Origin of the sequence: Anaerosporobacter faecicola, from assembly GCF_012070565.1 — a bacterium.
Classification (GTDB): Bacteria; Bacillota; Clostridia; order Lachnospirales; family Lachnospiraceae; genus Anaerosporobacter; species Anaerosporobacter faecicola.
The window spans coordinates 115,343-173,013 of the sequence record NZ_JAAQRO010000002.1; the positions used below are offsets into that span (position 1 = coordinate 115,343).

Below are 57,671 nucleotides of genomic sequence, written 5' to 3' on the forward strand. Positions count from 1 at the left end.
AGAAGTGAAGGCGGAGATCGTTATGATAATGCAAAAATCCGGATATGGAGGGAGGAAAGACATGGCTAGTAAGGGATTAAGAATTATGAGTAAGAAACCAGGAAAATCGGTGAATAACTTCGGTGTGTTTAAAAAATCTTTTTCCTTATATTATAATGGTGGAGAGATATGGGCAGAGCACCTTGATGGAATTGCAGAGAGAAATACGGTAATGAGGAAATACTATATGGACTTAGAACAGATTCGAAAACCCTCCAGCAGCTCATTTATTGCCATTAATTTAGATGAGACAAAGGTAGATCCAAATTTACTTGAGCAGATTCTAACTCCATTGTGTCAGCTCAATAGACCAATTAAAAAAGTAGTTTTAGTTGGTTTGGATTGGAAGTGGAAACGGTATATACGTAAAAGAAAAGAAGAATTACCTTTTCAAGTTGGCTTAATTGATGATTTCGAAAAAGCAAAACAATGGCTGTTGGGAAACAATCGGTATAACAAATAGTGAAACAATGGAATGTGATAAGATCTAACAATTCTAATATATTTATTAAATATGAAAAAATAAGTTGAAAAAAGGTTATAATCTAGTTATACTTTTAATATTGACTGTAGCAGAATATGTTAAAGTGAGTTACAAAGATTACCATGTGAAAATGTCAGATGTATGCATAGGTGAAGTTAAGCACGAGCAAACAGATTTGACTGGGAGGTTAGATGTACAAGTTATTAAAACAGGATGGCATGGCAAAACGTGGAGAATTCCATACGGTTCATGGTGTAATCCAAACACCAGTGTTTATGAATGTTGGAACATGTGCCGCAATTAAAGGTGCAGTTTCTACAGAAGATTTGGAAGGTCTGAAAACACAAGTGGAATTATCCAATACGTATCATCTCCATGTACGTCCAGGAGATAAAGTGGTCAAACAACTTGGTGGATTGCATAAGTTTATGGTTTGGGATAAGCCAATCCTTACTGATTCAGGCGGTTTCCAAGTATTTTCCTTAGCAGGACTACGTAAGATCAAAGAAGAAGGCGTTTATTTTAATTCTCATATTGATGGTCGTAAGATTTTCATGGGTCCAGAAGAAAGTATGCAGATTCAATCCAATCTTGCGTCAACCATTGCGATGGCATTTGATGAATGCCCTCCCCATCCAGCAACAAGAGAATATATGCAAAACTCTGTGGATCGGACTACAAGATGGTTAGAGCGTTGTAAGAAAGAAATGGCACGTTTGAATTCGTTAGAAGATACAATTAATAAAAATCAGATGTTATTTGGTATTAACCAAGGTGGAACATTTGAAGATATCCGAATTGAACATGCCAAACGAATCTCTGAGATGGATCTTGATGGGTATGCATTAGGTGGTTTGGCAGTTGGAGAATCTCACGAAGAGATGTATCGAATCATTGAAGAAACGGTTCCATACCTTCCGCTTGAGAAACCAACTTATCTTATGGGAGTTGGAACACCAGCCAATATATTAGAAGCAGTAGACCGTGGGGTTGATTTCTTTGATTGTGTTTATCCAACAAGAAATGGTCGACATGGACATGCATATACCAACAAAGGAAAGATTAATCTACTAAATGCAAGGTTTGAACTGGATTCACGTCCAATCGAAGAAGGATGCCAATGTCCCGCTTGTCGTAGATATAGCCGAGCGTATATCCGTCATTTGCTAAAAGCAAAAGAGATGTTAGGTCTTCGATTAATTGTTATACACAATCTGTATTTCTATAATACGATGATGGAAGAAATCCGTGATGCTATAGACCAAGGTGCTTATAAAGCATACAAGAAAGCGAAACTAGATGGTTTTGCTGCCAATGGTGAAGACTAAAATTTAGTGACAAAGATCATTAATTTTTTAGATGTATAGGAGGAATAGAAATGAATGGAGTTATTTTAAACACAGCATCAAATACAGCAGGAGGTGGAATGAGTATTGTATTTACCCTTGGTTATTTATTAATCATTGGTGTAGCTTTTTACTTTATCGCAATCCGTCCACAGAAGAAACAACAAAAATCCCATGCTGCAATGTTAACAACGGTTGCCAATGGAGATAGTGTTCTTACTTCAAGCGGCTTTTATGGTGTTGTAATTGATGTTATGGAAGATGTTGTTATTCTTGAATTTGGTAACAATAAGAATTGTAGAATTCCAATGCAAAAATCTGCAATCATAGAAATTGAAAAACCAGAAGAAACAAAATAGTAATAACGAAAATGTTGCACGTATCGTTTTTTGTATGCAAAGTTTAATTACTGGAAATAAATACGATTGAAACAGCAAACAACCAAGATTCATACGAATTTTGGTTGTTTTTTTGTTCTGTTCCAAAAAGCAAAAAGCTAGACAAAAGATGGAATTAAGGGTAGTATTATAGAGTAAATAAGTAAGAGGAGGTATTGGGATGACAAAACCAGTATTAGTGATTATGGCTGCAGGAATGGGCAGTAGATATGGCGGATTAAAGCAAATGGATCCCATTGATCCACAAGGACATAAAATAATTGATTTTTCTATATATGATGCAAAAAGAGCAGGTTTTGAAAAGGTCATCTTTGTTATAAAGAAAGAATTAGAAAAGGATTTTCGTGAACTAGTGGGAAATCCCATTGCAAAACATATGGAAGTAGAGTATGTATTTCAAAATCTGGCTGCAATTCCAGAAGGATTTCAAATTCCGGAGGGACGTGTAAAGCCTTGGGGAACAGGTCATGCCGTTCTTAGTTGCTTACAAGCAATCAAAGGGCCTTTTGCTGTTATTAATGCCGATGATTATTACGGTGTAAGTGCCTTTAAGATGATTTACCAGTATCTTTGTGAGGCAAAGGATGACACGAAATATCGGTATACCATGGTAGGATATCGTCTGAAGAATACCGTAACGGAGAATGGTTATGTATCAAGAGGAATCTGTGTACTTAATACTGAACAGATGTTACAAGGAATTGTTGAACGGACACGTATTGAGACGATGGTACAGGGCATTGCTTACACAGAAGATGAAGGAAAGACGTATCATTCCCTTGCAGAAGATACTATTGTTTCTATGAATATGTGGGGATTTACGCAAGGTATGTTAGAAGAGTTAAGAAAACGTTTTGCTTTCTTCTTAAAGGAAGAAGTACCAAACAACCCATTAAAAGCCGAATATTTTCTACCAAGTGTTGTGGATCAACTGTTGAAAGAAGAACGTGCAACGGTTAAGGTATTGAATTCAGAAGATAAATGGTATGGTGTAACATACAAAGAAGATAAGGAAAGTGTTGTGCAAGCAGTGGCACAGATGAAAGCAAATGGTATGTACCCAGATGAACTTTGGAGGTAGACATACATGTTTAAAATTTTAATTGTAGAAGATGACCAGACGATAGCAAAGATTCTATCGGAAAATCTGAACAAATGGGGATATGAATCTACATATGTGGAAGAATTCGATCTGGTTATTCAAAAATTTCGTTCATATTCACCTCACCTTGTTCTAATGGATATAACATTACCATATTTTAATGGTTTTTATTGGTGTTCGGAGATACGTAAAGAATCCAACGTACCAATCGTATTCATTTCCTCTAATACCGATAATATGAATATCGTAATGGCAATGAATATGGGGGGAGATGATTTTATTACAAAACCGTTTGACCTTTCTGTTGTCGTAGCAAAGATTCAAGCTTTGCTACGAAGAAGTTATTCTTATATGACCCAGGTTACAACCATTGAACACCGTGGGGCAATTTTGAATATAGGAGAAGCAACCTTAACGTATCAGGAGACGAAACTTGATCTTACAAAAAATGAGTTTCGAATCCTGCAGTTATTAATGGAAAAAAAGAATACGGTTGTATCCAGAGAAGAAATCATGAAAAAGCTATGGGATAGTGATTGTTTTATTGACGATAATACGTTAACGGTGAATATGACAAGAATTCGAAAGAAGTTAGAGGATATTGGATTGGAACAATTTATTACAACAAAAAAAGGAATCGGCTACTTAATCAGTGATTGATCCTGTAAGTAGAGAAGAAGGTGTTGTTATGAAATCATTTCGTTTTATTGATTATATGAAGCTTAGAGTTACATTTTTCTTACTTCTATTTCTTAGTGGCTTTCTATTTCCTTTTCTACAATATCTGTATGGATATCGGGTAGAAGCAGCATGGTATTGTGTTGAAATTGAGCTATTTCTTTCAATTGTTATCGTTGTGATCGATTTTCGTTTGCAAAAGAATAAATACATAAAACTGCAACAACGTTTGGAAAATGTATCCGTCTATGAGACGGAGACGTATGTGCCTAGCACGTGTCTTGAGCAGGAATACGAGCAGATCATATCTGCTTTGTATGAAAAGGCGAAGGAATGTTCCGACCAAATGGAGATGCGCTACAAAGGGCAGATTGAGTACTTTACAATGTGGGTACACCAGATTAAAACCCCAATCGCAGCGCTTTCCTTACTACTTGATAATTCGGATCTTGAATATAGTTTGAAGAGTGCAATGAAACAAGAAGTGTTTAAGATAGAGCAGTATGCTTCTATTGTTTTAGAATATCTTCGTATTGATAATATGAGCAATGATTTTATCTTAAGCCCTTATGATTTAGAGAAGATCGTGAAGAAAGTTGTGAAGAAATATGCGACGATCTTCATCCATGAAAAGAATACCCTTGTTATGGATAATCTGGAAGTAAGTGTACAGACGGACGAAAGGTGGCTTGCATTTCTAATTGAACAGATCTTGTCCAATGCTTTGAAATATACCAAAGAGGGAACCATTCACATCTATAGTGAGAAAGATTATATCAATCGGACAGTTTTGGTTATCGAGGATACAGGAATAGGAATTAAAGAAGAAGATATTCCAAGAATCTTTGAAAAGGGATATACCGGATTGAATGGACGAATGAATCAAAAAGCAACAGGAATTGGGTTGTATCTGTGCAAAAAGGTAGCAGATCGTTTATCCTGTAGTATATCGGTGGAGTCAAAAGTAAGGGAAGGAACCAAAGTGAGTATTTTCTTTCCAAAAGAAAACCTGGAAATATTTTAGCTTGTCTCCATTTTATATAAATCATACGATATCGGTTTATCATTCAATGAAATGATCTTTTGATTATCATGAAATTAGTCGATAATATATTGATTGGAGAGAAACATTAATAACGCAAACTTCGCACATGGCAATCGCATACACGTTCAAAACTGCAAGTGCGAAGTTTGCGTAAAATTATAGTATGCTGGATGAGATGGTAGGATTACTGAATTTTATCCAGCATTTTCATTTGAATATATATGAATAGGTGAGAATATGGAATTTTATAAGATGAATGCGGAAGTATTGCCAAGAATACACTTCTTAGATGAAGCCACGATTAGCCCTCCCTATGTACATAGAAAAAGAAGAGCAGGAGAACAAATCTTGTACTATATAAAATCTGGTGAGATGCATCTTAAGGAAGATGGTAAAGAATTGATTCTTCTGCCAGGAGATGTGTGCATTTTGGATGGAAATCGTACGCATGAAGGTGTCGATGCTACAAAATGTAATTATTATTATGTTCACTTTCAATGTAAGGATATGAAGTTGGTGGAGTTGGATGAAACGGATCTTGAGTTAACAAAACAATTTCAGCGAAGATGCAGAAATCAAGAGTTATACGAGGTTTCCTATGGTGGATATGATGAACAGATCTTGTTCCTACCAAAACATTGGCATATTCAAAATATAGCCGATCAGGTTTATCTAACAGAACTTATTCAAAAGGCTATTCGGGAAGATTTCAGTGTAATGGAGAATCATAAAACAATGGTTTCTATGGACATTCTAAAAGTATTTATCGTAATTTCCAGATGGTATATTACGAATCATAATAAGAGCCAGGGTGGGAGTATCCCAAAAAGCTATTTGAAGATTCAACAAATTCAAGATTATTTGAATCAATATTATTATGAGGATATTGCAAGCACAACGATTGAAGATTTATTTGCTTGTAATTTTGATTATATGAATAGAGAATTCAAACAAATGATTGGACAAACAATATTCTCCTATCTTACCACAGTAAGAATCGAGCACGCGAAAAGACTGATGGAGCAGACCAATATGCATAGTCGTGTGATTGGTCAGAGAGTGGGCTATCCAGATGAGTATTATTTTAGTAAGGTATTTAAACGCCATGTTGGAATGTCACCAAGTATGTATATGAAGATGTCAGGGGCAAAAGGTCGTACAATGCATGCTTGCGTGCAATTATCTGACCTTGGGACCCACAAAAACATGAGAAATTAGCCTGAAAGCGAAGTTCTCATGTTTTTAGTAGAATGGGAACACGAAGTGCAAAATTCTGCGTAACATCAAGGGAATAAAAGTTAAGGTTTTTTTATGTGAAGTTAAGTGAAAAAGTCGTTATAAGACAAGACGAGATGCTTATATACATTGTTTTATGAAATCCTTTTGTAGTATACTCAGGTAAACTACAAAAGGAGGTTTTCTATGGATAAAACAATTATTTCGCTAAATCAGGGCTGGAGATTTGTCTTAGTCCGTAACAATTATTCATCTATGGTAATGAATCCTTATGAAGATGAAACGGAAGATGCTTGGTATAAGGGCTGGGATGATGCTTCTTATACTAGTGTAAACTTGCCTCATGATTGGTCCGTTACAGGTCCATTTGATAAAAGAAATTCCAGTGGAACAGGGTATTTACAAGGTGGAATTGCTTGGTATCGTCTGCATTTTAACATACCGGAGAACTACAAGGGAAAGAGAATTCGCATTCATTTTGATGGCGTATACAAGAATAGTCACGTATGGATTAATAGTTATGATCTCGGGAAACATCCCAATGGATATACACCATTTTCATATGATATAACACCATTTGCCTGCTTTGGAGAGACAGAGAATGTACTCTGTGTGAAGGTCTCACATCTGGATGTGGCAGATTCAAGATGGTTTACTGGTAGCGGAATGACAAGAGGTGTTTCACTAATTGTGGAAGAAGCAGTGCATGCTGCAGAAGATGGAATATATAGTACAACAATAGATGCCAGTGAAGCATATGCACATCTTGTAATTCACCATGAGATTGTGAATGAGAAGGATATTGATGAGAAAATAACGGTTGAAACAAGAATACGGGATCAGGAAGGCAAAATCGTCCTTGACCAGAAGAATGATGCAATGATAATAGGTGGAACGACTAAAACATTTCAGTGGAATGTTACAATGCCAAAACCAAATTTATGGAACTGTGAAAATCCATATCTCTATACAATGGAAAGCATGTATCATACGAATAGAGAGTCCTATGTTGCAGATGTGCAAAAGATTGGTATTCGAACAATACAGTTCGATGCGGAAAAAGGATTTTTTCTAAATGGTGTAGAAACAAAGCTAAAAGGTGTTTGTGTTCATCATGATGCAGGTGTGTTAGGCGCTGCGGTGACAAAAGAGGTGTGGAAAAGACGTCTTCTCACACTCAAAGAATGTGGATGCAATGCAATTCGATGCAGTCATAATCCTCATATGCCACAACTGTATGAACTATGCGATGAATTAGGCTTTCTCATGATGGATGAAGCCTTTGATGAGTGGGAAACTCCGAAAAACAAATGGTCAGTAGGACATAATGTTTACCCACCGAAACATCAGGGATATGCAGAAGATTTTGCGCAATGGCATGAAAAAGATTTAAGAGATATGGTACGGCGTGACCGAAAGCATCCAGCTGTTATTATGTGGAGCATTGGAAATGAGATTGATTATCCCAATGATCCATACTGCCACAGTAGTTTTCAGAGTATGACAGGAAATAACGATGCAAACAAGCCTGCAGAAGAACGTATCTATGACCCGAATAAGCCAGATGCAACACGAATGGTTGCAATAGCAAGAGAACTTTCTAACATCGTGAAAGAAGAAGATGAAAGCAGACCCGTAACCATGGCATTGGCATTCCCGGAACTCTCGGCAACGCTTGGAATCTTTGATTCACTCGATGTTGTTGGATATAATTACAAAGAGCACCTATACGAACAGGATCATAAAACCTTTCAGGCAAAACCATTTATAGGAAGTGAGAATAACCATACTTACGCAGCTTGGAAAACTGTGAAGGATAATTCCTATATAAGTGGACAGTTTCTTTGGACAGGAATTGATTATCTGGGAGAGGCAAGTGGATGGCCAATTCATGGATCGAGTGCTGGACTTATGGATCTTGCAGGATTCCCAAAGCATAGATTCCTTGCAAGAAAATCGTATTGGCAGACAGCTCCGTTTATTGGAATTGCAACAAGAGAAGCAATCGATGTGGATGAGGAATGGATTCCTTGTCAAACATCGTGGAATTATGAATTAGGACAGAAAGTAATCATTCGTTGTTATTCCAATCAACCAAGGGTATGCCTGTATCTGAATGATAAAAGGATTGGTGAACAGGCTGGCTATAACAAGGAAGGGTGGTATCAGTTTGAAATTGATTATGAACCCGGAGTAATTCTTGCAGAAGGAAAAAATGAAGAAGGAGAAGTTGTATGTGTGACGAATCTTTCCACCACTGGAAAAGCAGCAGTATTAGCGGCAAAATTATGGAAAGATGACAGTGCAGACTATAACATTCCAGATACAATAGGATACATCTATCAAGTAGAGGTATCTCTTCTTGATCAGGAAGGAAAGGTCGTTCAAAATGATGAGCATGTTATTACCGCAGAAGTACAAGGAGTAGGTGAGCTCTTAGGCCTGGAAAATGGAAATCTCTCAGATAATACAAGTTATACGGAAGATGCACGCATGACCTTGAATGGACATTTGCTTGTATATATTAGAAGAAATGGTCTAGGAAATATTCGTTTACTTGTGAAAGCAGAGGGAATGAGAGATGAAAAAGTGGAGCTTATGTTTGCTTAATTTTAAGAATATGAGCATTGACACAGCCGAAGGTAAGATGACACTTATGGGCCTCTTTATTCCATTGTTTGTAGAGCAGTTACTAATGAATATGATGGGTACGGTAAACACATTGATGCTTGGTAATTATGCAGATGATGCGGTTGCTGCGGTAGGTGCTGCAAACCAATTAATCGGATTCATATATACAACGTTTGCCGTAATAAGTGGTGGTACATCAGTCGTAATCAGTCATAGGCTAGGTGCAGGTTCGAAGGAGGAAGCATCGGATGCAGCAGTTACTTCTATTGTTTTCTGTGGTGGATTAAGTCTGGTAGTGGGCATTATTCTCGCTAACTTTGCAGGTCCCCTGATGAAACTTATGCAGCTTGAAGGAAACGTGTTATCCATGGCTGTGGTGTATTTCAGGATTGTTATCTCCTTTGCATTCCTTCAGGGAATCATGTCGGTTATTTCAGCAATTTTAAGAAGTTATGGACGACCAAAGAGAGCGGTGGTCGTGTCCTTATTGATGAATGTATTGAATGTAATACTTAACGCAATTGTTCTATATGGGAATATTAATGAAAAATATGTTGGAACAAGAGGAATTGCTATTGCAAATGTTACTTCTAGATCGATGGCATTGGTACTTGGTGTGGTATTTCTTGCCACTGCAGGACTGAAACTTAATATTAGAAAGAAAAAACTTAGAAGTTTTCGATGTATAAGAAGAATACTACATATCGGAATTCCAGGGGGAGTAAGTAGCCTGTCTTACTCCTTATCACAGGTGGTATCAACTTCCATACTGGCAGTGCTTGGAACAATGGCGCTTACGGCTAAGATTTATGTGTCTTCCATCGTTTTTTATGTGTATGTTCTGGGATATTCCATCGGACTGGCAACAGCTATTATGATTGGCTGGATGAAAGGTGCAGGAGAATATGAGAAAGCATATGTGCTAAATCAGCAAATACTTAGATTTGCCGTTACTGTAAATGTGATTCTCTCAAGTGTTATCTATGTTTTTCACAGGCAGATTATGAGTGTGTTTACAAGTAATCAGCAAATAATCCATATGACTGGAATCATATTTCTGATCGATATTTTTGTTGAATTTGGCCGTGCATTTAATCATATTGAAAATAATTCATTGAGTGGAGCGGGAGATGTTTTGTTTCCGATGATGATCGCTGTCGTTTCAGCGTGGGGAATTAGTATCTTATTCTCGTATATCCTTGGTATACAAATGGGACTCGGACTTACTGGTTGTTGGATCGCATTTGCAATGGATGAAATGTTTCGTGGAATTATGTACTTTTTCAGATTTCGATCCAAAAAGTGGATATCCAAGAGAGTTTAATTGACATAACTGTTCATTCACAATAAAATGGTCGTTTTCAAACCAAAGTTCTAGAATAGCACTTCAATCTTACAAAACTGTAATCATAAGTTTTATTAACGTTGATTTTACTGGAGATGTGGAAACTATAAAATTTTACTTACGCCATTTTAAGCAAAAATTGATTAAGTTGTGATAGGCTTTATATTGCAAGACACCTGAATACAATATAATTTTGTGTATAGGGTGTCTATTGTTATGCCTTTTAATCACAGCTGATGGTTTCGTATATACATTTGAGAAGTTTGGTGAGAAAAATTCAATGGCTAATAATGAATAGAAATGTTACAATAAGAATAGAAGAATAAAATTTAATATGTAAAGTTATAGAATTAATATTAAAATAAAAACAAACAAAACTACAAATTCCGTTTTGCTAAGGAGTAATGTATAGAAAAAATATATTTATACAAAATGTAAAAGTATAAAAATGTATAGGGGAGAATATCACATGATTTTTGAGGGGATGACTGGAGCAGATATAGTAGGATTCATTTCATCGATTATTACAGCAGAAGAAGCTGGTCGGTCGTGGCTAAATGTAATTAGGGAAAGAAGAGCAAAAGAAAAGGATAAGTTTGATTTTTTTATGTATTCATCTGACAATCAAATGGTGGAAAGAGCATTAGATAGATTAAAACAGACTATTGCAAATAGTGAAAAGATAGAAGTATTAGATGAAACTGATAGAGAGTATATTAAGAGATGTGTATATGATAAGATACATCTGTGTTACTATGAGCATAATGAAGTAGATGAAATGATAGACATACTTCTATCTGCAATAAATGAATATATTGAAAAACATGCCTCTGTGGTAGATAAAGTATTAATCAATCAGAATAAAACAATAATAAATCAAAATAAAACCATGATAACTTCACTAGATCGCATAGAAGAAAATATGGAAAATAAAGAGAATCGTATAATTGAAAGTAATAATAGGTTTTTAACGGATACTGCGCCATATCCAACAGGTAAATTTAAATACAGAGATGATGAAATTAAAGATATTATAACGTTAACTGAACATCATAATAATATTGCAATATATGGTGTTGGAGGTATTGGAAAAACATCTATCTTACGTTCTTTGTATCATTATTACAAAGATGAAACATCATTTTCTTTGTTATGGGTTCCGTATAAAGGCAATATTTTAAATGATATACTAGAGTATTGTAACCTTGTTCAATTAGATAAAGAAAAAAGTGAAAATGAAGACTTTATTAGAAAATATTTTATGAGAAAAAGCGAACAAATTATTATATTTATTGATAATGCAACAGAAGAACTAATAAAATCTCCGTTTTTTCAATTCCTTAATGGAACTGTTCGTATTTTTTTATCAACTAGATATTGGAATGAAGATGATATATTTACGAAGTATCAAATTGATCCGGTGAAACCTAAAGAGGCTTTAAAATTATTTTGGGATTATTATGAACATGCTCCAATACCAAATTGCCAAAATAAAATAGAGTCATTACTTGAGAAAATTAACTATCATACATTAATAATTGAGATGGTTGCTAAAGCAGCAAAATGGGCAGAAACATCGTTGAATGAATTTATTGATTCAGTTATAGAGATTGGATATATCTATTCTGAGGATGAAATACAAATAGGATACAATAAGATTGAAGATACGATTGCTGGTCATTTGGCAAGGTTATATAAATTGTCAGCAGATAATTTAGAACGAAATGAAATCTTGTATAATTTTGCAATAATGAGAGATTACATATTACCATTTGATTTTTGGAAATGGATTTCAACAAAAGAAAATATAAAGGTTACAAAAAACAATCTAAAATGGTTAATTAAGCGAGGATGGATAAAAAAAGAGGATACAGGATATAGTATGCACCCAGTAATAAAACAATCAATTTTATTACAGAACCATATTAATATTAAAAGCTTATACTCGTTGCTTGATACAATTCTTTCAAAAGAAAAAGAATTTTTTGATTTAATGTTAAATTCAGCAGACTTGAATAAAAGAATAAATATTGCTGAGAGTATTTTATCATATTATGAACCTTTCGAAGGTGAGAATGAAGAAGTACTTTGCATAATGGAAGGATTATTATTAGCATGTGGTCACCAAAGTAGGTTTGACGAAGGAATTGATTGGGCAACAAAAGTAGTTAAAAGAAAACTTCAAATGTATCCATCACAATTTAATGATGATGTGGCTAGTTCAATTTATGATTTGACAAGAATTTTAACTATGGCTAAAAGGTATGATGAAGCTCGTTCTAATGCTGATAATTTATATACTATTCTTAATAAAATATGTGATAAAAATGATATAAGATTATTTTATTTTAGAGAAGTATATATTGAAATTTGTGTTGAACAAAAGGATTATGACCTTGCTACTGCAGAGTATCTTTATGCAGACAGTATGAGTAATTCTCAAATTACTCCTGAGAAAAAACTAAATATTGATATGGCATACTGTAGTTTACTTATAAATAAATATGCTGATGCTAAAAGTAGTAGTATAAGCTATATCCCATCAGAAACATATTTGGACGATGCAGAAAAGGTGCTAGAAAGAATTTATCCAACGTTATTAAACAAATATGGTGAAAATCACTTAGAAACAATGATATGGTATCAAAATATGGCAAACATTTGCCTGTATCGTAATAATGTTTATAAAGCGTTTGAATATGATAAGAAAATTGTAGATGTGCGAGAGAAATATTTGGATCAGATGAATGGGAAATTAGCTGAGGCATATTATAATCTAGCAATTGATTTATTTTATATTGCAAAAAGTGAGAATAAGAAAGCAACTGAAGCATTGGACTATAGTGAAAGAGTAATAAAAATAGTCAATAAGCTATATTCAGAAGGCGATTTTAAGAATCAGGCTGAGGAATTATTGACTACAATACAAAAGTACCAAGATAGTTTTTTATTCAATCAAGGTAAAGTCAAGTGAATAAGGGGCTAAGAAAACCACTTCAATCTTACACGAATGTAAGATAAAAAAAAGAAATGTAAGCCAAATCTAAGGCATTACATTTCTTTTTTTAGTATAATGATACCAGATTCGAAAGTGATGTATCGTAATTGACGAATAACATGTTTTTGAATTCACTTTGTGTGAGCTAGGTGTGAAATAACCTTTTGACCCTTGCATCATGAAATGGGACGAATAGGATACAAGGACTCAAGGTAATCAAAATGATCAGTTTTTGATTCAAGATTAAAAAAAGAAAAGGAGAAAAAAGATGGCATTATTAGAGGTAAATAATCTAAAAAAAATATATACGACACGATTTGGTGGGCAGCAATGCCAGGCACTGAGTCAGGTGAATTTTTCAGTAGAAGAAGGGGAATACGTAGCGATAATGGGTGCTTCTGGTTCCGGTAAAACGACATTATTGAACATTTTGGCATCGCTTGATAAGCCCACAGCAGGTGAAGTGAGATTAGATGGTACGGTATTATCAAAAATCAGTGATAGTAAGATTTCTGCCTTTCGTAGAGAAAACTTGGGATTTGTATTCCAGGATTTTAACTTGCTGGATACGTTCTCTATTAAAGACAATATCTTATTACCATTGGTCTTATCAAGAAAACAGTATAAGGAAATGGAAGCGAAATTAATGCCACTGGCAAAACGATTAGATATTGATTCTTTGTTAGAGAAATATCCATATGAAGTTTCCGGCGGTCAAAAACAAAGAACAGCAGTAGCACGTGCCTTAATTACGCAGCCAAAACTGATCCTTGCCGATGAACCAACGGGAGCACTGGATTCAAAAGCGGCACAAAACCTGTTACAGATCTTTGACCAGATTAATGAGTCAGGACAAACAATTCTTATGGTAACGCATAGTACACAGGCTGCAAGTCATGCAAAGCGTGTATTGTTCATCAAAGATGGAGAAGTGTTTAACCAACTATATCGTGGAAATCAGACGCAGGAGCAGATGTTCCATAAAATAGTGTCAACATTAACGGTATTGTCAGATGGAGGTGTTGATATTGGGTAGATCATTTTATCTAAAATTAGCAATGACAAATCTGAAAAAAAACCGTAATGCCTACATTCCTTATATATTAGGTGGAATGGGAATGGTATTTACCTATGTGTTGTTCTTGCTAATCAGTGATGGAAAAGGGATTGCAAATGTTGTAGGGGGAGAAACGTTGCAGATGCTCTTTGCGATGGGAACATTTATCATATCGGTCTTTTCCGTCATCTTTATCTTTTATGCCAACGGGTTCTTGATGAAGCGAAGAAAAAAGGAAATTGCATTGTATGGAATCCTTGGATTAGAGCGGAAACATGTTGGAATTGTTATGTTTTATGAGAGCTTTTTATCCGCACTTGCAAGTATCGGCGGTGGAATGATCCTTGGAGTTGTATTCGGAAAATTGTTCTTCCTCTTTTTGATGAAAATAACAAAAATTGCAGAGGGAAGTACATTTGTTATTAATAGTAGTGTCTTTGTTAAGACGTTTGTGTTCTTTATTATTGTATATTTTATAACGTTATTATGGAATCAATTACAGATTCGATTAAGTAAACCAATTGAATTATTAAAGGGAGAAGAAGTTGGACAGAAGGAAAAACGTTCAACTCCATTTCTTGCTATTATTGGTCTGGTCTGTTTGGGAGCGGGATATTATCTAGCACTACGTGTTGTGAATCCATTAGCAGCACTTAACGATTTCTTTATTGCTGTTTTGTTGGTTATTGCAGGAACGTATTATCTGTTTCGAGCAGGAAGTATCTTCTTCTTGAAGATTTTAAAGAAGAATAAAAGATATTATTATCAAACCAATCATTTTATCACGGTTTCTGGTATGATTCATCGAATGAAGCAGAATGCAACAGGTTTGTCAAATATCTGTATTCTTTCAACCATGGTTTTGGTTACTTTATCCACCACCATAGCACTTTATGTAGGGCAAGAGAACGTTGTTAGTTCGCGAAATCCTACGGATTATGCACTAAAGATTAACAAGGATAAAGTTGATTCAAAAGAATTAAAGAATGAAATTGAAAACATATGTAAAAAGAACCATATAGAGATCAGTGATTATCAAGATGTACTCTATCAAGATACCTTAATTGATTATACCAATCATTCCATAATGCCTTTGAATCGAAATGAAATATTTGCAAATGCATTTCGCTATTATGATCTTCTTATCATGACGCAAGAACAGTATAATTCCCTATTAAATGAATCAATTGCATTAAATGACGATGAAGTTCTAATTCGATTTGGAACAGGAGCGTATAAGTATGAATCGGTTAAGATTGGGGAAAAGACATATCAGGTTGTACAAGGAAGCAAGAAGATCCCTGTTAATTTCGGTGCCGATATTGGAGCAACCGATGCGATTTTTTTGGTGATGGATACAGAAGAGCGAATTATCCAAACAATAAATGAACTAAATGGAAAACAACAGAGACAAGAAGTAGTTAATATGGATTACCAAGTATTTTTCAATGCAAGTGGTAAATATGAGGATCGAATCAAATGTGCTAACGAAATGAAAAAAACTACGTACAATATGGATTCGAATAGACGTTATACCAATATTGATCTGGACCGAGAAGAAGGATATAAGTTATTCGGTGGGCTAGTATTCCTTGGATTTTTCTTAGGGATTACATTCTTATTAGCTATGGTTATGATTATTTATTTCAAACAGATTTCCGAAGGTTTTGAAGATCGAAAGCGGTTTGATATCTTGAATAAAGTTGGTTTGGATAAGAAAGATGTGAAGAAGACCATTAACAAGCAGATCATTCAGGTTTTCTTTCTTCCATTAGTGGGTGCAATTCTTCATGTATCAGTTGCGTTTAAAATGATTACCAAACTGTTGCGGATCTTCGAGTTAACGAATACGATGCTAGTTTTCCAATGCACATTAGTTACAATTGGGTTGTTTGCATTGATCTATATCTTTGTTTTCCGGATGACTGCTAAAGCATACTATCGAATCGTTAAGAGATAGAGTGAAAGAAAGCGTGCATAATAGCTATAATCTCGAAAAAATAATTGAAAAGTAGATATAAGAGTATTCTGAAAAAAGAGGAAAGCTTGCTTGAAGCTATAGTTGAGATGGAGTAGAAGAGATAAATATAATATAGAAGGTTCGTAGATTCTTGTTAGAGGGTTGGCATGGAGCTGAATGCAATGTAATAGATGTGGGGGGAGAAAAAACATTCCAGCTTATAACACGTAACAGAATGATACGAACCTAGATTAGAAAGGAATCGAACAGAGAGAATGAACAGCTAGCGAAGAGCTGTCTCTGTACGATTCTTTTTGTATGCTTTCATTGCTTCAACGAATTCATAGGGAATCTTCAGATTACCGCGACCTTTTCCAATCGCGATATCCGGTTTGTTACCGCCATGGAAATCTGAACCACCACTTAATAATAAACCATTAAGACGAGCAAGGCGGCGCATGTCGCTTTCGTCACATCCTGTATTATTGGTATAGACTGCTTCAATTCCTGCTAAACCGTAGGATTTGAGCTGTGCAACAAGGGTAGCTAGTTCTTCACTTGGTAGGTGATACAAAAGAGGATGGGCTAAGACAGGAATTCCATCCGCTTCGAGTATTAATGCAATTGCATCTTTCGGTTCAATAAATTGTCGTGGTACATAATATGGTGTATCTGGATTCAGATATTTCGTAAATGCATCATTTCTTGTTTTGGTATAGCCATTCTCCGTGAGATATTTGGCAAAGTGTGCACGAGTAATCACCGTATCTGGAGCATCTTCACGTAATGCTTCGAAGGTAATGGGGATACCAGCTTCATTCAAATTATGAATCATCTTCAAGTTTCGTTCATCACGTTCTTTTACAGCAGCAGCCAGACGGTTGATCAGATTGGGATTGGTGTCATCTACGAATAAACCTAAGATGTGAAGATCCTTTCCTTTGTATGCGGAAGAAATCTCAACACCAGAGATTAACTCGATTTCTTGTCCTTGTTCTTTGTGTGTGGCAACTGCTTCTCTTGCCTCTTGCAATCCTTGTACGGTATCGTGGTCTGTTAAGGCAAATGCTGCTAGTCCACTGCGAATTGCTTCATCAACGACTTGGGTTGGGGTGAATGTACCGTCAGAACTGTTTGAATGTACATGTAGATCAATATATTTCATGGAAGTACTCCTTTCTTTTCATATGATTAAGATGAATGAAAATCCTCTACTAGCATACAAGAATATTTGGAATAATACAAGACTTGAACTAATATATATGAACTATACATAGTAACAGGAGGACAAAGGCATGAATAAGGTTGCTGGGAAACAGACTCTTCCCATACATATAGCAAAAGCATTGATTTTTTCGTATATTGTCACTGCAGTTATCTTACTTATACTGTCATTTATCCTGTATAAAGTGCAGATCTCTAGTGGAATCGTGAGTGTTGGGATCATTCTTTCTTACATTCTATCAACTTTTGTAGGTGGATTTTTCATTGGAAAGAAAGTTGAAGCAAAGAAATTCTTATGGGGACTCTTTATTGGGTTGATCTATTTCCTGATCATCATACTAATCTCTGTCATTGCCAATAAGGCAGCTTTTGGGTCAGCTGGAAGTTTAGTTACAGTACTTGGTATGTGTTTATTAGGAGGAATGCTTGGAGGTATGATCAGTTAGACAGTTTTTTTTGGATTGATTTCTGTTTTTGACAAGCAGTATAAGTTATGATATAATATACCAAGTTAAAGATGCAAAGGAGGTTACATAATGAAACGTATCAAGACTTTAAACACTAGAAATCTTAAAGAGTCTATGAAAAAAGGCGGTTGTGGAGAATGCCAAACTTCATGTCAATCAGCTTGTAAGACTTCATGTACAGTAGGTAATCAAAGTTGTGAGAATAATAACTAATCCCGTAGCAGTGTAGACTCTGTTACGATAGATACAAAATTGTATAACGCAATTTTGTTAGATAATTAAACTCATCTAATTTAAGCAGCGGCTTCCGTCGCTGCTTATTAAATGTACAAAAGTTAATTTTTTGCTAATATTTAATGAATAGTATTTAATGAATAGTAGAGCTATTTGTGTGAAAACTGAAAGGAGTATCAAAGTGATTCACCAATATAAAAACAATGGCTATAACATCGTACTTGATGTGAATAGCGGAATGATTCATGTTGTTGACGACCTTGTGTATGATATCATTGAATTGTTCGAAGAAAATGATACAGATACCATTATTGCAGCGATGATGGAGAAGTATTCAAAACCAGAAAATGCTGCAAAATTAGACGCACCAATTGATGTGAATGATGTAATTGAAGCAGTTGAAGAGATTGAAGAATTAAAGAAACAAGGTGCTCTTTTCTCGGAAGATATCTATGAAAAATATATTACAGATTTTAAGAAGAGAGAGACGGTAGTGAAAGCACTTTGTCTTCACATCGCCCATGATTGTAACCTTGCCTGTCGATATTGTTTCGCAGAAGAAGGAGAATACAAAGGGCACAGAGAATTAATGAGTTATGAAGTGGGAAAACAAGCACTGGACTTCTTAATTAAGAATTCAGGAAGCAGAAGAAATCTTGAAGTTGATTTCTTTGGTGGAGAACCACTTATGAATTGGCAAGTTGTGAAAGATCTAGTTGCCTACGGAAGAGAGCAGGAAAAACTTCATAACAAGAATTTCCGGTTTACTTTAACAACCAATGGTTTATTATTAAACGATGACATCATTGAATTTGCCAACAAAGAGATGGCGAATATCGTCCTTAGTGTGGATGGACGAAAAGAAATCCATGATAAGATGAGACCTTCCAGAAATGGAAAGGGAAGCTACGATTTAATTATGCCGAAGTTTGAAAAAGTAGCGGAAACAAGAAATCAAACAAACTATTACGTAAGAGGAACATTTACAAGAAATAACTTGGACTTCTCAAATGATGTTCTTCATTTAGCAGATTTGGGATTTAAGCAGATTTCTGTAGAGCCTGTGGTTTCTTTACCAGAAGAACCATACTCCATAAGGGAAGAAGATCTGCCTCAGATTTATGAAGAATACGATAAATTAGCAAAAGAGATGATCAAACGGAAGAAAGAAGGGAAAGGTTTTAACTTCTTCCACTTTATGATCGATCTTACGGGAGGTCCATGTGTAGCAAAACGTTTATCTGGCTGTGGTTCAGGTACAGAGTATCTAGCTGTAACTCCTTGGGGAGATCTTTATCCATGTCATCAATTTGTTGGAGAAGAGGAATTCCTACTTGGTAATGTATTCGAAGGGATTAAGAATACAGATTGCCGTGATGAGTTTAAGTTATGTAACGTTTATGCAAAAGACAAGTGTAGAGATTGTTTTGCCCGGTTCTACTGCAGTGGTGGTTGTGCAGCAAATTCCTATAAATTCCATGGTAAGATCAATGATGCCTATGACATTGGATGTGATCTTCAAAGAAAACGTGTGGAATGTGCGATTATGATTAAAGCAGCTGAAGCAGAAGAATAGGTGTGAACATAGGCTTACCATTCGGTGGGCTTTAGTGGTGAAGTTTGCCATTAAACTGAATAACTGAGGTGAAGGAGAAGATTATGAAGGACAAGAAAAAAGGAGTCTTGCACCTACTTATTGTGTTATTAGTTATTGCAGGACTATCCGTAGTGACGTTAGTTGGTATTGGTAACCAGCACAAAGGAAGTGCGAAGAACATCAGATTGGGACTTGATCTAGCTGGTGGTGTAAGTATCACCTATCAGACAGTAAAAGAAAATCCTACGACAACAGAAATGAATGATACCGTTTATAAAATGCAAAAACGTGTGGAAAATTACAGTACAGAAGCAACGGTATACAAAGAGGGCGATAATCGTGTTAATATCGATATCCCTGGTGTTCAAGATGCCAATAAGGTTCTTGAGGAACTTGGTAAAGCAGGTTCCATTTCATTCGTTGATCCGAATGGAAAAGAAGTAATCAATGGTTCTCACATAAAGACAGCGAAAGAGGGAATCATTACAGAAAATGGTCAAAACAAATACGTTGTTAATCTTACGCTTAATACAAAAGGTGCAGAATTATTTGCAACTGCAACGAAAGAATTCCAAGGAAAACCAATCTCCATCGTATATGATGGGAAAGAGATTAATGCACCAATTGTTGAAGCAGTTATAACAAATGGACAAGCACAAATCTCACAACCTTCTTACGACGAAGCAAGAAATCTTGCCTCTACCATTCGTATTGGAGCATTACCACTTGAATTAAAAGAGATTCGTTCGAATGTGGTAGGTGCGAAATTGGGTGATGAAGCAGTTGATACAAGCTTACTTGCTGCAACGATTGGTTTTGTACTTGTAATCATCTTCATGATTGCATTCTATCGTATCCCAGGTTTAGCTGCTGGTATTGCATTGTGCTTGTATATTGTAGCAGTTCTTGTTGTATTAAATGGTGCCAATGTTACGTTAACATTACCAGGTATTGCAGGTATTATCTTGTCAATTGGTATGGCAGTTGATGCGAATGTTATTATCTTCACAAGAATTAAGGAAGAATTAGCAACAGGAAAAACGGTACGGTCTGCAATTAAAATTGGTTTTGATAAAGCGTTATCTGCAATCGTTGATGGTAATATTACAACTTTAATTGCTGCAGCAGTATTGTGGTTCAAAGGATCTGGTACCGTAAAAGGTTTTGCACAGACGTTAGCAATTGGTATTGTAATCTCTATGTTCACTGCCTTGGTGGTAACCAAATATACATTACTTGCATTATATAATTTAGGATTTAATAAAGAAAAATTCTATGGAATCCAAAAAGAATCAAAAATCTTTAACTTTACAAAACACATTAAGAAATTCTTCGCAATTTCTGGTATATTGATTGCGATTGGTGTTGTTGCATTATTTGTAAACAAAGCTTCTATAGGAAATATCTTGAATTATGGACTTGATTTCAAAGGTGGTACATCTACACAAGTAACATTCCCTGGAACAATTCCAAGTAATACAGAATTAGAGAAATTCGTCGGTGGAATCATTGGGGAAGCAGAAGTTGGCGTATCTCCAGTTGTTGGCGAAAAAGCAGTTGTAATCAAGACGAGAGAATTAAGCCTTGATGAGAGAAAGAAAGTAACAGAATCTTTTGTTGATACGTATAAAGCAGACGAATCAAAAATCACAATGGAAAGTATCTCTGCTACGGTAAGTAGTGAGATGAAAACCGATGCGATTGTTTCAGTTATAATCGCTACAATTTGTATGTTGATCTACATCTGGTTCCGTTTCAAAGATATTAATTTTGCTTCAAGTGCAGTACTTGCTTTAGTACACGATGTACTTGTTGTGTTGATGGTATATGCAGTTGCAAGAATATCAGTAGGTAATACCTTTATCGCTTGTATGTTAACAATTGTTGGTTACTCCATCAATGCGACAATCGTAATCTTTGACCGTATCCGTGAGAATAAGAAGGCTATGAAACGTACCGATGTTCTCGAAGATGTCGTTAATCGCAGTATTAGCCAGACAATTAGTAGAAGTATTAATACTTCCTTTACTACATTCATCATGGTATTCGTGTTATTTATCCTTGGTGTTGATTCCATTCGTGAATTCACGTTACCATTAATGGCAGGTATCATCTGCGGAGCATATTCTTCCGTATGTATTACAGGTACTTTATGGTATGTAATGAAAACGAAATTGAGCAAAAAGAAAACAGCTTAATGAAAGAGCTCTTTGTTCAGTAATGGAGACTGAGGTGCGTATGCACCTCGCTTCTACTGGATAGGGGGCTTTTTTATATGCTCTTAACCGTTCTACTGTTGCATAGGTAATGGATAAAAGCGATTGAGGCAATTTCTAAAAAACGACAGGTTTGTCTACTGTTGAATCATCATATCGTACACGTGTAAAAGAGGGTTTCTATACGAATTATTCATAGGAGGTAATCAAGAAAGTTATAGAACGGGACGATTGTATAACAAGACGTTGAAATAAGATGTTTAATATAATTGCTGAAAAATGCTTATTTTATGAAGCTTTTCAGACTTTATGCCCTATGAGAAAACTGTAAAAAACAGGTGACGTGTCTATGAAATATAGGGGATTTTAGGGCAATACATCTGTTTAACATGGTAATGTATCACTTTGTACAAGCTTGACAAAAAAGCGAGATATTGTTACAATACAAGCAAGCTTATGAACAAGAAATCAAACAATTCACTTATTAAGTAGCAGTGTATGCCCCGTCACAATCAAGTTGTGGTGTCGGGCATTTTGTTTAATAAGAATGCCGAATTTGGGTGATGTCGTTCCCTCCAAAGATATGGAAGTAAGCTGGATAACATCGTTATCAATTTATAAAGCAGGGAGGAGTATTATCCATGAGAAGAATGGTATTATCTATCTTAGTAGACAATACTGCAGGCGTGCTTAGTCGTGTAGCTGGTTTATTCAGTAGAAGAGGATATAACATTGATAGTTTATCCGTAGGTGAAACACAGGATCCTGCATATTCACGAATGACAGTAGCAGTGTCTGGTGATAATCAGATTCTCGAACAGATTGAAAAACAATTGAATAAGCTGGAAGATGTAAAAGAAGTCATAGAGCTAAAAGATGGTGATTCCGTTTGTCGTGAACTAATATTGGTTAAAGTATTAGCAAATCCTCAACAAAGACAGGCAGTCATTGCAGTAGCGGATATCTTCCGTGCAAAAATCGTCGATGTTTCCAAAGAATCATTGATGGTAGAATTAACAGGTAACCAAGCTAAGTTGGATGCATTCATTAGTTTGTTAGAAGGATACACAATTAAGGAAATGGTTCGTACAGGACTTACTGGTTTAGAGAGAGGTTCTGGAGATATCTCTGATTACCTAGATTAATTTATGAACATTTGGAGCTTTCGCTTCATGTATGTTATACAATATTTTTTTCAGGAGGAAAAAGAAATGGCAAAGATTTATTATCAACAAGATTGTAACTTATCATTACTAGAAGGAAAAACTATAGCTGTTATCGGTTATGGTAGCCAAGGCCATGCACATGCTTTAAACGCAAAAGAATCAGGTGCTAACGTTATTATTGGTCTTTATGAAGGAAGTAAATCATGGGCTAAAGCCGAAAAAGCCGGATTTGAAGTATATACAGCAGCAGAAGCAGCAAAAAGAGCAGATATCATCATGATCTTAATCAATGATGAAAAACAAGCAAAGATGTACAATGAGTCAATCGCTCCAAATCTTGAAGCAGGTAATACATTAATGTTTGCGCATGGTTTTGCAATTCATTTTGGACAAATCATTCCACCTAAAGACATTAACGTTATCATGATCGCTCCTAAGGGACCAGGTCATACAGTAAGAAGCCAATACCAAGAAGGCAAAGGTGTTCCTTGTCTAATCGCTGTACATCAAGATGCAACTGGTAATGCTCATGACTTAGGTCTTGCATATGCACTTGCAATCGGTGGTGCTAGAGCTGGTGTTCTTGAAACAACTTTCCGTCAAGAAACAGAAACTGACTTATTCGGTGAGCAAGCAGTTCTTTGTGGTGGTGTTTCAGCGCTTATGAAATGTGGTTACGATGTATTGGTTGAAGCTGGATATGAACCAGAAAGTGCTTACTTCGAATGTATCCACGAAATGAAATTAATCGTTGACTTAATTAACCAAAGTGGATTCCAAGGAATGAGATACTCAATCTCTAATACAGCAGAATATGGTGATTACATAACTGGACCAAAGATCATTACAGAAGATACAAAGAATGCAATGAGACAAGTCTTAAAAGATATCCAAGAAGGTGTATTTGCTCGTAACTGGTTATTAGAAAACCAAATCGGATGTACAAACTTCAATGCAATGAGAAGAAAAGAAGCAGAACACCCAGTAGAAAAAGTTGGTGCAGAACTTCGTAAATTAATGAGCTGGACAAACGAAGGTAAGTTAATCGATAACTAAAAATAGGAAACAATCAGAAAAAGCAGGAACAATCGTTCCTGCTTTTTCTCTTGCTATAAAATGAAATTGTTATTATAATAATACTAGGATTAAAAACAAGTGTATGTAGCTTGTTAAAGATATCGGCAGGAAATCAAGTATATGGAGATGCTGAAGTAGAAAGATGGGTATTAAAGATGAGCGTGAATTTAGAGTATTATAAGATTTTTTACCATGTAGCCAAATATGGAGGGATTACAGCAGCAGCAGAACAATTATGTATTTCACAACCTGCAGTAAGCCAGGCAATTAAGCAGTTAGAGAGAAGTCTCGGAAGTGATTTATTTGTACGAACAGCGAAAGGTGCAAAACTTACCATTGAAGGAGAATCTCTCTTTTCTTATGTCCAAAAAGGGTATGAAACCATATTGATCGGAGAAGAGAAGTTTAAGAAGATGATGGACCTAGAAACAGGAGAGATTCGTATTGGAGCAAGTGATATGACCTTGCAATTCTGTTTGCTTCCATATTTGGAACATTTTCATGAGTTGTATCCGAATATCAAGGTGAATGTTACGAATGCACCTACACCTGAAACAATAACGTATCTAAAGGAAGGAAAGATCGACTTCGGTTGTGTTAGTTCACCATTTGTATCTCGCGCTGATTTTCGAGTGACACAGATTCAACAGATCGAAGATATCTTTGTTGCAGGTAACAAGTTCTGGATGTATAAGAATAAGATGATGCATTATCAGGAATTAGAGGATCTTCCGATCATCTGTTTGGAACATAATACCAGTACGAGAAGATATATGGACGAATTCCTTTCTAGAAATCATGTGGTGCTAAGTCCAGAATTTGAGTTGGCAACTAGTGATATTATCGTTCAATTTGCGATTCGGAATCTCGGAATCGGCTGTGTAGTTAGTGATTTTGCTAAGAAGTATCTAGAAAGTGGAGAATTATTTCAATTGCATTTTGATAAACCTGTACCAAAACGAAATATCTGTATTATTTCTAGTGAGAAAAATCCGATATCAGGTGCTGCAAAACGTTTACTTGAGATGTTAGAGATGTAAGAAATGATGAAAAATCGGGTATGCTATTGCTGGACAAGTGTTTTGGCAAGGAAAATGTATATGATAAATTATAGAAATCGGATAATTAGCAAACAACATAAGTACAGATTATACACCATATAAATAATATTGATTTTACTTATGACTGCATTATGGTATAATAAGAAAGTCGGTTGACGAAACGCCAACCTAATTTATGAGAATAAACAAATAATAGGTATCTGTTTCAAGTTAATCTTAAGAAAAATTGTATGACTCTGAACAGTTACAAATAATTTACTCAAACAAGAGAAACATAAGAATTACAGGAGGAATCAAACATGGTTAAAGCAATTGTAGGTGCTAACTGGGGAGACGAAGGAAAAGGTAAAATTACAGATATGTTAGGACAAGAATCTGACATTATCGTACGTTTTCAAGGTGGTAGTAATGCAGGTCACACAATCATTAACAATTACGGTAAATTTGCTCTTCATCTTTTACCTTCCGGTGTATTCTATGATCATACAACAAGTATTATTGGTAATGGTGTTGCTCTTAACATACCATATTTGTTTAAAGAAGTTCAAAGTCTTGTGGAAAGAGGAGTACCAAAGCCTAGAATCTTAGTTTCTGACCGTGCACAGATTCTTATGCCTTATCATATTGCATTTGACCAATATGAAGAAGAACGTTTAGGAAAAGCTTCATTTGGTTCAACAAAATCAGGTATTGCTCCATTTTATTCTGATAAATATGCCAAGATTGGTTTCCAAGTATCAGAACTTTTTGCTGATGAGCAAGTTATTCGTGAAAAGATTGCTCGTGTATGTGAACAAAAGAATGTCATCTTAGAGCACTTATATCACAAACCAGCAATTGATGAAGATGAATTATATAATACATTAATGGAATACAAAGAAATGGTTAAACCATATGTATGTGATGTTGCAGCTTATCTACACAAAGCAATTAAGGAAGGTAAGAATATCTTATTAGAAGGACAATTAGGCTCATTGAAAGACCCTGATTTTGGTATTTACCCAATGGTTACTTCTTCTTCTACATTGGCTGCCTATGGTGCAATCGGTGCAGGTATCCCTCCATATGAGATCAAAGAGATCATCACTGTAGTAAAAGCATACTCTAGTGCAGTTGGTGCAGGTGAATTCGTTAGCGAAATCTTTGGTGATGAAGCAGATGAGTTAAGAAGACGCGGTGGTGACGGCGGAGAGTACGGCGCAACAACAGGAAGACCAAGAAGAATGGGTTGGTTTGATGCAGTTGCTTCTCGTTATGGTTGTAAAATCCAAGGAGCTACACAAGTGGCGCTTACGGTTCTTGATGTACTTGGATATCTAGATGAAATTCCAGTATGTGTTGGATATGAAATCGATGGTGAAGTAACAAAAGACTTCCCTACAACGGTACAACTTGCAAAAGCAAAACCAGTTTATGAAGTATTACCAGGTTGGAAAACAGAGATTCGTGGTATAACAAAATACGAAGATCTACCTGAAAATTGTAGAAAGTATATTGAATTTATTGAAAAAGAATTGGAAGTACCAGTTAAGATGGTATCCAATGGACCAGGTAGAGAGGAAATTATCTATCGCTAGAATGTAAGATTTATTCGGTCAAATCTTATAAATTCACAATATAAGTATGTTGTGTACTAGTTAAGTACGCAACTTAAAAGTACAAGTGGTCAAAAGGAAATAGATTGCTTGTAACCTATAGAAACGTAAAATCTTTATGAATGATAGGAAATTTCCATTGTTCATAAAGATTTTTTGCTATATAGAGTTAGATTTGTCCATAATGCTGACTCGTGCAGAATTCCTTTTTGAGTTGACCCTAGGTCAAATTTGCTATACACTTAGTATAGTAGTTTACAGATGAAAAAGCATAGTATATATGGAATGGGGGATTCAAGGAAGAGTTTACAAGAACAAGGAGTTGCCCCACAAATACCTGTGTCACTGGTGAGACAGTAACATGGAAATTATAAGATAGGTAGGAAAGATAATGAATGAAAGTATTGTAGTAGCTTGTAGTGTTGCTGGAATTCTCGTGATCTTATATCTTCTCATGATTATGCCAAAACTACACAAATCTAGTGATGAAGCATTTCAAGGCTGGATGTTTGCACATAGAGGTTTGTTTCATGAAAAAGAAGGATGCCCTGAGAATTCATTACCTGCATTTCGGAATGCCATTAAGAATGCTTATGGTATTGAATTGGACGTACAATTAACGAAAGATGATGTGATTGTTGTTTTTCATGATTATTCTTTAAAAAGAATGTGTGGAGTAGATCGACAGGTAAGAGAGCTAACATATAAAGAGATAAGTCAATATACGCTTAGAAATTCAATCTGTAAGATCCCTACATTTGAGGAAGTCCTTCACACCATTCAAGGTGCTGTGCCGATCATAGTTGAATTAAAAATTGAACATAACTATGAAAAAACATGTCGCTTAGTAGATGCAATGCTTTCTACATATAAAGGTGTATATTGCATTGAATCGTTTAATCCTTTGGGATTATTGTGGTACCGCAAACATAACCCCAAAGTGATGCGGGGACAATTGTCCAGTATGCTAATCAAAGACAAAGAGAAAGGAAATAAGATCTTATACTTTTTCCTTCAGAACCTCATGCTGAATTGGTTAGCAAAACCAGATTTTATTGCATATAACTATCATTATAGAAAATCATTATCTTTTCAAGTTTGTTCCAAATTGTATCGACCATACACGTTTGCATGGACCGTACGAAGTGAAGAAGCAAGAAAAGAATGTGAAGGTTATTTTCAATATATAATATTTGATCATTTCCTACCGAAAAAATAAGCATCAAGAAACTGCTGCTTATTAAAAAACAAGATGATTTAGAAAGGACAAAGAAGTGAAAACGATGTACTTAATGGAACGTTATATAGAAGAAGCTTTATTTCACGTAGGATTTTCAAAAAAGAAACGTGTAAAACAACAGATTGTAAGTAAGATACAAGGATTATCCAATGAGAAAGGATATGGAGACCTGTCTACAATGACAGAGGAACAGGTAAAGGATGTTCTTACTGAAATGGGAGATCCAAGATTACTAGCTAGAAGTTATGGTTGGCAAAGCAGTATAGTAGGAAAGGAAAGTGCAGTTGCTTACCATCGGATTCTTATATTAACGGCATTTGCAACGTTACTTGCCAATGCATTGTCCTATTGGGCAATGAATGAATCGGGCCAAAAGACAATTACCATTGGATCATTTATAAAAAATTATGCCATACAGTATGCTTTATTGGTTATTGGAATAACCTTACTAATTCGGATTGCCAATATATTTCGGAAAAAGGAAGAGCATTTGGAGCGGCTAAATCGTGGGGAATGGACCATTCAACATCTGCGCTATCCGAAAATAAAACGTCCGAATAAATGTGAGAACTATGTAGTAGGTTTATTTGTGAAAATAATCTTGTTAGTAGGAATCTATATTACGGATCAATACTTATGCGTTGGTGCTTTTGTTCGTTCGAAAGGAGAGGTGGAGCAAATCTCCTTGTTTGATGGACAAAAAGTACAGGATTATCGGATTCTATTAACTTGTATGTTGGTTCTTGGAATCGCATATAGTGTTTTAGCAATTTGGAGGAATCGTCCTGATTTTATCTTATTGATCCTGAAGTCAATCTCAGCATTGTTTAATGGTATCGGTTGTATTATCGTTCTACGATATCCCGGTATATGGAATGGTGAATTTCTCAATCAGTTGAAAATGGCAGCGAATAGTGTATCATGGGAAACGTTGACGATGCAGAGCGTCGCAAACTTTTCAATAGCAGCAGTCTTAGTAATTGCCTCTGTTGATATTTTACATGCGTTTTATCGTTTTTTTGCAAATGTGTAAAGAGAGAAGCCTTATTTCTTGTAATATGCGAGAAATAAGGCTATAATTATGGTTGTTCATAATCGTGGGTGAAAGTGGAAATAGAAATCCCTTTAAGTAATGTATTTTGACCAATTACTTCAGGATTGTCCGCGTATTATTCTAGGGGAAAAGTTTTCAAATAATTGAGAATTATAAAAGCAAACATATTGGAGGAGAGTAATATGAAAAATAACAAGAAACAATCGTATGTGCTCATACTCATATTATGCTTTTGTCTATGCTTAAGTATGAGTGGGTGTGAAAAGAAGGATAAGGGGGATGCTTCTATTGTTTCTGGTAACGATACCGAAACAGGGATAGCAGAAGAATGTTTGGATTTTACTTGCGTTGATAAAGATATTTATCAGATAGCAATTCCAGAATCCAATAAAGTTGCGTATCTGACCACAACAGAACAAAAATTAGAAGATACGCAGTTCAAAGGAAATCAACTTTATAAAGTAACAAATAATAATGGGAAATGGGAAGACCCACAGGAGATAACTTTTACACAAAAGGGAAAACTGCAAAATGTAGTTGTTTCTGTTGATGGTAAAACTTTATATGTATCTTATATGGAAGAAGGGAAAGAAGACTTTGATATTGGGTATGTGAAGGTGGAAGAGATCAAAGAGAATACCATTTCAGAAATTATCTATATCGATGAATTGAATACCTCGTCTAATGAAATGATTGGTGCAGTGGATCAAGATGGTACGCTGTATTATAATTCTATACCACAAGAAGGCAATACGAATGATTATTTTGTGGGAAATTATGATGGAAGTACATATTCCAAATTACGTTTGGGAGAAGAAATCAATCGACCATCGTATATATTTGCTACGGGAATGTTCGGTATTACAGTTGTACCAGATGGAAGTAAACTACTTTATACCAGTTCTACGTCAGAATTGGTCAGCGTTAGTTCCTTCAATCTATTCGAAATTGAGAAGGATGGAAAGAGTTTTAAAAATGCGCAAATGTTAGATACAAAAATCAACCAATATAATACAGATATTCTTCGTTGTTCTGTATCTGGAGACGGGAAAACACTATACTATTGTGCAGAGGATGCTTTTTTTACAACGGAAGATTATAGCAAAATCCAAGCGAAATGGTACAAGATTCCACTAAAGGACGCATTGGCGATTGATAAAAGCACTATGGCATCTTATGATACGACGAAGTATGACACAGCAGAGTTTCCTTTGAAATTACGAGACAAGGGCGAGGAAGCAAAGAAAGCTGGAATCTTTTATGAAATCTTTGTTCGTGCCTTTGCAGATAGTGATGGAGATGGAATTGGAGACTTTAACGGAATAACAAACAAATTGGATTACTTAGAGGATCTTGGGGTTACAGGACTATGGTTGATGCCGATTAATAAATCCTATAGCTATCATGGTTATGATGTGGTTGATTACTATTCTCTGAATTCAGATTATGGAACGGAAGAGGATTTTAAGAATCTTATAGAAGAAGCCCATAAGCGGGGAATTAAAGTTATTATGGATTTGGTTATTAATCATACTGCTATGGCAAATCCGTGGTTCTTGGAAGGGTTATCTGGTTTCCAATCCAAATATACAGATTATTATCGAGTGGTAGCAAAAGAGAATGGGGATAATTACAGCAAGGATGCAGTTTCACCTTGGGGTAGTCCCGTTTGGAATGGTTTATCTAGTAGTGCATATGCGTTTTATGGTATATTCAGTGAAGGAATGCCGGATCTGAACTATAATAATCCAGAGGTGCGTGCCGAGATTAAGAATGTAGCGAAAAAATGGCTTGATCTTGGTGTAGACGGGTATCGTTTGGATGCAGCGATGCATATCTACGGAGACCATGAATTTGAACAACAATCGGATCAAACCGCTCATAATGTTCAGTGGTGGAACGAGTTTGCAAAGGCTTGTGAAGAGATTAATCCAGAGGTTTATCTTGTTGGGGAAGCATGGCAAAATGAAGAAGTACTTCCAGAATATGTACAGCCATTTGATACAAAGTTTAATTTTGCTTTCACACAGGCAATGATGAATGGTATTAAGAATGTCACAGCTATGGTAGATGAAAAGCAGAATCTTTCTATGTATCTTCAGAAAATCTTAGACCAGTATGCAGTCTGTGATACGAAGTACTTAGATGGCGTATTCGCTTCTAATCATGATCAAGACCGTGTTATGTCACAATTACAGGATACAGATAAAGCAAAATTAGCGGTTAATATCTATATGACACTTTCAGGGAATCCTTATATTTATTATGGAGAAGAACTTGGAATGCAGGGAAGAGGTAATGATGAGTATAAGAGAACGGCATTCAAGTGGAACGCAGATGGAAGTGCACCTACAGCAAATTGGCTGAAAGCAATGTGGAAGCAAGAGGATACAACGAATACAGATGTTGCTTCCTTGGAAGAACAGGAAAATGATCCAGATTCCCTGTATCAATACTATAAGAACATCATTGCGCTTCGTAAGAATACGGATGCTTTAATGAATGGTACATATACAGCCTATGATTGTCAGGATTCACAGATCATGTCTTATATTCGGGAATCAGAGAAACAAAAGGTACTTGTTATTCATAATTTTGCAGACAAGAAGAAGCAAGTAATCTGTGAGGATCAAGATTTGGGTGACGTATTGTATGCAAGTACGGACAAAACCCAGGTGAAGGGTACAAAGATTGAATTAGAACCATATAGTAGTATTGTGATTGAATTACAAAAGAAATAAGCATAGGAAATAAGGCTTGGTATAAAAAAAGTTCTCAAGAATAACCAGTACAGGTTATGATCTTGGGAACTTTTTTTATTAAGGTTCGGGTGTCAAAAGCCTATATTTATTTTGAGGTCCGTCAATTTGCACAAATTAAGTTTGTCTAACATGTAATACAGGATATAGTTCACTCGCAACACGCTCTCGCTTGGATGAAGTTCGTAGTGGTACATAAGGCTCTAAACTACAGAGCCAAAGTACCAACGACTTCATACAGTTGCTCATCAAACTATGTCCTGTATTACATGAGATAAGCTAATGCTTGTGCAAATTAACGAAAGAAAGTTTACAAATGGCTTTTGGCACCCAAACCTTATTAGGGAAGACCTATTTTGAAAATAGTTCTTTCAATACTGCAAGCAAAGCATCATTTTTTTCTGGTGACATAAAGCAAAAACGAATGAAATGGTCATCAAGGAAAGGGAAAGTTGAGCAATCTCGTATCATGAGCCCTTTTCGAATGGCTGTATCAAATACATCCTGCGAAGTCACATTATTTAAAAGTTTACAAAGAATAAAATTAGCGTTGGAAGGATAGTACTTAATCATTGAAAAGGTATCCAATATGCTGCAGATCCTTTCTCTTTCCGTATGAATTAATTCTTTGGTTTCGTTAATATATTCGGTATCTTTGAACATGATTTCACCAGCAATGGAAGCAAGTGTATTGATGGTCCAAGGGTTCTTCTTGCTATTGATTTCTTTGATCAGGTCACCATTACCACAGATCGCATATCCAAGTCGTAATCCAGGAGCAGCAAAGAATTTGGAGATGCCACGTAAAATTACGATATTGTTATAATCATTGGTTAAAGGAACACTATTGATTTCTTCCATATTTGGGGCAAATTCAATGTATGTTTCATCTACCATGACAAAGATATCGTTTCGTTTACAGTGATCTAAGATTTTGCGCATATCTTTCCGAAGAATACAGCCAGAAGTCGGGTTATTGGGATTACACAAGATGAGCAAATCAATATCAGCGCTTAAGCGTTCGCAAAGAGCTGTTCGATCCAATCGAAAATCATCTTCCTCCTGCAATGGAAAGTAGAGAGAACTTCCACCACCAAGAGTAACTTCTCGTTCATATTCGGAATAGGTTGGTCCAAGAATTAATGCTTTCTTTGGAGCAATGATCTGGATCATAAGGGAGATTAATTCGGTAGAACCATTCCCTACGATAATATTGCTAGCATCGGATCCTACATAGCTTGCAATACAATTCCGAAGAGAGGTATATTCGCGGTCTGGATAAGTTGTGATTGCATCTATATGAGAAGCTAAACATTGGCGCAACTGATAGGAAACCCCAAGAGGGTTAACATTTGCGCTAAAGGAGGTAATATCTTCTTTTTTTATTCCATAGACTTGTTCAATGGCTTCCAAGTCACTTCCATGAAAATGATCTTTATGTTTAATCATAATAGTTGTCCTTTCCTATCATTCTATCAATAGCTTAATCATAGCACGTTTAGTAGGGAACTACAATATGGACTTGCTTTGCTGAGATGGAGAACCGATGTGCGAAAAAAGTAGAAACCATGTAGCATATATGATATAATGAAGAAATAGATGTGAATAAAAGATGTAGGTGATAATAGGTGAAAGAGAAAATCACGCAATTTTCCAGAGGAAATTTAAAATATGAATTACCAAAGGTAATTCTATCAGATGAAAGAATAGAAGTAGAGGTAGAACAAGGAACGTCCTATTATGGTTGTTTTACCATAACAACACAAGACCAAGTGGAAGTGAAAGGCCTTGTGTATTCATCGAGCCGTTTGCTACGAATAACAGATGAGCAATTCTGTGGGGAAGAGAATGTAATCCGCTATAAGTTTCGAGCAAAGGGATTGCAGGTCCATGAAGAAGAGAGTGGAATCATAACATGTGTAACAAGCGTAGGAGAATTCGAGATTCCTTTTCATTTTCGGGTGATTCCTCCTTACTGCCTGACAAAAAAGGGAGAGGTTAAGGATTTGTTTCATTTTACAAATCTAGCAAAAGAAGATCCTGTTACTGCGCTGAGTCTTTTTAAAACAGATGAGTTCGTGAATGTATTTTTACAAAAAGAGACGACCAATCGAATTATATATGATGCGTTGATCCGTAGTACGTCAGCTAGTCAAGCAATGGAGGAATTCTTAATAGCGATCCATAAGAAATTACCAGTGACCATTGATGTTGACAAAAAGGAATTGAGTTTTGAAGTGAATAAAGGATCTTTTATGGAAAAGCTCTATATACTTCGAAGCAATTGGGGATATTCGGAGATTAAGATCTATACAGATGCTCCATTTATCCAGTTAGACCATAAAGTTATCTGGACGGATAATTTTGCTGGAAACAGTTATCCATTAGAGGTCGTTTTGGATACAAAGAAGATGCGGGCTGGAATGAATTATGGAAGAATCATTCTGAAAACAGTACATCAAACCATCGTAATTCCGGTGACTTGTAGAGTCCAACGTAAGGAAATTGGGCTTGAAAATCATGGAGTAACAATGAGACGTTATGAACTACAATTAACGAAAAATTATCTTGATTTTCGTATGAATAAAGTGAACCTTGAACATTACATACAGGATACAAGTAATGTACTTAGTAATTTAACAATTATAGAGGATGATATCTTTTACGATTTGGCAAGGGCACATCTTACGATTATTTCAGACAACAGAGAAGTTGCAGATGATATGTTAAATAGCTTTCAAAATCGGATTGCGGGTAGCAAGAGCAACGCCATTGCGTATTGTGCATATCAGTATCTCAATGCCCTTTATCGCAAAGAGAAAGAAGTTACAGAATCTGCAGTGGAAAGTATTCGAGAGTTTTATGAGAAGGAGCCTGATTGGAGAATTTTATGGTTCCTGTTATATTTGGATAAGAAATTTGATTCCAATAAGGGGTACAAGTTAAAAGAAATTAAAAAATTATGTGAGGCGGGATGTAAAAGTCCAATCTTATATTATGAGGCATGTACGATTTACAATGAGGATCCAAACTTACTTCATGAAATGGGTGCATTTCAACGTGCCGTTATGCATTGGGGGGCGAAAGAGCAGTACTTGAATCAGGAAGTAATACTACAGTTCGCGTATTTAGCAGCAAGAGAGAAACAGTTTTCGAGTGTGATCTATCATACATTAGAGATGTTCTATCAAACTAACCCAAGTGTGGACATTCTATATGCAATCTGTGCACTTCTTATTAAGAGTGAGAAGACGGAAAATAAGTATTTTGAATGGTATCGTTTGGGTGTCGAGGCACAGCTAAAACTTACAAGTCTTCACGAATATTATATGTATGCCATAGATGAAGAGGCACAGGTTGAATTGAGCCATCCAATCTATCTTTATTATATCTACAATAGCAATTTATCCGATAATCGGAAGGCGTATCTATACGCACAGATTATTAAGAATAAAGAAGAAAACCCATCCATATATAAAACGTATGGAAAACAGATGGAACGGTTTATGGAACGTCAATTACAGGGAAGATTAATCAATCACAATCTTGCAGTGATTTATAATGATTTGTTAACACCAGAAAAAGTACAGGAATCCATGGCAAAAGACCTTTCCGTATTGATGTATTATCATGAGATTACATGTTACAACCCGAATATCAAAGGAGTTTGTGTAGTTCATAAAGAATTAGAAAATGAAATCTACCATCCACTGAAAGAAGGAAGAACGGTTGTACCAATATTTACGGAGAATGCACAGATTTTCTTGGTTGATTATAATGATAATCGTTACTACGACACAGTTCCTTATGACGTGAAACAGTTAATGGATTATAGTCGGTATGCAGAGATTTGTTTTACTTACGAGAAGGACAATCCATTGTTGCTTCTGAATTTGACAGAGATGGTATGGAATTACCAAAAGAATGCACAGGATATCATACTGCTTTTTAAATTAGCATTACAGATACCTAATTTGCAGGCTTGGTGCTATAAGAAGTATTTGCTGGCATTAATCAAACATTATTATGAACATTATGATGGAGAATTACTGGACTCTTATCTGAAAAAGATTGATATGAAAACCCTTACGGAAACAGAACGGGTTGATATGATGGAATATATGATCATTCGTGACCTAACGGATAAGGCAATGGAATCCATTGGTCGATTTGGCTGCTATTTCATACCAGAAAATCGCCTTCATAAATTATGTCTCAAAATGGTAATGATGGAGAACGGACGGAATGAAGTTCTACTCTATCTATGTCATGAAGTATTCAAAACTGGAAAATACCAGGAACCAATCTTAACGTATCTGATCACGTATTTCCAAGGAACTTCCAAAGATATGTTGGCAATCTGGGAGGCAGCAAAAGAGAATGGAATGGATACCACAGCATATGAAGAACGTCTGTTAGGACAAGTGCTATTTGTGGAAAATCAGCAGATTCATAGTGCACCAGTATTTCAGTCCTATTATGAAAAAGGAGATAATGGAATATTAATTCGTGGTTATTTAACCTATGCCGCATATCAATACCTGCTAAAAGATAAATCAATCGATGATGCAATTTTTGAAATTATGAAAACTGAGATCATATCCGCCGAAAATGAATTCTGTACGATTGCCTTATTAAAATACGATAGTACGAAGGAAACCTTGACATCGGCTGAAAAAGAGTTTGTTGATTTCCAAGTACATCGTCTGATGAAAAAAGGAGTGGTATTCCCATTCTTTAAAGATTTCCGAGGTAAAGTTGCGTTGCCAGAACTAATCTGGAATAAATATTATGTCATGTATCGTACGGATAAGGGAAAAAAAGTTATGATTCATTTTGCTATAGAACATGAGGACGATTCCGCAACGGATAAGGTATATCATACAGAACAGATGCAGGATATGTTTGAAGGAATCTATGTGAAGGAATTCATGCTCTTTAGTCATGAAAATCTCTATTATTATATTACAGAAGGTGCAAGTGAAGTGGAACTTGCCTCTGATGTAATCGAAGCTGGGGAAGTGACTTGTTCAAGTCAGGAAGCGGATACGAGATTTGATTTGATCAACGTTATGATCTCCTCATACTATCTACAGGATGAGTTGACCTTATTAGATACGATGAAACAATATGTGACACAAGATTATATTATGGAAGAGTTATTAAAACCACTTTAGAAAATAGAATGGAATGATTTCAGAAGGAAGTTCGTGTGGAAGAATAAGTTTTCACACGGTGCTTTGTTATTACACAAAGCGGTCAGACTTTTGAAAGGAAATGGTGATTAGAATGACAGAGGAAAGAAAATTATTAGTTGGATTTGACTTGTGCAATGATTTTACTCAAATCAGCTGTTACAGTAAAAAGTCATTTGAGCCAGAATCCATCTGCTATACGGATGATGAAACAAAGTATATGATCCCAACAGTTTTAGGCGTGAGAAAAGATACGAAAGAGTGGTTGTTTGGAGAAGATGCTATAGGAAAAGGGAAAGCAGGACAAGCCATTGTAATCGATCAGCTTATTACAAGGATTATTAGAAAAGAAGACTTTTATGTCATGGATGTGAAGATTCCGCCAGAAGCAATTTTGGAAAAGTTTTTTCGCAAATGTTTAAGTTTGTTAAAACGCTACTATCCGAATGAAATGGTGGCAAAGCTTGTTGTTACCATCCCTCAGTTAGATATCACTTTGATCAACATGATTTATAAAGCGATGGAAGCACTATCTTTAGAGAAAGACCGTGTATCAATTCAAAGTCATACGCAGAGTGCAGTACAGTTTGCGATGAGTCAAAGCAGAGATTTATGGATGAATGATGTTGGAATTTTTGATTTTGAAGAAGAAGGCTTACATTTCTATCAGATTAAGATCAATCGGAAACATGTACCAATGGCGATAACGGTTGAGGAAAAGGACCTATCAGAAACCTTAAGTTTTGATCTTCTAGAAGACTTGGATGATAAAGAGAGTTTGTCCTATATCTTTGAGAACTTGGCAAAGAGTGTTTTATATAAACAATTGGTAACAACTCTATATATGACAGGAAAAGGATTTGAAGGAAACTGGGCTGACGAAGTTTTTAAACATCTATGTGTTGGGCGTAGAGTATTCAAGGGACAAAATCTTTATACCAAAGGTGCCTGCTATTATGCAAGAACTTTAGCAGGGGAAGGAAAAACAGAAAATTTTGTGTACTTAACAGAGGAGATGGTTCGCTCTTCTCTTTCCATAGTGCTCTATCGTGATGCCAAGGAGAGTGAGTATACATTAGTAGAGGCAGGAACACTTTGGTATGAAGCAAATTGTGAAGTGTCCTTAATCCCAGATGAGAAAGATGAAATTGTAATTCGAACCAAGAATTTTCTTAATTATGAGATACATGAACATGAGATTAGTTTGGCAGGATTGGAAAAACGGCCTCCTAAGATGACACGACTAGATCTTCGATTGGAATTCTCAGATCCATATACTTGTAGTGTCGTTGTGAAAGATCGTGGATTCGGAGATTATTATCCTTCTACCAACCAGATTCTAGAACAGACGATCACGCTGGCATATTAAAGAGAGAATAGAGAAAGGAGTATTGTTATGGGAAAGTTAATCTTTTGTACCGGACGATTGGCAGATAAACCGTATGTTTTTCCGTTTACGAAGACACAGGTTTATTCAATGGATGAACTAAATTATTATATCTATAACAACATCTATCTCATTACAGAGGATACATTTCAATATTCTTTATGTGACTGGATAGAAACGGAGTTGGAACTTCCTGAGATTGCACAGAAGATACGAGGTCTTCTAAATCACCGCAATAGTTTGAAAGACATTGTAGTAAGTATCTTATGTTGTGCAGATTACTATACAGAAAAAGAGATTCGTGAGTTAATTCATATAATGGAACAGATTGAACGAATGCCACTAATCATGAAGAGGAAGATCAAAGCAGACAATTATCTGAAGTATGGGCAATATGGGAATGCAGTGGTTGAATATGAATCCATTGTTGAGGCAGAAGAATCGGCTATATTTAGCCAAGTAGAGTATGGTGATATCTATCATAATCTTGCAATTGCTAAGGCAAAGACGGTATCTGCATCAGAAGCAACCAAATACTATCTTTTGGCATATCGAAGAAATCAACGGCAGGAATCATTGAATCAATACTTGTATACGTTGATCTTATCGAAGAATACCAAGGAATATGAAAATGCTTGTGAAGAATTCTCTGTAACGAAGGAACAGCAAGAACAGTTGGAAGAAGATGTGTTCACAAAAGAGCTGGCAGCTTTGGATATTGAAGAGTATGCAAAGATTGACGCGTTAACGGAATGGAAGAAACAAGGGAAGGTCGCACAGTACTATAGAGAATTGAAACAAATGATCCGTGATTACAAGGAAATTTATCGCAAGGGAATACTTTCATAGACTAGGAGCTAGGAAAATGGGATTATTAAGCAGATTTAGAAAAAAGAAAATACAGGAAGAGAAAGATGCTGGACAGGAATTCCTTGAGATGGCATATGCGATGAAGAAGATTAGTCAAGAACGGCAAAAAAAGCAGGTTGCTAAGAAAAATGCAACGGATCCTGAAGTAGAGGACGATAAGATTATCTCTACAGAAATAGAGAATTATGATGTGGATTTTCATTCGAAAGCGGATCGAGAACGCTATATTCGCGGTTATTGTGAACAAATTATTGAAGCGTCAAGGCAGAATGAAGAGGCAAAACTAGAATACCAGGCCGTTACATCTTATCTTACCGATATACAAAAAATTGATCGAATTGAAGGGGAAGAGAAAGAATCGCTTGTGGACGCTGCGAGAAACGTAGTTACGCTCACGAGAGAACGGCATGAATATCAGGATAAAAAAGAGATCAAATTAGCAGAAAAGCAGTACAAATATTTTGAAAAAAATGAGGCACAATTGCCAGAAGATATAAAAAAGTTAGATGAATACGAATCCTATAATTCCAAAATAAAAAATGATATGCGACATTTGGAAGGGGAAAAAAGTGTATTACGTCATCAAAAAAAGGAATATGCAGCTTCTCAAAGATATCTAAAAAAGATTGCAATTACGACGTCAATTCTTGTATTTACAATGGTTGTGTTATTCTATGTTCTTGATACGGTGGCGGGAAGAAATATGCAACTACCTTATCTGTTAACCATTGCACTAGCAGGAATCAGTGGCTTATATATCTTTCTTGAAGGAAGAAAGAATGCATATAACCTAAAGCTCACACAGATTAAGTTGAATAAAGCCATTACCTTATTGAATACCGTTAAGATTAAGTATGTAAATAGTACGAACTGTATTGATTATGCGTGCAGAAAGTACAATGTAAACAGTGCGATGGAATTACGGTTTCAATGGGAACAATATTCGAAAGCGAAGAAATTGCAGCAGGAACTTGTACGAAATACAGAAAAAATGAATGAACATAATAAAAAAATGCTTGAAATACTTAAAAATCATGAAATATCGGATTTGGACATCTGGACCTATCAAGCAGGCGCGTTGATTGATGGAAAAGAAATGGTAGAAATTAGACATCGATTGAACGGCAGACGACAAAAGATTCGGGAGCGAATTGAATATAATACGAATATTCGTGAAAAAGGATTTGCAAAATTGACAGATCTGGTGGAAAAGATTCCAGAAGCAAAACAAGAGGTAGCCAAAGTACTTGAAGAAAATCATATTACGGTTTAGCAGGATATTTCCAATATATAGATAAAAAAGACAGGTATAACTTAATGATGTGTATAAGATACACTATTATCATTTGATGTTATAGTATCTATAATAAAAAGGTATGGTAAATTATGCAAGACTACATTGACAAAAGTGATGAAACTGAGTAAGATAATACCAATGAATATGAAAAACCGATGAGAAAGAGGAGTAATTCGTATGCAATATTACAGAGAGCTGCGGTTGGTGGGAATGCAGTATGGCGTGTATGAATGAATGGGCTTTCGAGGGCAACCCGAATGATAAAGTAGGCGTTGACGGGAACCAAACCTGTTACAAATAAGGCACATATGATTGTATGTGAAAAGAGTGGGCTTTTGCCAATATGAGTGGTACCGCGGAATGAATCAATCCGTCTCAAGAATATAATTCTTGGGGCGGTTTTTTTTATACACACATATTGTTTCGTCCATAAGAATAAACCATTGATCATTAGTTTTTATTCATTTACTCAAACTTCGCAGTTCAATTGTTGCCAAAAACCTATTACATAAAGGAGTTTTGCACTTTTTTATTGGCTTTTTGCCAGAAAAGTCGATATTAGAAAAATAGCACATTGGAATCGAAGTGGAGATATATTAATTGCTGAAAATGCCTTAGGATAACCCTTCAGGGCAGCAATTGAACTGCGAAGTTTGAGTCATTTACTTAATGGATGCAAGAGTTTAAGAACAGTACGAACGATATATAAGCATGTTAGGCTATAAGAAACTCGTAAGCATCAGGGGAACAGAATAGAGGTTGTTCCTAACACATCTTGAAATGATTATAGGAGGAATTTGGTATGAAGAGAGGAAAAAAAATCGTAGCAGTTATAATGAGTACAGTTTTGACAATGGGATTATTAAGTGGATGCAGTGAAAAGAAATCAAGTGGTAATGGAGAATATACAATAGGAATTGGCCAGTTTGCACAGCATGGTTCTTTGGACAATTGTCGGGAAGGTTTTTTAGAAGGTTTGAAAGAAGCAGGAATTGAAGAAGGCAAAAACTTAACAATAAAAGAGGATAATGCCAATGCAGATACAAGTGTTGCCACACAGATTGCATCGAATTACGTAGCAAACAAGGTTGATTTAATCTGTGGCATTGCAACTCCAATGGCGCAAAGTGCTTATGGAGCAGCAAAAGAAGCTGGTATCCCTGTTGTCTTTACAGCAGTAACGGATCCTGTTTTAGCAGAATTAGCAAAAGAAGATGGAACTCCAGTAGGTGATATTACTGGAACTTCCGATAAGATTCCAGTAGAACAACAGCTTGATATGATTCGAAAAGTATTACCGGATGCAAAAACAATTGGTATCATGTATACGACAAGCGAAGTGAATTCAGAGGCTTCAATTAAAGATTATGAAGCGGTAGCAGCAAATTATGGATTTGAAATTGTAACAGGAGCAATCTCTACCTCAACAGATATTCCACTCGTTGCAGATGATATTCTTAGTAAAGTAGATTGCATGACGAACATTACAGATAATACCGTTGTAAGTGGTTTGCCTGTAATCTTGGAAAAAGCCAAAGCAAAGAACATTCCTGTATTTGGTAGTGAAGTTGAACAGGTAAAGATAGGATGCCTAGCAGCAGTTGGTCTTGATTACTATGAGTTAGGAAAGCAAACGGGTGCGATTGCTGCAAAAATCTTAAAAGGCGAAGCAAAAGCGAGTGAATTAAAATTTGAAATAATTGCAGAAGGTAGCTTTTATGGAAATACAGCAGTTGCAGAGCAACTTGGAATTACCTTACCTAAAGAATTAACCGATCATGCAACAGAGATGTTTGATTTGATCGAAGAATAGGAGGAGAATAGCAAGGAAGTTCAGATATAACAAAAGGTAGAGGAGGAACGGATATGTTCACATTTTTCGGTAATTTATTTACAAGTATTTATTTTCAGAAAGAAAATATCTTGATTCAAGGACTAATCTTTGCAATCTTGGCTTTAGGTGTTTACATTACATATAAGATTCTTGATTTTCCGGATTTGTCTGTGGATGGAACATTTCCACTTGGTGCCGCTGTTACCGCTGTGCTTATTACAAACGGTGTGAATCCGTATCTTACTTTACCAGTAGCTTTTTTATGTGGTGCATTTGCAGGAGTGCTTACTGGCATCATTCATGTAAAATTAAGAGTAAGAGATTTATTGGCAGGAATTATCATGAGTACAGCACTTTATACTGTCAATCTTCGGATTGCTGGAAAAGCAAACGTACCATTTTTTTCGAAAGATACCATATTTACATTAGGTCCCATTGGAAAACTATTTGAAGGAAATCAAATCGTCTATGGGAAAATAATACTCGTTATTATCATTGTTGTAGTGATAAAAATCCTACTAGATCTATATCTTAAGACTCGTTCGGGATATCTGTTACGTGCCACTGGGGATAACAGTACATTAGTAACCTCCTTAGGAAAAGATAAGGGGCTTGTGAAGATTTTGGGATTAAGTATTGCTAATGGTTTGGCTGCACTAGCAGGTTGTATCTACGCGCAGGATCAAGCCTATTCAGATGTTAGTATGGGAACGGGTATGGTTATGCTTGGTCTTGCCAGTGTTATTATTGGAACTAGTGTGTTCAAAGCAATCAAGTGTATGAAATCAACAACTGCAGTAATCATTGGTAGTGTCGTTTATAAATTATGTATTGCACTTGCGATTGCAGCAGGCCTAAATGCAAATGACCTGAAATTCATATATTCTGCATTATTCCTTGTGATCTTAGTATCAACAAGAGAACGGAAGAAGAAGGTGAAGAGAAATGCTTGAGTTAAAGAACATTTACAAATACTATAATCCAGGAACGGTTAGTGAAGTTTGTTTGTTCCATGACTTTAATTTGCAGATTCAGGATAATGAATTCGTATCCGTTGTAGGAAGTAATGGGTCAGGAAAAACATCTATGTTGAATATCATCTGTGGAAGTATCCCGGTGGATCAAGGACAGATTGTCATCAATGGAGCAGATATCACGAAGATGCAGGAATATAAAAGACAAAGAAGGATTGGACGTGTATATCAAAATCCTGCGTTTGGAACCTGTCCTCATATGACGGTACTTGAGAATATGGCAATTGCAGACAATAAGGGAAAACCATTCAACCTTCGTTTTGGAACCAATCGTTCTCGAATTGATTTTTATCGAGATAATTTGAAAACATTAAAACTTGGTTTAGAGGATAAGATGGATCTGAAAGTCGGATCTTTATCTGGTGGGCAACGACAGGCAATGGCATTGTTAATGACCATTATGACACCAATTGACTTCTTAATCTTAGATGAGCATACTGCAGCATTGGATCCAAAAACGGCGGATTTGATTATGGAGATTACAGATCAGATCGTTCGTGAGAAAAAGCTTACAACAATCATGGTTACCCATAATCTTCGTTATGCAATCCAATATGGAAATCGTTTGCTCATGATGCACCAAGGAGAAGCAATCATGGATAAGAATGCAAAAGAGAAAGAAAATATGTGCGTAGAAGATATATTGGAAGTATTTACTCGAATCAGTATTGAATGTGGAAATTAATTTTCCTACTTGACATAATCCGTCCTTTGTCATAACATAATACTATCATGTTGAGGTTTAAGACCAGTTGTTTCATGTGAACATGGAATACCTGTTCCACTGATTCTAATAATGTAGAATTCGATAATATGAAAAAGACAAATGTTATGATAGAGAGGATTAGATATGTAATCTTAACAGAGAAGAATACTCACCGGCTGAAAGGTATTCGAAAGGTAGTGCATATTGAAGGTAGCTCTTGAACAGAATCTCTGAACTGTAGTTTACAAATTAGGAGATTTCGGGTAAGTTCCGTTATAGACACATGAGATGAATACAAGATGTAGAGATTTGTATTCATGAATTAAGGTGGTACCACGACTCTTCGTCCTTTTGATGAAGGGTCTTTTTTTATGTATAGAAAAAATTGCAATATGCAGTATCTAGAGTGGCAAAGTACTTTGGATACTTCATCCTATATATAAAAAATGTTCCTCGTTCCTTACACACGGTACTCTGGAGAAAGGAGTATTGATGTTTGTAAGACGAGTGGAAAGAACACCAAATAAGAGAATGATAAGAAAGAAGGAATTGACAATGGGTAAAGAGTTAGAAAAAAACTACGATCCAAAAGCCATTGAACAATCGTTATATGAAAAATGGCTCAATAAGAAATATTTTAGTGCTAAAGTTGATAAAAAGAAAAAACCGTTTACAATTGTGATGCCACCTCCAAATATTACAGGTAAGCTTCATATGGGGCATGCACTGGATAATACGATGCAAGATATTCTCATTCGTTTTAAAAGAATGCAGGGATATGAAGCACTTTGGATTCCTGGAACAGACCATGCCAGTATCTCAACAGAAGTTAAAGTTACGAATAAGCTAAAAGAAGAAGGAATCGATAAGAGAGAATTAGGTAGAGAAGGATTCTTAAAAGCTACTTGGGAATGGAAAGAAGAGTATGGAAATACCATAACAAGCCAGTTGAAGAAAATCGGTTCTTCTTGTGATTGGGACCGTGAACGCTTCACAATGGATGAAGGTTGCTCCAAAGCAGTAGAAGAAGTATTCATTAATCTATATAAGAAAGGCTATATCTACAAAGGTTCTCGTATCATCAATTGGTGTCCAGTATGTCAGACTTCTATCTCTGATGCAGAAGTAGAGCATGTTGAACAAGCAGGACATTTTTGGCACATTAAGTATCCAATTGTAGGTACCGATGAGTTTGTTGAAATTGCCACAACTAGACCAGAAACGTTGTTAGGTGACTCTGCAGTAGCTGTTCACCCAGATGATGAAAGATATCAACATCTAATAGGAAAGATGGTAATGTTACCACTTGTTAATAAGGAAATTCCAGTAGTTGCTGATGCTTATGTTGATAAAGAATTTGGAACAGGTGTTGTTAAGATTACGCCAGCCCATGACCCTAACGATTTTGAAGTTGGAAAGAGACATAACTTGCCAGAAATTACGATCATGAATGACGATGCGACCATTAATGAATTAGGTGGAAAGTATGCGGGAATGGATCGTTATGAAGCAAGAAAAGCGATGGTTGCAGACTTAGATGCCCTTGGTTTGTTAGTAAAAGTAGAAGATCATACACACAATGTAGGTACACATGACCGTTGTAATACTACTGTAGAACCAATGATTAAACAACAATGGTTTGTTAAGATGGAAGAGTTAGCAAAACCAGCAATCGAAGCATTAAAGAATGGAGAGTTGGAATTCGTTCCAGAACGTTTTGACAAGATCTATCTTCATTGGTTAGAGAACATTCGTGATTGGTGTATCTCTAGACAGTTATGGTGGGGACATCGTATTCCAGCGTATTACTGTGACAAATGTGGTGAAATCATTATTGCAAAAGAAGAAGATAAACCAACAGTTTGTCCAAAATGTGGTCATGATCATTTAAGACAAGATGAAGATACTTTGGATACATGGTTTAGTTCTGCTTTATGGCCTTTCTCAACTTTAGGTTGGCCAGAAAAAACAGAAGAATTAGATTACTTCTATCCTACGGATGTATTGGTTACTGGATACGATATTATCTTCTTCTGGGTAATCCGTATGGTATTCTCTGGATATGAACACATGAAACAAGTACCATTCCATAAAGTTTTGATTCATGGTTTGGTTCGAGATTCCCAAGGTCGTAAGATGAGTAAATCCCTTGGAAATGGTATTGACCCATTGGAAGTAATTGATCAGTATGGTGCAGATGCACTTCGTCTCACATTGATCACTGGAAATGCACCAGGAAATGATATGCGTTTCTACTATGAACGAGTAGAAGCAAGCAGAAACTTCGCAAACAAAGTTTGGAATGCTTCTCGTTTCATTATGATGAACATGGAAAAAGCAACAATCAACGACGATATTGATCTTACAACATTAACCCAAGCAGATAAATGGATCTTATCAAAAGTAAATATGTTAGCAAAAGATGTAACAGATAACTTAGATAAATTCGAACTTGGTATTGCTGTTCAAAAGATTTATGACTTCATTTGGGAAGAATTCTGTGACTGGTATATTGAAATGGTAAAACCTCGATTATATAACGATGCAGATGAAACAAAGGCAGCAGCTCTTTGGACATTAAATACCGTATTAATCAATTCTTTGAAATTATTACATCCTTATATGCCTTTCATTACAGAAGAAATCTTCTGTACATTACAAGACAAAGAAGAATCCATTATGATCTCTTCTTGGCCAGAATTCAAAGAAGAATGGAACTTTGCTGCAGATGAAGAAGCAGTAGAAACAATAAAAGCAGCGGTAAAAGGTATTCGTAATGTGCGTTCGGAGATGAATGTACCACCAAGTAAGAAAGCAACCGTTATCGTTGTTTCTGAAAATGATAAAGTACGTAAGATCTTTGAAGATAGTAAAGTATTCTTTGCTACATTAGGATATGCAAGTGAAGTTGTGATTCAAGCAGATACCAATGGTATTGCTTCAGACGCAGTTTCTGCAGTGATTCATGATGCTTCGATCTACATGCCATTTGCAGAACTTGTTGATATTGAGAAAGAGATTGAACGTCTTGAAAAAGAAAAAGTTCGTTTAGAAGGAGAACTGAAGCGTGTACAAGGAATGTTAGGAAATGAACGTTTCGTAAGCAAAGCTCCTCAAGCGAAGATTGACGAAGAAAAAGCAAAATTAGAGAAATACACCAATATGATGGAACAAGTAGTTGAACGCTTGGAACATTTTAATAAATAAGGGAAAGAACGCAAGTCATACTATATGATGTGGTACAGATCTAGCCGTTGTGGACTGTATAGATAGAAGCTGGTCAAGGAGTGTTATGCAACATTCTTTGGCCAGTTTTCTAGTTTGTTCAATTTAAATGTGTTTCCTGTAGTAAATACAATTCTTTTTTGTTACTAAAAACTGAAAAATTGTGAAAAAGTAATAATTGAAACTAGTAAAAATAGTCTAGTTATTGGAAAAATTATTGTAAAATGAAGAGTAAAAGACTATAATAAAAGTGAAATATGATTATCAATACAAAAATATCAAGTTATCTATGAAAACAAACTATTCATAGTGAGGTGAATACTTATGAGTAAAACAGGTGAGGAAAAAGAAAGTATACAGATTCGTATTGACAATGACTTACTAAAAGCATACATAACGTTAATTCCGACAGCGGAAGACACTGTATTTACCAGAGATAGTATACTTACTACGTTGACTTCGAATAAGGTTATATATGGAATAAAGATAGATGTAATAGACGAAATGATTGAGAATAAGATTGTTTACACGGAACGATTGATTGCGGAGGGAGATGCCCCTGTAGACGGTGTTGATGGATACTATCAATATTTTTTCAATCGTGAGACCAATTCAAAACCAATTATTTTGTCAGATGGTTCTGTGGATTATACGAGCCTTAGTAAGATTGAGACCGTATATGAGGGACAGATTATAGCACGTTACTATAAGGCAACAAAAGGAGAACTTGGCAGAAATATTAAGGGGCAGCAGATGCTTGCCAAGAATGGGCGTGAACTACAGCCTCTTAAAGGAAAAGGATTTACAATAGAGGAAGATAAGACGGTTTACCGATCTAGTTTAGATGGTAAGATTGAATATAGAGATGATAAAATTGAAATTTCTAATATATTGATCATCGAAGGTGATATTGATACATTATCGGGAGATGCTGATTTTTCGGGAGATATTACTGTAAAAGGGAATGTTATGACTGGCGCTCGAGTGAAAGCTGGTGGTAATATTCTTGTGGCTGGTCACGTAGAAGCAGCTGATTTGATTGCAGGTGGAGAAGTAATCTTGCAGAATGGCATGCAAGGTGGAGGTAAAGGGAAAATCATTGCAGGTGGGAAAGTATCTGGTAAATTTTTTGAGCAGGTAACCATTGAAGCAGGTGGTTCTGTAGCTGCCAATGCGATTATGCATTGCAATATTAAGTCAAAAGAAGAAGTTATTGTTACTGGAAAAAGAGGTGTTATTGTTGGTGGAACAATCAATGCCTTGTGTGGTGTAACAGCAACAATCATTGGAAGTATGGCAGAAGTAATGACTGAGGTGAACATCGGTTGTCAGAATGATCCGATGCCGGCAATTATTCAACGAGAAGAAGAGATAAAAAGTTTGATTGCGGAGATTCGGAAGATTGACGAAGGAATCCGAACAGTGATTAAATTAATTGAAAAAGAAAATCGAAAAGAATTATTACCACAAAAAATTCAACTTTTAAAGACAAAGATTGATCGGAATACACAGATTAGTACAATAACAAAACAAAGAAATGCTCTATTAGAAGATATTGAAAAATCCAAAGATGGGAAGGTTATTGTATCCAGAGCAATTTATCCAAGAGTACGTGTTCGTATTAATGGAAGTATGTTAATTATCAAAGAAGAATTCAATAATGTCCTGATCAAGCGAAAAGGTTTGGACGTTTGTGTGTTTGCGATGGAATAATTTCCTACGTAGTTGGTCGAGTTTTGCGAAAGAAAATGCTTGATAAATGTATATCCTATGGTATAATTTGTGGTGAACAAATGTAACTGTTTAGAGCTACACAGTTATTTGTGATTGGTTCTAAGCATTTTCGAACATATTGAGATCGACACACAATGGTTAGGAAAGAGAAGTAGTAGGAGGATACCATGATTAATTTTGAAGAAGAATTAGAAAAATTTCAACCTAGTTTGGAAGTTGAACAAGCTGAGGATGCCATATATAATAATGACTTAACGGACGTTACGGATATCATCAAAGATATGATGCGTGAGATTAAGAATAAGTAACCCTAATTCGTAATGTGAATAATTCTTCATTACGATAATTGGAGAGGATACAAGCATACGTATGAAAAGAAGCAACATAAAAATATTGAATAGGAATATTGGACATGTATGCGTAAAGGTAAATGATAAGTGTCAGTAGAAAAGGCAGTAGGTGAAGAAGATGAATTGTCCAAATTGTGGAAGCTCGTTAGGGAAAAAAAATAAATGTGATAAATGTGGCACCAATGTATCTGCTATTCAGAAAGCAATCCGAATTTCTAATTCATGCTATAATATGGGATTGGAAAAAGCGAAAGTAAGGGATTTATCTGGTGCAGTTTTTGTGCTTCAAAAAAGTTTAAAATTCAATAAAGAAAATACCAATGCACGTAATCTACTTGGATTAGTGTATTATGAAATGGGAGAAATCGTTGCAGCTTTAAGTGAATGGGTATTAAGTAAACATTTTCAACCACAAGATAATGATTGTGATTATTACATTAATAGCATTCAATCCAATCAGACGCGTCTGGAGTCTGCGAATCAGACGATCAAAAAGTATAATGCAGCATTACAAGCAGCAAAACAAGGGAATGATGATTTAGCTGTAATTCAGTTAAAGAAGGTTACTAGTTTGAATCCACGTTTTTTGCGTGCACATCATCTATTAGCATTGCTTTATATGAAGAACAATGAACGAGAGAAAGCAATGAAGGTCTTGAATAAGATTCGCAAGATAGATGTGACCAATACGACCACATTACGCTATTTTGAGGAACTGAAGAATGGACAGCAAAGTCTGGAAACAGAAGAGCGCAATGTAGAACATATAGCCAATAATTCTAACAATGTTAACTTGTCAGGAATTGCCCCAATCTCTAGTTACCGTGAAGAAAAACCAAATATCTGGGTTTTTCTAAATCTAATTATCGGTATCGTAATTGGTGTTGGTTTGCTGTATTTCTTAATAGTACCAAATGTGAAGAAACAATCTGCTTCTAATTATAATGCAAAGGTTGTTGATCTGAATTCGCAAATTGCTGTTCAGAATAAGGAAATTTCCACCTTAGAAGGTGATAAGGAAGAGTTACAAAGCTCTATTGATGATTTGAAAAAGCAAATGGAAGATTTGAGTAAAGAATCAGAAAAGTATGATGAAGCTTTGTATGATGAGTTATTTAAGGCAATAAAGGTGTATATAACAAGCAATAAGAAGGAAGAAGTTGTACAAGCATTGCTTGATGTTAATATGTCTAAGATTGATCGAAAAGCTGCAACAGAATTATATGATTTGATGAAGGAGAAATCCTTTACAGGCGCAGCAAGTGATATCTATGAACAAGGACACACTTACTATTCTCAAAGAAAGTATGAAGAAGCAATCGAGGTACTAAAGCAAGTAGTTGAGATGAAAGACGAAAAAGTAGAAGATGCACTTTACTTTATTGGTCGTTCTTATCATATGTTATCAGACAAAGAAAATGCGAAAAAATACTATGAGCAGATTATTGAAGAGTATCCGGATTCTTCAAGAGCATCACAAGCAAAGACCCGTTTAAAGGAACTATAAGACGGTAGAATATAACGAAAGAAGAGACAAGTACTTTTATTTAAAAGAAGGAGCTTATCCTTTTAAATAAAAGGAACGTCTTTTTTTATAAATCTATACTGTAAAATAATGTAAAAGAAGGGAAAGCATGGAGACAAGTAAGGACAAAACAATCAGTACGAAAATGGGAGCAAATATGGAATTACGAGGCCGCAGCTTGCTGATACAGATTACAAAAGAGTTGGATCATCATAATGCGGTAATAATAAGAGAAAAAGCAGACCAGCTCATCGATCGAAATTCTGTGAAACAAATCATTTTTGATTTTGCCAATTCAGAATTCATGGATAGTTCTGGAATTGGCGTCATCATGGGAAGATATAAGAAGATTATCTTCACTGGGGGAAAAGTCGCTGTTACCAATGTGAATGCTTCAATAGACCGAATATTTAAGTTATCTGGTTTGTATAAGATCATTGATAAATATGCAACGATTGAAGAAGCTTTGAGTAAGTAAATGTGAACTGGGAGAAAGGATAGGTAGATATGGATAGAAAGAATGCAATGTCTTTAGAATTCGATAGTAGATCAGAAAACGAAAGTTTTGCAAGAATTGTGGTTGCTGCTTTTGCTGCACAATTGAATCCAACCATTGAAGAAATCGCAGATATTAAGACAGCGGTTTCGGAAGCAGTAACCAACAGTATTATTCATGGATACGAAGGGAAAGAGGGAAAAATTACACTTTCCTGTAGCATTGATGGCAACACGATTCATGTAATGGTTGTCGACCATGGGAAAGGAATTGCTGATATAAAACAAGCAATGGAACCGCTTTATACATCGAAACCAGAGATGGAGCGTTCAGGTATGGGATTTGCTTTTATGGAAGCATTCATGGACGAACTTGAGGTTATATCAACGGTTAATGAAGGAACCACGGTAACCATGACAAAGACCATTCAGGAGATCAATCTGTTCTCATAGGATTATTCATGAAATCTGATGATAGGTTCATACCTATTATGGCGGTGATAACAGGAAAGGCAAGGTGCAAGCATGGATACACTGGAATTGATACGATTATCAAAAACTGGTGATAAAGAAGCAAGAGACCTGCTAGTCACGGAAAATGTTGGGTTAGTCTGGAGTATTGTTCGTAGATTTGCCGGAAGAGGACATGAATTGGAAGATTTATTTCAGATCGGAAGTATTGGGTTAATAAAAGCAATTGATAAGTTCGATCTTTCATATGAGGTAAAATTTTCAACATATGCAGTACCAATGATAACGGGAGAGATTAAACGATTTTTACGGGATGATGGGATGATTAAAGTTAGTCGCTCATTAAAAGAGATTGCGGTAAAAGTAAAAATCACACGGGAAATACTGGGTTCTGCGTTGAATCGAGAACCAACTATTGAGGAAATCAGTGAAGAAATTGCTGTTCCAACAGAAGAAATTGTCATGGCACTAGAATCCAACTCTGAGGTGGAATCCTTATATAAAACCATTTATCAAGGAGATGGAAATGCAATCTTCTTAATTGATAAATTGGAACAAGTACAAGATGAACAAGAAACAGTAGTGGATAAGTTGGCATTACAGGAAATACTTGACTCGCTTGAACCAAAAGAACAAGATATCATTCGGCTACGATATTTTATGAATAAAACACAATCAGATATAGCAAAAAAATTAGGAATTTCACAAGTTCAAGTATCAAGATTAGAGAAAAAAATCTTGTTAGCAATGCGAGAAAAATTAACAGGTTAATCGAAAAGTAAACACATTTTACCAGTATAAACAATTATGAAAAACAAATAATAACAGTAATGTAACTAACATTACAACCATAGAAGCATCAATCAAAATAGTAAAATGATTGATGCTTTTCTCATGCCAAAGTAGTGGAATGTTCTTGAAGGAGATGAAAAAATGATTGCGAAAAAGAAAAAAGCTATAATTACAGGAGTTATTATTGTTGCAGTAATCGCAATACTATGTGGAATACTTGTATGGAAAACAAATAATGATACGGACTACGTTTTTGAAGGAACATTCGTTCAAGAAAACCTTACGAATGAACAAGAACAAGAAGATTGCTTTAAAAGAAATATAGGAGAACAAGTTTTTATATGATTCAAGAAACAATCTATCTAAAGTTCCCATTGCGTAGCATCGTGAATGAGAAGACGATTTATGTGAAAGATATTGGTACAGTATACTGCATTGACAAAATCATATGTAAAACAGTTGAAGATATTACTTTGCTGAAACTTAATTCCAATCAAGCGATGCAGTACGCTTATTCCATTCTGATGGTGATATCAAAGATTACAGAGATCTACCCAAATTGTACGGTCGTGAATCTTGGAGAAGAAGATTTTCTTATTGATTATAAAAAGAAAAAGCAGGAGAAAAAGACTTTGGAATATGCGAAAACGGTCTTTGTGGCTTTAATTATATTTTTTGGTGCTGCTTTTTCCATTATGACCTTTAATACTGACGTAAGTGTACAAGATGTATTCGCAAATGTATATCAATTTATTACAGGTGAACAGACTCACAAGAAAGGGATTCTTGAATTGGCATATTGCGTAGGGTTACCTGTTGGAATCCTAGTATTCTTTAACCATTTTTCTTCTAAGAAAGTTTTACGTGACCCAACTCCAATTCAGATTGAAATGAGAAAGTATGAAAAGGATGTGGAAAATGCAATGTTAAGCAATGCAGAAAGAGAAGGAAAGACAATTGAATTTACTAGAAAATAGTATACTGGCGCTTATTGGCTTTGCCGGAGGACTTATTGTTGCAGGAGGTGTATTTGCTTTCATCACATTATTGGGAGTAGTAAATCGATTGGCATCAAAAACAGGTACGGCAAAGCATATTGTCTTATATGAGAATATGGTAATCATAGGAGGGATACTTGGTAACAGTTGGTTTGTTTACCAATGGAGACTCCCTTTTGGCGTGATTGGGTTATTATGCTATGGTTTGTTCAGTGGAATATTCATCGGTTGTCAAGCGATGGCTTTAGCGGAAGTGTTAAATGTTATTCCTGTATTCTCAAAACGAGTACGGATTCATTATGGTATGCCTTATATTGTAGCTAGCATCGCTTGTGGGAAGGCAATTGGTGCATACTTACAACTATATATTTGGGGTCAATAATTCATATATATCTTACAACTTTATTATAGGGAAAAGAAAGGTGATTAATCATGCAGGAAAATAGTAAGAATGAGCAGAATACAAACAGCAAGCCAACAATGAAGGATGTATTGAATCAAACAGATCCGAATACAAGGCAGCAAGTATATAACCAATATGTGAAAGATATTACCCCAACCCATAACTGGTTTGCCAATGTGTGCAAAGCATTTTTGATTGGAGGTATTATCTGTACCATAGGACAGGGCTTATTAAATCTGTATAAAGCAATGGGATTCAATGAAGAAGTCGCTGCACTATATAATATCGTTACGTTGGTAGGACTAAGTGCCTTATTTACTGGACTTGGTTGGTATGGAAAATGGGCGAAATTTGGTGGAGCAGGAACACTAGTACCAATTACTGGTTTTGCCAATTCAGTTGCTGCTCCAGCAATTGAGTTCAAAAAGGAAGGCCAGGTATTTGGAATTGGCTGTAAAATCTTTAATATAGCGGGTCCTGTAATACTATACGGTATCTTAATCTCTTGGGTCCTAGGTGTAATTTACTATATCTTATTACGATTGGGAATCGTTTAGTCTACAGCTTGTAATGTAAAGACTACGTAGCAATACGTTTTATAAGAAAGGCAAATACATTTAAATGGTAAATCATATGTATGAGAAAGGAGTAAAATATATGGGTCAAAAGATGATCGGAAAACGAAGCATACAGTTTGCTACACCACCCTATATAGTAGGAAGTTATAGTTTAGTAGGAAAGAAGGAGGGAGAAGGCCCTCTGTCCTGCTATTTTGATGAAATAGAAGAAGATCCAATGTTTGGAGGACAAACATGGGAGGAAGCAGAAAGCCGCTTGCAATACAAGGTTGCAACAAAAGCAGTGGAGAGTGCAGGATATAAGGAGGAGGAAATTCGATATCTGATTGCCGGTGATTTACTTGGACAGTTGATTGCAACCTCCTTTGGTGTGATGGATCTACAAATTCCACTGTTTGGTATCTATGGTGCTTGTTCTACCATGGGAGAATCGATATCGCTCGCTTCTACATTGGTGGAGGGGGGATTTGCCGATAAGGCAATGGCATTAACCTCAAGTCATTTTGCAGGAGCAGAAAAACAATTTCGATTCCCACTAGATTACGGAAATCAACGTCCTTTGGCTGCTACGTGGACGGTAACTGGTTCAGGTGCTGTTGTGATTGTAAATGAAGAAGAGATGAAAAAGCATAAGGAAAAACACAATCCAGAAGAACCATATATCCGAATTACAGGAATAACGACAGGAAAAGTTGTTGATTTTGGTGTGAAGGATTCCATGAATATGGGAGCGTGTATGGCACCTGCGGCATTTGATGTAATCTATCATAATTTAAAAGATTTTGGGTATAAACCAGAAGAATATGATAAGATCATTACTGGTGATCTAGGGTATGTAGGTAAAGATATCCTAATTGATATGCTAAAAGAGAAAGGTTATGATATAGCGAACCGTTATCTGGACTGTGGAATTGAAATCTTTAACAAGGAAGAACAGGATACGCATTCTGGTGGTAGTGGCTGTGGCTGTAGTGCAGCAACATTGACGGGATATATATTGAAGAAAATGAAGAAGAAGGAATGGAAAAAAATCTTATTCGTTCCTACTGGCGCCTTGCTATCCCCTGTAAGTTTTAATGAAGGAAATTCGGTACCAGGTATAGCGCATGGTGTTATATTAGAAGTCTAGGAGTAGGAGGTAGAAGAATGGATTATGTAAAAGCATTTGTAATTGGTGGTGCAATCTGTGCAGTTGTACAGATTTTTATGGATAAAACAAAATTGATGCCAGGAAGAATTATGGTTCTTTTGGTTGGACTAGGAGCAATACTAGGAGCAATTGGCGTTTATGAACCATTTTCAAAATGGGCAGGAGCTGGTGCAACAGTACCGCTTGTTGGATTTGGCTTTACACTCTTTAATGGGGTGAAAAAAGCAATTGTAAGTGATGGGTTTATCGGAGTGTTTATGGGAGGATTTACATCGGCAGCTGTGGGTGTTTCAGCAGCATTAATATTTGGATATATCGCTTCTTTGATCTTTAATTCGAAGATGAAAGAATAATATTTCAAGCAGCCGGCTGCTTTTTATATAGATTAACCTACGATACAGAGCCGATCGGGAAATACGATATATTTCTGTGATACGGCGTATCCGCCCGCCAAATACATTTGACGAAAAAGATGCTCATGAATCCTTGGATTCATGAGCATCTTTTATTATCTTTTATTGACCTTCAGAAGGTGGTTGATCCTCTGTGCCTTCAGAAGGAGTTGTGTTTGTGTTATCATTTGGTATAGGTGGTTCCTCCACGTCAGGAATCGGTGGAATCACATCTTCTTCTTCCTCGTCCTCTGGAAGCTCTCCTTCCTGTTCTCCAGGAGTAGGGATGATCTCATTGAAGGATGAAGAACTATGAACATTACAAGTAGAATCTTCAAGAGATTTTGGTAACAGATTTGGTGTATCTTTTGTTTTACCCGTTTCCTCTTTGATTAAGAATACTTTTTCTTCTACATCACTTTCTGGACAAAACTCACTGGCTTGTAATCCAGATGATTTACAAATCCGTAATTTAACGTGGCAATCGCATACCTCAGTAGGGACGGTTCCTTTTGCAAAATATTCCTTCTTTACAGTACTACCACCTGGAGCAAATTCACAAACTCCATCTTTTGCAAGTTTACCGCTCTTGGTGCAGATTAATGCAGTAACGATGGAATCTGGTTTCGTAAAGTTTTTCTTTTTATACCCTTCATGGATCTGATTCATTATAATGTTCCATAATCGCTTATGATAGGAAGTATTGACAGCATTTTGATCTCGATTGTTATTGTCATAACCACCCCAGATACCACCAGTATAATAAGGTGTGTATCCGATAAACCATAAGTCTTTACTATCTGTAGTTGTTCCTGTTTTACCAGCAACAGGCATGGAACCAAGGTTTACATAAGATGCAGCAGTACCAATCTTAACAACATCTTGCATTGCACTGGTTAATAAAAATGCAGTCGATTCCTTCATAACCTGGCAGGTAGATGGATGATTATCAACAAGAAGATTACCTTCGTGATCCATAATCTTCGTATACAGAACTGGTTCTGTATAGATTCCCTCGTTGGCGATACTAGCAAAGGCTGCTGTAATTTCCAAATTCTTAATACCGTAGGTAAGACCGCCAAGAGCCATTGGAAGGTTGATGTCGGAATGAACTTTACCATCATCTGTTGTAACACTATCTACGATCGTAGTAAAACCTAATTTCATTAAATAAGAATAACCGAGTTGAGGGGTTATCTGTTCTAATGTTTTAACGGTAACAATAT

Annotated in this window: 46 protein-coding genes and 2 other annotated features (1 of these 48 cut by a window edge); of the genes, 43 read left to right on the forward strand and 3 right to left on the reverse strand. The window is 35.8% G+C overall.

What is annotated here, in order from left to right; translation table 11 throughout:
- Positions 1-61: 61 nt before the first annotated feature.
- From HBB17_RS01045 to HBB17_RS01100, 12 genes are all read left to right on the forward strand, one after another.
- Positions 62-502 (forward strand): hypothetical protein, encoded by a 441-nt coding sequence (locus tag HBB17_RS01045; RefSeq protein ID WP_167954947.1) that lies wholly within the window; start codon positions 62-64, stop codon positions 500-502.
- A 212-nt stretch (positions 503-714) separates the two neighbouring features.
- Positions 715-1,851 (forward strand): tRNA guanosine(34) transglycosylase Tgt, encoded by a 1,137-nt coding sequence (gene tgt / locus HBB17_RS01050; protein ID WP_167954949.1) that lies wholly within the window; start codon positions 715-717, stop codon positions 1,849-1,851.
- 50 nt (positions 1,852-1,901) lie between these two features.
- Positions 1,902-2,228, forward strand: a complete 327-nt coding sequence (gene yajC / locus HBB17_RS01055; protein WP_167954951.1) for a preprotein translocase subunit YajC — start codon at positions 1,902-1,904, stop codon at positions 2,226-2,228.
- A gap of 199 nt (positions 2,229-2,427) precedes the next feature.
- Positions 2,428-3,348: a sugar phosphate nucleotidyltransferase gene (locus HBB17_RS01060; RefSeq protein ID WP_167954953.1), complete on the forward strand. Its 921-nt coding sequence runs from the start codon at positions 2,428-2,430 to the stop codon at positions 3,346-3,348.
- 6 nt (positions 3,349-3,354) lie between these two features.
- Positions 3,355-4,029: a response regulator transcription factor gene (locus HBB17_RS01065; RefSeq protein ID WP_167954955.1), complete on the forward strand. Its 675-nt coding sequence runs from the start codon at positions 3,355-3,357 to the stop codon at positions 4,027-4,029.
- Complete coding sequence (locus HBB17_RS01070) at positions 4,022-5,071, forward strand: ATP-binding protein (protein WP_167954957.1); 1,050 nt, start codon at positions 4,022-4,024, stop codon at positions 5,069-5,071. Before HBB17_RS01065 ends, HBB17_RS01070 begins: the two co-directional genes overlap by 8 nt.
- Before the next feature lie 258 nt (positions 5,072-5,329).
- Positions 5,330-6,310, forward strand: coding sequence for an AraC family transcriptional regulator (locus HBB17_RS01075; RefSeq protein ID WP_167954959.1), 981 nt, complete (start codon positions 5,330-5,332; stop codon positions 6,308-6,310).
- A gap of 204 nt (positions 6,311-6,514) precedes the next feature.
- Positions 6,515-8,938, forward strand: a complete 2,424-nt coding sequence (locus HBB17_RS01080; RefSeq protein WP_167954961.1) for a glycoside hydrolase family 2 TIM barrel-domain containing protein — start codon at positions 6,515-6,517, stop codon at positions 8,936-8,938.
- Entirely contained in the window at positions 8,910-10,283 is a 1,374-nt protein-coding gene (locus HBB17_RS01085) for an MATE family efflux transporter (protein WP_167954963.1), read from the forward strand. The genes HBB17_RS01080 and HBB17_RS01085 overlap by 29 nt, the downstream gene beginning before the upstream one ends.
- A 490-nt stretch (positions 10,284-10,773) precedes the next feature.
- Positions 10,774-13,278, forward strand: a complete 2,505-nt coding sequence (locus tag HBB17_RS01090) for a tetratricopeptide repeat protein (RefSeq protein ID WP_167954965.1) — start codon at positions 10,774-10,776, stop codon at positions 13,276-13,278.
- A gap of 292 nt (positions 13,279-13,570) precedes the next feature.
- Complete coding sequence (locus tag HBB17_RS01095; RefSeq protein ID WP_167954967.1) at positions 13,571-14,338, forward strand: ABC transporter ATP-binding protein; 768 nt, start codon at positions 13,571-13,573, stop codon at positions 14,336-14,338.
- Complete coding sequence (locus HBB17_RS01100; RefSeq protein ID WP_167954969.1) at positions 14,331-16,319, forward strand: FtsX-like permease family protein; 1,989 nt, start codon at positions 14,331-14,333, stop codon at positions 16,317-16,319. The genes HBB17_RS01095 and HBB17_RS01100 overlap by 8 nt, the downstream gene beginning before the upstream one ends.
- Before the next feature lie 283 nt (positions 16,320-16,602).
- Here the strand turns inward: HBB17_RS01100 and HBB17_RS01105 are convergent, their stop codons facing one another.
- Complete coding sequence (locus tag HBB17_RS01105) at positions 16,603-17,484, reverse strand: PHP domain-containing protein (RefSeq protein WP_167954971.1); 882 nt, start codon at positions 17,482-17,484, stop codon at positions 16,603-16,605.
- Positions 17,485-17,614: 130 nt separating this feature from the next.
- Between HBB17_RS01105 and HBB17_RS01110 the strand changes: the two genes are divergently transcribed.
- From HBB17_RS01110 to HBB17_RS01160, 11 genes are all read left to right on the forward strand, one after another.
- Positions 17,615-17,989, forward strand: a complete 375-nt coding sequence (locus HBB17_RS01110; protein WP_167954973.1) for a TIGR04086 family membrane protein — start codon at positions 17,615-17,617, stop codon at positions 17,987-17,989.
- A gap of 90 nt (positions 17,990-18,079) precedes the next feature.
- The gene (gene scfA, locus HBB17_RS01115) at positions 18,080-18,223 is read left to right on the forward strand and encodes a six-cysteine ranthipeptide SCIFF (RefSeq protein ID WP_073288943.1); all 144 of its coding nucleotides are present in this window, start codon (positions 18,080-18,082) and stop codon (positions 18,221-18,223) included.
- A 202-nt stretch (positions 18,224-18,425) separates the two neighbouring features.
- Positions 18,426-19,820, forward strand: coding sequence for a thioether cross-link-forming SCIFF peptide maturase (gene scfB, locus HBB17_RS01120; protein WP_167954974.1), 1,395 nt, complete (start codon positions 18,426-18,428; stop codon positions 19,818-19,820).
- A gap of 83 nt (positions 19,821-19,903) precedes the next feature.
- Complete coding sequence (gene secD, locus HBB17_RS01125) at positions 19,904-22,039, forward strand: protein translocase subunit SecD (RefSeq protein WP_167954976.1); 2,136 nt, start codon at positions 19,904-19,906, stop codon at positions 22,037-22,039.
- A 659-nt stretch (positions 22,040-22,698) separates the two neighbouring features.
- Positions 22,699-23,202, forward strand: coding sequence for an acetolactate synthase small subunit (ilvN, locus tag HBB17_RS01130; protein WP_167954978.1), 504 nt, complete (start codon positions 22,699-22,701; stop codon positions 23,200-23,202).
- Positions 23,203-23,268: 66 nt separating this feature from the next.
- On the forward strand, positions 23,269-24,279 hold the full coding sequence (gene ilvC, locus HBB17_RS01135) for a ketol-acid reductoisomerase (protein WP_167954980.1): 1,011 nt from the start codon (positions 23,269-23,271) through the stop codon (positions 24,277-24,279).
- Between the two features lie 176 nt (positions 24,280-24,455).
- A complete protein-coding gene (locus HBB17_RS01140) occupies positions 24,456-25,340 on the forward strand; it encodes a LysR family transcriptional regulator (protein WP_167955061.1) in 885 nt (294 codons plus the stop codon).
- A 320-nt stretch (positions 25,341-25,660) separates the two neighbouring features.
- Complete coding sequence (locus tag HBB17_RS01145) at positions 25,661-26,938, forward strand: adenylosuccinate synthase (RefSeq protein ID WP_167954982.1); 1,278 nt, start codon at positions 25,661-25,663, stop codon at positions 26,936-26,938.
- Between the two features lie 409 nt (positions 26,939-27,347).
- Entirely contained in the window at positions 27,348-28,175 is an 828-nt protein-coding gene (locus HBB17_RS01150) for a glycerophosphodiester phosphodiesterase family protein (RefSeq protein WP_167954984.1), read from the forward strand.
- A gap of 73 nt (positions 28,176-28,248) precedes the next feature.
- Positions 28,249-29,229: a hypothetical protein gene (locus tag HBB17_RS01155; protein ID WP_167954986.1), complete on the forward strand. Its 981-nt coding sequence runs from the start codon at positions 28,249-28,251 to the stop codon at positions 29,227-29,229.
- Between the two features lie 203 nt (positions 29,230-29,432).
- Positions 29,433-31,991, forward strand: a complete 2,559-nt coding sequence (locus tag HBB17_RS01160) for an alpha-amylase family glycosyl hydrolase (protein WP_167954988.1) — start codon at positions 29,433-29,435, stop codon at positions 31,989-31,991.
- A 369-nt stretch (positions 31,992-32,360) separates the two neighbouring features.
- Here the strand turns inward: HBB17_RS01160 and HBB17_RS01165 are convergent, their stop codons facing one another.
- Positions 32,361-33,458, reverse strand: coding sequence for a pyridoxal phosphate-dependent aminotransferase (locus HBB17_RS01165; protein ID WP_167954990.1), 1,098 nt, complete (start codon positions 33,456-33,458; stop codon positions 32,361-32,363).
- A 179-nt stretch (positions 33,459-33,637) separates the two neighbouring features.
- On the opposite strand from HBB17_RS01165, the gene HBB17_RS01170 reads away from it, so the two are divergent.
- The 20 genes from HBB17_RS01170 (at position 33,638) to HBB17_RS01265 (ending at position 56,406) form a co-directional block, all read left to right on the forward strand.
- Positions 33,638-37,186, forward strand: a complete 3,549-nt coding sequence (locus HBB17_RS01170) for a DUF5717 family protein (protein ID WP_167954992.1) — start codon at positions 33,638-33,640, stop codon at positions 37,184-37,186.
- 100 nt (positions 37,187-37,286) lie between these two features.
- Positions 37,287-38,573: a DUF5716 family protein gene (locus HBB17_RS01175; RefSeq protein ID WP_167954994.1), complete on the forward strand. Its 1,287-nt coding sequence runs from the start codon at positions 37,287-37,289 to the stop codon at positions 38,571-38,573.
- A gap of 27 nt (positions 38,574-38,600) precedes the next feature.
- Positions 38,601-39,440, forward strand: a complete 840-nt coding sequence (locus HBB17_RS01180; protein WP_167954996.1) for a hypothetical protein — start codon at positions 38,601-38,603, stop codon at positions 39,438-39,440.
- Positions 39,441-39,456: 16 nt separating this feature from the next.
- The gene (locus tag HBB17_RS01185) at positions 39,457-40,734 is read left to right on the forward strand and encodes a hypothetical protein (RefSeq protein ID WP_167954998.1); all 1,278 of its coding nucleotides are present in this window, start codon (positions 39,457-39,459) and stop codon (positions 40,732-40,734) included.
- A 170-nt stretch (positions 40,735-40,904) separates the two neighbouring features.
- Positions 40,905-41,139, forward strand: a binding site (T-box leader).
- A gap of 472 nt (positions 41,140-41,611) precedes the next feature.
- Positions 41,612-42,571 (forward strand): ABC transporter substrate-binding protein, encoded by a 960-nt coding sequence (locus HBB17_RS01190; RefSeq protein WP_408609329.1) that lies wholly within the window; start codon positions 41,612-41,614, stop codon positions 42,569-42,571.
- A gap of 53 nt (positions 42,572-42,624) precedes the next feature.
- On the forward strand, positions 42,625-43,545 hold the full coding sequence (locus HBB17_RS01195) for an ABC transporter permease (RefSeq protein WP_167955002.1): 921 nt from the start codon (positions 42,625-42,627) through the stop codon (positions 43,543-43,545).
- The gene (locus HBB17_RS01200) at positions 43,538-44,311 is read left to right on the forward strand and encodes an ABC transporter ATP-binding protein (protein WP_167955004.1); all 774 of its coding nucleotides are present in this window, start codon (positions 43,538-43,540) and stop codon (positions 44,309-44,311) included. The genes HBB17_RS01195 and HBB17_RS01200 overlap by 8 nt, the downstream gene beginning before the upstream one ends.
- Before the next feature lie 137 nt (positions 44,312-44,448).
- Positions 44,449-44,686, forward strand: a binding site (T-box leader).
- A 201-nt stretch (positions 44,687-44,887) separates the two neighbouring features.
- Positions 44,888-47,539, forward strand: coding sequence for a valine--tRNA ligase (locus HBB17_RS01205; RefSeq protein ID WP_167955063.1), 2,652 nt, complete (start codon positions 44,888-44,890; stop codon positions 47,537-47,539).
- Positions 47,540-47,881: 342 nt separating this feature from the next.
- Entirely contained in the window at positions 47,882-49,270 is a 1,389-nt protein-coding gene (locus HBB17_RS01210; protein WP_167955006.1) for a DUF342 domain-containing protein, read from the forward strand.
- 188 nt (positions 49,271-49,458) lie between these two features.
- Positions 49,459-49,599 (forward strand): hypothetical protein, encoded by a 141-nt coding sequence (locus HBB17_RS01215; RefSeq protein WP_167955007.1) that lies wholly within the window; start codon positions 49,459-49,461, stop codon positions 49,597-49,599.
- A 160-nt stretch (positions 49,600-49,759) separates the two neighbouring features.
- Positions 49,760-51,148, forward strand: coding sequence for a tetratricopeptide repeat protein (locus tag HBB17_RS01220; RefSeq protein WP_167955009.1), 1,389 nt, complete (start codon positions 49,760-49,762; stop codon positions 51,146-51,148).
- Positions 51,149-51,275: 127 nt separating this feature from the next.
- Positions 51,276-51,644 (forward strand): anti-sigma F factor antagonist, encoded by a 369-nt coding sequence (gene spoIIAA, locus HBB17_RS01225; RefSeq protein WP_330588106.1) that lies wholly within the window; start codon positions 51,276-51,278, stop codon positions 51,642-51,644.
- Positions 51,645-51,673: 29 nt separating this feature from the next.
- Positions 51,674-52,114 (forward strand): anti-sigma F factor, encoded by a 441-nt coding sequence (gene spoIIAB / locus HBB17_RS01230; protein WP_167955010.1) that lies wholly within the window; start codon positions 51,674-51,676, stop codon positions 52,112-52,114.
- Positions 52,115-52,186: 72 nt separating this feature from the next.
- Complete coding sequence (gene sigF / locus HBB17_RS01235; protein ID WP_167955011.1) at positions 52,187-52,903, forward strand: RNA polymerase sporulation sigma factor SigF; 717 nt, start codon at positions 52,187-52,189, stop codon at positions 52,901-52,903.
- 162 nt (positions 52,904-53,065) lie between these two features.
- Positions 53,066-53,269: a hypothetical protein gene (locus HBB17_RS01240; RefSeq protein WP_167955012.1), complete on the forward strand. Its 204-nt coding sequence runs from the start codon at positions 53,066-53,068 to the stop codon at positions 53,267-53,269.
- The gene (locus tag HBB17_RS01245) at positions 53,266-53,901 is read left to right on the forward strand and encodes a stage V sporulation protein AA (RefSeq protein WP_167955013.1); all 636 of its coding nucleotides are present in this window, start codon (positions 53,266-53,268) and stop codon (positions 53,899-53,901) included. The genes HBB17_RS01240 and HBB17_RS01245 overlap by 4 nt, the downstream gene beginning before the upstream one ends.
- A complete protein-coding gene (locus HBB17_RS01250) occupies positions 53,858-54,304 on the forward strand; it encodes a stage V sporulation protein AB (protein ID WP_167955014.1) in 447 nt (148 codons plus the stop codon). The genes HBB17_RS01245 and HBB17_RS01250 overlap by 44 nt, the downstream gene beginning before the upstream one ends.
- A gap of 98 nt (positions 54,305-54,402) precedes the next feature.
- Positions 54,403-54,882, forward strand: a complete 480-nt coding sequence (locus HBB17_RS01255) for a SpoVA/SpoVAEb family sporulation membrane protein (RefSeq protein ID WP_167955067.1) — start codon at positions 54,403-54,405, stop codon at positions 54,880-54,882.
- Between the two features lie 100 nt (positions 54,883-54,982).
- Entirely contained in the window at positions 54,983-56,032 is a 1,050-nt protein-coding gene (locus HBB17_RS01260) for a stage V sporulation protein AD (RefSeq protein ID WP_167955015.1), read from the forward strand.
- Positions 56,033-56,049: 17 nt separating this feature from the next.
- A complete protein-coding gene (locus HBB17_RS01265; RefSeq protein WP_167955016.1) occupies positions 56,050-56,406 on the forward strand; it encodes a SpoVA/SpoVAEb family sporulation membrane protein in 357 nt (118 codons plus the stop codon).
- 162 nt (positions 56,407-56,568) lie between these two features.
- On the opposite strand, the gene HBB17_RS01270 is transcribed toward HBB17_RS01265, so the two are convergent.
- A protein-coding gene (locus tag HBB17_RS01270; protein ID WP_167955018.1) for a transglycosylase domain-containing protein crosses the window boundary here: on the reverse strand, positions 56,569-57,671 show its end. 1,627 nt of this gene lie beyond the right edge of the window; the window shows 1,103 of its 2,730 coding nt (coding positions 1,628-2,730); its start codon lies beyond the right edge, outside the window — the gene reads right to left on this strand; the stop codon is at positions 56,569-56,571.

What these genes read in the sequence shown, in the direction of transcription:
- HBB17_RS01065 (WP_167954955.1), top strand. Translation starts at nt 3,355, where the DNA reads ATGTTTAAAATTTTAATTGTAGAAGATGACCAGACGATAGCAAAGATT.
- HBB17_RS01245 (WP_167955013.1), top strand. Translation starts at nt 53,266, where the DNA reads ATGATTCAAGAAACAATCTATCTAAAGTTCCCATTGCGTAGCATCGTG.
- HBB17_RS01240 (WP_167955012.1), top strand. Translation starts at nt 53,066, where the DNA reads ATGATTGCGAAAAAGAAAAAAGCTATAATTACAGGAGTTATTATTGTT.
- HBB17_RS01095 (WP_167954967.1), top strand. Translation starts at nt 13,571, where the DNA reads ATGGCATTATTAGAGGTAAATAATCTAAAAAAAATATATACGACACGA.
- HBB17_RS01085 (WP_167954963.1), top strand. Translation starts at nt 8,910, where the DNA reads ATGAAAAAGTGGAGCTTATGTTTGCTTAATTTTAAGAATATGAGCATT.
- HBB17_RS01260 (WP_167955015.1), top strand. Translation starts at nt 54,983, where the DNA reads ATGGGTCAAAAGATGATCGGAAAACGAAGCATACAGTTTGCTACACCA.
- secD (WP_167954976.1), top strand. Translation starts at nt 19,904, where the DNA reads ATGAAGGACAAGAAAAAAGGAGTCTTGCACCTACTTATTGTGTTATTA.
- HBB17_RS01255 (WP_167955067.1), top strand. Translation starts at nt 54,403, where the DNA reads ATGAAGGATGTATTGAATCAAACAGATCCGAATACAAGGCAGCAAGTA.
- ilvC (WP_167954980.1), top strand. Translation starts at nt 23,269, where the DNA reads ATGGCAAAGATTTATTATCAACAAGATTGTAACTTATCATTACTAGAA.
- HBB17_RS01175 (WP_167954994.1), top strand. Translation starts at nt 37,287, where the DNA reads ATGGTGATTAGAATGACAGAGGAAAGAAAATTATTAGTTGGATTTGAC.
- HBB17_RS01155 (WP_167954986.1), top strand. Translation starts at nt 28,249, where the DNA reads ATGGAACGTTATATAGAAGAAGCTTTATTTCACGTAGGATTTTCAAAA.
- HBB17_RS01210 (WP_167955006.1), top strand. Translation starts at nt 47,882, where the DNA reads ATGAGTAAAACAGGTGAGGAAAAAGAAAGTATACAGATTCGTATTGAC.
- HBB17_RS01215 (WP_167955007.1), top strand. Translation starts at nt 49,459, where the DNA reads ATGATTAATTTTGAAGAAGAATTAGAAAAATTTCAACCTAGTTTGGAA.
- HBB17_RS01205 (WP_167955063.1), top strand. Translation starts at nt 44,888, where the DNA reads ATGGGTAAAGAGTTAGAAAAAAACTACGATCCAAAAGCCATTGAACAA.
- HBB17_RS01145 (WP_167954982.1), top strand. Translation starts at nt 25,661, where the DNA reads ATGGTTAAAGCAATTGTAGGTGCTAACTGGGGAGACGAAGGAAAAGGT.
- HBB17_RS01220 (WP_167955009.1), top strand. Translation starts at nt 49,760, where the DNA reads ATGAATTGTCCAAATTGTGGAAGCTCGTTAGGGAAAAAAAATAAATGT.
- HBB17_RS01150 (WP_167954984.1), top strand. Translation starts at nt 27,348, where the DNA reads ATGAATGAAAGTATTGTAGTAGCTTGTAGTGTTGCTGGAATTCTCGTG.
- ilvN (WP_167954978.1), top strand. Translation starts at nt 22,699, where the DNA reads ATGAGAAGAATGGTATTATCTATCTTAGTAGACAATACTGCAGGCGTG.
- sigF (WP_167955011.1), top strand. Translation starts at nt 52,187, where the DNA reads ATGGATACACTGGAATTGATACGATTATCAAAAACTGGTGATAAAGAA.
- HBB17_RS01140 (WP_167955061.1), top strand. Translation starts at nt 24,456, where the DNA reads ATGAGCGTGAATTTAGAGTATTATAAGATTTTTTACCATGTAGCCAAA.
- HBB17_RS01060 (WP_167954953.1), top strand. Translation starts at nt 2,428, where the DNA reads ATGACAAAACCAGTATTAGTGATTATGGCTGCAGGAATGGGCAGTAGA.
- tgt (WP_167954949.1), top strand. Translation starts at nt 715, where the DNA reads ATGTACAAGTTATTAAAACAGGATGGCATGGCAAAACGTGGAGAATTC.
- HBB17_RS01110 (WP_167954973.1), top strand. Translation starts at nt 17,615, where the DNA reads ATGAATAAGGTTGCTGGGAAACAGACTCTTCCCATACATATAGCAAAA.
- HBB17_RS01165 (WP_167954990.1), bottom strand. Translation starts at nt 33,458, where the DNA reads ATGATTAAACATAAAGATCATTTTCATGGAAGTGACTTGGAAGCCATT.
- spoIIAA (WP_330588106.1), top strand. Translation starts at nt 51,276, where the DNA reads ATGGAGACAAGTAAGGACAAAACAATCAGTACGAAAATGGGAGCAAAT.
- HBB17_RS01200 (WP_167955004.1), top strand. Translation starts at nt 43,538, where the DNA reads ATGCTTGAGTTAAAGAACATTTACAAATACTATAATCCAGGAACGGTT.
- yajC (WP_167954951.1), top strand. Translation starts at nt 1,902, where the DNA reads ATGAATGGAGTTATTTTAAACACAGCATCAAATACAGCAGGAGGTGGA.
- HBB17_RS01180 (WP_167954996.1), top strand. Translation starts at nt 38,601, where the DNA reads ATGGGAAAGTTAATCTTTTGTACCGGACGATTGGCAGATAAACCGTAT.
- HBB17_RS01075 (WP_167954959.1), top strand. Translation starts at nt 5,330, where the DNA reads ATGGAATTTTATAAGATGAATGCGGAAGTATTGCCAAGAATACACTTC.
- HBB17_RS01080 (WP_167954961.1), top strand. Translation starts at nt 6,515, where the DNA reads ATGGATAAAACAATTATTTCGCTAAATCAGGGCTGGAGATTTGTCTTA.
- spoIIAB (WP_167955010.1), top strand. Translation starts at nt 51,674, where the DNA reads ATGGATAGAAAGAATGCAATGTCTTTAGAATTCGATAGTAGATCAGAA.
- HBB17_RS01045 (WP_167954947.1), top strand. Translation starts at nt 62, where the DNA reads ATGGCTAGTAAGGGATTAAGAATTATGAGTAAGAAACCAGGAAAATCG.
- HBB17_RS01190 (WP_408609329.1), top strand. Translation starts at nt 41,612, where the DNA reads ATGGGATTATTAAGTGGATGCAGTGAAAAGAAATCAAGTGGTAATGGA.
- HBB17_RS01250 (WP_167955014.1), top strand. Translation starts at nt 53,858, where the DNA reads ATGCAGAAAGAGAAGGAAAGACAATTGAATTTACTAGAAAATAGTATA.
- scfA (WP_073288943.1), top strand. Translation starts at nt 18,080, where the DNA reads ATGAAACGTATCAAGACTTTAAACACTAGAAATCTTAAAGAGTCTATG.
- HBB17_RS01105 (WP_167954971.1), bottom strand. Translation starts at nt 17,484, where the DNA reads ATGAAATATATTGATCTACATGTACATTCAAACAGTTCTGACGGTACA.
- HBB17_RS01160 (WP_167954988.1), top strand. Translation starts at nt 29,433, where the DNA reads ATGAAAAATAACAAGAAACAATCGTATGTGCTCATACTCATATTATGC.
- HBB17_RS01265 (WP_167955016.1), top strand. Translation starts at nt 56,050, where the DNA reads ATGGATTATGTAAAAGCATTTGTAATTGGTGGTGCAATCTGTGCAGTT.
- HBB17_RS01195 (WP_167955002.1), top strand. Translation starts at nt 42,625, where the DNA reads ATGTTCACATTTTTCGGTAATTTATTTACAAGTATTTATTTTCAGAAA.
- HBB17_RS01090 (WP_167954965.1), top strand. Translation starts at nt 10,774, where the DNA reads ATGATTTTTGAGGGGATGACTGGAGCAGATATAGTAGGATTCATTTCA.
- HBB17_RS01185 (WP_167954998.1), top strand. Translation starts at nt 39,457, where the DNA reads ATGGGATTATTAAGCAGATTTAGAAAAAAGAAAATACAGGAAGAGAAA.